At 70.1% G+C, this 45,651-nt stretch carries 43 protein-coding genes and 1 pseudogene; 25 read left to right on the forward strand and 19 right to left on the reverse strand.

The features are described from left to right. Positions 1 to 132 precede the first annotated feature (132 nt). Positions 133 to 462: a PadR family transcriptional regulator gene (locus HNR40_RS25915; RefSeq protein ID WP_184965657.1), complete on the reverse strand. Its 330-nt coding sequence runs from the start codon at positions 460 to 462 to the stop codon at positions 133 to 135. A gap of 461 nt (positions 463 to 923) precedes the next feature. Next, entirely contained in the window at positions 924 to 1,298 is a 375-nt protein-coding gene (locus tag HNR40_RS25920; RefSeq protein ID WP_184965659.1) for a hypothetical protein, read from the reverse strand. Between the two features lie 382 nt (positions 1,299 to 1,680). Between HNR40_RS25920 and HNR40_RS25925 the strand changes: the two genes are divergently transcribed. Then, the gene (locus HNR40_RS25925) at positions 1,681 to 1,935 is read left to right on the forward strand and encodes a DUF4158 domain-containing protein (protein ID WP_184965661.1); all 255 of its coding nucleotides are present in this window, start codon (positions 1,681 to 1,683) and stop codon (positions 1,933 to 1,935) included. Here the strand turns inward: HNR40_RS25925 and HNR40_RS53730 are convergent. Then, positions 1,898 to 2,644 carry a helix-turn-helix domain-containing protein gene (locus tag HNR40_RS53730; RefSeq protein WP_221340827.1) on the reverse strand — a complete coding sequence of 249 codons (747 nt, stop codon included), beginning with the start codon at positions 2,642 to 2,644 and terminating at the stop codon, positions 1,898 to 1,900. The two genes, HNR40_RS25925 and HNR40_RS53730, sit on opposite strands and share 38 nt — an antisense overlap. Positions 2,645 to 3,029: 385 nt before the next feature. On the opposite strand from HNR40_RS53730, the gene HNR40_RS25935 reads away from it, so the two are divergent. Next, positions 3,030 to 3,599: a hypothetical protein gene (locus HNR40_RS25935; protein ID WP_184965663.1), complete on the forward strand. Its 570-nt coding sequence runs from the start codon at positions 3,030 to 3,032 to the stop codon at positions 3,597 to 3,599. 208 nt (positions 3,600 to 3,807) lie between these two features. On the opposite strand, the gene HNR40_RS25940 is transcribed toward HNR40_RS25935, so the two are convergent. From HNR40_RS25940 to HNR40_RS57885, 3 genes are all read right to left on the reverse strand, one after another. Beyond that, complete coding sequence (locus tag HNR40_RS25940) at positions 3,808 to 4,590, reverse strand: hypothetical protein (protein WP_184965665.1); 783 nt, start codon at positions 4,588 to 4,590, stop codon at positions 3,808 to 3,810. 262 nt (positions 4,591 to 4,852) lie between these two features. After that, the gene (locus tag HNR40_RS25945) at positions 4,853 to 5,152 is read right to left on the reverse strand and encodes a hypothetical protein (protein WP_184966410.1); all 300 of its coding nucleotides are present in this window, start codon (positions 5,150 to 5,152) and stop codon (positions 4,853 to 4,855) included. Further along, complete coding sequence (locus HNR40_RS57885) at positions 5,050 to 5,478, reverse strand: winged helix-turn-helix transcriptional regulator (protein WP_184965666.1); 429 nt, start codon at positions 5,476 to 5,478, stop codon at positions 5,050 to 5,052. Before HNR40_RS57885 ends, HNR40_RS25945 begins: the two co-directional genes overlap by 103 nt. 79 nt (positions 5,479 to 5,557) lie before the next feature. Here HNR40_RS57885 and HNR40_RS25955 point away from each other — a divergent pair, with 79 nt between their 5' ends. The 8 genes and pseudogenes from HNR40_RS25955 (at position 5,558) to HNR40_RS25990 (ending at position 13,059) form a co-directional block, all read left to right on the forward strand. Further along, positions 5,558 to 6,148 carry a TetR/AcrR family transcriptional regulator gene (locus tag HNR40_RS25955; protein WP_184965668.1) on the forward strand — a complete coding sequence of 197 codons (591 nt, stop codon included), beginning with the start codon at positions 5,558 to 5,560 and terminating at the stop codon, positions 6,146 to 6,148. A 42-nt stretch (positions 6,149 to 6,190) separates the two neighbouring features. Then, complete coding sequence (gene ureA / locus HNR40_RS25960) at positions 6,191 to 6,847, forward strand: urease subunit gamma (RefSeq protein WP_184965670.1); 657 nt, start codon at positions 6,191 to 6,193, stop codon at positions 6,845 to 6,847. Then, on the forward strand, positions 6,847 to 8,463 hold the full coding sequence (locus tag HNR40_RS25965; RefSeq protein ID WP_184965672.1) for an urease subunit alpha: 1,617 nt from the start codon (positions 6,847 to 6,849) through the stop codon (positions 8,461 to 8,463). Before ureA ends, HNR40_RS25965 begins: the two co-directional genes overlap by 1 nt. A gap of 15 nt (positions 8,464 to 8,478) precedes the next feature. Continuing rightward, on the forward strand, positions 8,479 to 9,456 hold the full coding sequence (locus HNR40_RS25970) for an agmatine deiminase family protein (protein ID WP_184966337.1): 978 nt from the start codon (positions 8,479 to 8,481) through the stop codon (positions 9,454 to 9,456). A gap of 52 nt (positions 9,457 to 9,508) precedes the next feature. After that, positions 9,509 to 11,287 (forward strand): amidohydrolase, encoded by a 1,779-nt coding sequence (locus tag HNR40_RS25975; protein ID WP_221340828.1) that lies wholly within the window; start codon positions 9,509 to 9,511, stop codon positions 11,285 to 11,287. Positions 11,288 to 11,289: 2 nt separating this feature from the next. Then, positions 11,290 to 11,541 (forward strand): annotated as a pseudogene (locus HNR40_RS25980) (ATP-binding cassette domain-containing protein); the annotation flags it as partial. Between the two features lie 101 nt (positions 11,542 to 11,642). Then, on the forward strand, positions 11,643 to 12,824 hold the full coding sequence (locus tag HNR40_RS25985) for a polyamine ABC transporter substrate-binding protein (RefSeq protein ID WP_246509487.1): 1,182 nt from the start codon (positions 11,643 to 11,645) through the stop codon (positions 12,822 to 12,824). Positions 12,825 to 12,885: 61 nt separating this feature from the next. Further along, on the forward strand, positions 12,886 to 13,059 hold the full coding sequence (locus HNR40_RS25990) for a hypothetical protein (RefSeq protein ID WP_184965679.1): 174 nt from the start codon (positions 12,886 to 12,888) through the stop codon (positions 13,057 to 13,059). A gap of 227 nt (positions 13,060 to 13,286) precedes the next feature. Here HNR40_RS25990 and HNR40_RS25995 read toward each other — a convergent pair whose 3' ends face one another. The 5 genes from HNR40_RS25995 to HNR40_RS26015 all read right to left on the reverse strand — a co-directional run bounded on the left by HNR40_RS25995 (position 13,287) and on the right by HNR40_RS26015 (position 18,636). Next, the gene (locus HNR40_RS25995) at positions 13,287 to 14,216 is read right to left on the reverse strand and encodes a sigma-70 family RNA polymerase sigma factor (protein WP_184965681.1); all 930 of its coding nucleotides are present in this window, start codon (positions 14,214 to 14,216) and stop codon (positions 13,287 to 13,289) included. Positions 14,217 to 14,325: 109 nt separating this feature from the next. Continuing rightward, positions 14,326 to 15,456 (reverse strand): imidazolonepropionase, encoded by a 1,131-nt coding sequence (gene hutI / locus HNR40_RS26000; RefSeq protein ID WP_184965683.1) that lies wholly within the window; start codon positions 15,454 to 15,456, stop codon positions 14,326 to 14,328. Beyond that, positions 15,453 to 16,778, reverse strand: a complete 1,326-nt coding sequence (locus HNR40_RS26005) for a formimidoylglutamate deiminase (protein ID WP_184965685.1) — start codon at positions 16,776 to 16,778, stop codon at positions 15,453 to 15,455. The genes hutI and HNR40_RS26005 overlap by 4 nt, the downstream gene beginning before the upstream one ends. Beyond that, positions 16,769 to 17,923: an allantoate amidohydrolase gene (locus tag HNR40_RS26010; RefSeq protein WP_184965687.1), complete on the reverse strand. Its 1,155-nt coding sequence runs from the start codon at positions 17,921 to 17,923 to the stop codon at positions 16,769 to 16,771. Before HNR40_RS26010 ends, HNR40_RS26005 begins: the two co-directional genes overlap by 10 nt. 26 nt (positions 17,924 to 17,949) lie before the next feature. Beyond that, complete coding sequence (locus HNR40_RS26015) at positions 17,950 to 18,636, reverse strand: SDR family oxidoreductase (RefSeq protein WP_184965689.1); 687 nt, start codon at positions 18,634 to 18,636, stop codon at positions 17,950 to 17,952. 54 nt (positions 18,637 to 18,690) lie between these two features. Between HNR40_RS26015 and HNR40_RS26020 the strand changes: the two genes are divergently transcribed. The 3 genes from HNR40_RS26020 to HNR40_RS26030 are packed head-to-tail and all read left to right on the forward strand — an operon-like array spanning position 18,691 to position 20,929. Continuing rightward, entirely contained in the window at positions 18,691 to 19,221 is a 531-nt protein-coding gene (locus HNR40_RS26020; RefSeq protein WP_184965692.1) for a PadR family transcriptional regulator, read from the forward strand. 8 nt (positions 19,222 to 19,229) lie between these two features. Further along, the gene (locus tag HNR40_RS26025) at positions 19,230 to 20,183 is read left to right on the forward strand and encodes an ATP-binding cassette domain-containing protein (protein WP_221340829.1); all 954 of its coding nucleotides are present in this window, start codon (positions 19,230 to 19,232) and stop codon (positions 20,181 to 20,183) included. Further along, positions 20,180 to 20,929 (forward strand): ABC transporter permease, encoded by a 750-nt coding sequence (locus tag HNR40_RS26030; protein ID WP_184965694.1) that lies wholly within the window; start codon positions 20,180 to 20,182, stop codon positions 20,927 to 20,929. Before HNR40_RS26025 ends, HNR40_RS26030 begins: the two co-directional genes overlap by 4 nt. Positions 20,930 to 21,075: 146 nt before the next feature. Here HNR40_RS26030 and HNR40_RS26035 read toward each other — a convergent pair whose 3' ends face one another. The 3 genes from HNR40_RS26035 to HNR40_RS26045 form a co-directional block, all read right to left on the reverse strand. Further along, the gene (locus HNR40_RS26035) at positions 21,076 to 21,891 is read right to left on the reverse strand and encodes a MurR/RpiR family transcriptional regulator (protein ID WP_312896511.1); all 816 of its coding nucleotides are present in this window, start codon (positions 21,889 to 21,891) and stop codon (positions 21,076 to 21,078) included. A 328-nt stretch (positions 21,892 to 22,219) separates the two neighbouring features. Continuing rightward, positions 22,220 to 23,869 (reverse strand): urocanate hydratase, encoded by a 1,650-nt coding sequence (hutU, locus tag HNR40_RS26040; protein ID WP_184965698.1) that lies wholly within the window; start codon positions 23,867 to 23,869, stop codon positions 22,220 to 22,222. Positions 23,870 to 23,948: 79 nt separating this feature from the next. Then, positions 23,949 to 25,682, reverse strand: a complete 1,734-nt coding sequence (locus HNR40_RS26045; protein ID WP_184965700.1) for an ABC transporter ATP-binding protein — start codon at positions 25,680 to 25,682, stop codon at positions 23,949 to 23,951. Positions 25,683 to 25,872: 190 nt separating this feature from the next. On the opposite strand from HNR40_RS26045, the gene HNR40_RS26050 reads away from it, so the two are divergent. The 3 genes from HNR40_RS26050 (at position 25,873) to HNR40_RS26060 (ending at position 30,467) form a co-directional block, all read left to right on the forward strand. Beyond that, entirely contained in the window at positions 25,873 to 27,246 is a 1,374-nt protein-coding gene (locus HNR40_RS26050) for a DUF4331 domain-containing protein (protein WP_184965702.1), read from the forward strand. Positions 27,247 to 27,471: 225 nt separating this feature from the next. Beyond that, positions 27,472 to 28,680 (forward strand): tetratricopeptide repeat protein, encoded by a 1,209-nt coding sequence (locus HNR40_RS26055; protein ID WP_184965704.1) that lies wholly within the window; start codon positions 27,472 to 27,474, stop codon positions 28,678 to 28,680. A 2-nt stretch (positions 28,681 to 28,682) separates the two neighbouring features. Then, on the forward strand, positions 28,683 to 30,467 hold the full coding sequence (locus tag HNR40_RS26060) for a High-affinity nickel-transporter (RefSeq protein WP_246509524.1): 1,785 nt from the start codon (positions 28,683 to 28,685) through the stop codon (positions 30,465 to 30,467). A 6-nt stretch (positions 30,468 to 30,473) separates the two neighbouring features. On the opposite strand, the gene HNR40_RS26065 is transcribed toward HNR40_RS26060, so the two are convergent. Beyond that, complete coding sequence (locus HNR40_RS26065) at positions 30,474 to 31,058, reverse strand: TetR/AcrR family transcriptional regulator (RefSeq protein ID WP_184965708.1); 585 nt, start codon at positions 31,056 to 31,058, stop codon at positions 30,474 to 30,476. Between the two features lie 74 nt (positions 31,059 to 31,132). Between HNR40_RS26065 and HNR40_RS26070 the strand changes: the two genes are divergently transcribed. Then, positions 31,133 to 32,632, forward strand: a complete 1,500-nt coding sequence (locus HNR40_RS26070; RefSeq protein WP_184966343.1) for an ABC-F family ATP-binding cassette domain-containing protein — start codon at positions 31,133 to 31,135, stop codon at positions 32,630 to 32,632. Further along, positions 32,626 to 33,468 (forward strand): Vgb family protein, encoded by an 843-nt coding sequence (locus HNR40_RS26075; RefSeq protein WP_184965710.1) that lies wholly within the window; start codon positions 32,626 to 32,628, stop codon positions 33,466 to 33,468. Before HNR40_RS26070 ends, HNR40_RS26075 begins: the two co-directional genes overlap by 7 nt. Here HNR40_RS26075 and HNR40_RS26080 read toward each other — a convergent pair. From HNR40_RS26080 to HNR40_RS26090, 3 genes are read right to left on the reverse strand one after another with little or no spacing between them, the layout of a single operon-like run. Then, positions 33,461 to 33,829: a hypothetical protein gene (locus HNR40_RS26080; protein WP_221340830.1), complete on the reverse strand. Its 369-nt coding sequence runs from the start codon at positions 33,827 to 33,829 to the stop codon at positions 33,461 to 33,463. The two genes, HNR40_RS26075 and HNR40_RS26080, sit on opposite strands and share 8 nt — an antisense overlap. A gap of 16 nt (positions 33,830 to 33,845) precedes the next feature. Further along, positions 33,846 to 34,622, reverse strand: coding sequence for a DeoR/GlpR family DNA-binding transcription regulator (locus HNR40_RS26085; protein WP_184965712.1), 777 nt, complete (start codon positions 34,620 to 34,622; stop codon positions 33,846 to 33,848). A 26-nt stretch (positions 34,623 to 34,648) separates the two neighbouring features. Continuing rightward, complete coding sequence (locus HNR40_RS26090; RefSeq protein ID WP_184965715.1) at positions 34,649 to 36,934, reverse strand: hypothetical protein; 2,286 nt, start codon at positions 36,932 to 36,934, stop codon at positions 34,649 to 34,651. A gap of 139 nt (positions 36,935 to 37,073) precedes the next feature. Here HNR40_RS26090 and HNR40_RS26095 point away from each other — a divergent pair, with 139 nt between their 5' ends. From HNR40_RS26095 to HNR40_RS26125, 7 genes are read left to right on the forward strand one after another with little or no spacing between them, the layout of a single operon-like run. Beyond that, positions 37,074 to 38,441 (forward strand): ABC transporter substrate-binding protein, encoded by a 1,368-nt coding sequence (locus tag HNR40_RS26095; protein WP_184965717.1) that lies wholly within the window; start codon positions 37,074 to 37,076, stop codon positions 38,439 to 38,441. Next, complete coding sequence (locus tag HNR40_RS26100; RefSeq protein ID WP_184965719.1) at positions 38,438 to 39,304, forward strand: carbohydrate ABC transporter permease; 867 nt, start codon at positions 38,438 to 38,440, stop codon at positions 39,302 to 39,304. The genes HNR40_RS26095 and HNR40_RS26100 overlap by 4 nt, the downstream gene beginning before the upstream one ends. Before the next feature lie 5 nt (positions 39,305 to 39,309). Then, complete coding sequence (locus tag HNR40_RS26105) at positions 39,310 to 40,149, forward strand: carbohydrate ABC transporter permease (RefSeq protein WP_312896512.1); 840 nt, start codon at positions 39,310 to 39,312, stop codon at positions 40,147 to 40,149. Further along, positions 40,146 to 40,988, forward strand: a complete 843-nt coding sequence (locus HNR40_RS26110; protein WP_184965722.1) for an NAD-dependent epimerase/dehydratase family protein — start codon at positions 40,146 to 40,148, stop codon at positions 40,986 to 40,988. Before HNR40_RS26105 ends, HNR40_RS26110 begins: the two co-directional genes overlap by 4 nt. Continuing rightward, positions 40,985 to 42,241 carry an enolase C-terminal domain-like protein gene (locus HNR40_RS26115; RefSeq protein ID WP_221340831.1) on the forward strand — a complete coding sequence of 419 codons (1,257 nt, stop codon included), beginning with the start codon at positions 40,985 to 40,987 and terminating at the stop codon, positions 42,239 to 42,241. The genes HNR40_RS26110 and HNR40_RS26115 overlap by 4 nt, the downstream gene beginning before the upstream one ends. Before the next feature lie 25 nt (positions 42,242 to 42,266). Next, the gene (locus HNR40_RS26120) at positions 42,267 to 43,292 is read left to right on the forward strand and encodes a LacI family DNA-binding transcriptional regulator (protein ID WP_184965724.1); all 1,026 of its coding nucleotides are present in this window, start codon (positions 42,267 to 42,269) and stop codon (positions 43,290 to 43,292) included. 30 nt (positions 43,293 to 43,322) lie between these two features. Next, on the forward strand, positions 43,323 to 44,930 hold the full coding sequence (locus HNR40_RS26125; protein WP_184965726.1) for an FAD-dependent oxidoreductase: 1,608 nt from the start codon (positions 43,323 to 43,325) through the stop codon (positions 44,928 to 44,930). A gap of 121 nt (positions 44,931 to 45,051) precedes the next feature. Here HNR40_RS26125 and HNR40_RS26130 read toward each other — a convergent pair whose 3' ends face one another. Continuing rightward, positions 45,052 to 45,489 (reverse strand): hypothetical protein, encoded by a 438-nt coding sequence (locus HNR40_RS26130; protein ID WP_184965728.1) that lies wholly within the window; start codon positions 45,487 to 45,489, stop codon positions 45,052 to 45,054. Positions 45,490 to 45,651 lie beyond the last annotated feature (162 nt).

The raw sequence follows: 45,651 nt of genomic DNA on the forward strand, positions 1-45,651 counted from the left end.
TGGACCGACTGCGGCATGAACCGGGAATGTGAGCCGGTTCGAGGATGGGCCGGCTGGGTGGGCCACCGGGTGGAGGCCGGCTGGGGTGGGGGCCGGTTGGGTTACCTTTTTCGATCCACTATGCGGCCATGTCTACTTGCGCCCTTCGTGGAGTTGTTCGAGCCGTTCGGTGAGGAAGCCCCAGTTCCTCCAGAACTCGTCGAGATGCTCCCGCCCCTGAGAATTGAGCGTGTACACCTTGCGCGGCGGCCCCTTCTCGGACGGAACCTTCTTCACATCGACAAGACCGCGCTGCTCGATCCTGACGAGCAGGGCATAGACGGTGCCCTCGGCGATGTCGGAGAACCCCTGCTCCCGCAGCCATGCCGTGATCTCGTAGCCGTACGCGGGCCGTCCGGCCAAGATCGCCAGAACGATGCCCTCCAGCGTTCCCTTGAGCATCTCCGTCAACTGCTTGCCCACGGAACACTCCTCCAGCTACTCAATAATGTTGACTACTGATTCTAGCGAGCCCGAATCACCGCTCACGGCATTCACCGTCGCCGACCACCCTGACACTGGGCGGTCCTCACGCCGACACCGCCGACAGCTCACGAACCCGAGAGAAGGACTTGGCCCGAAACGCAGCCACGGATGAGAGCCGGACCCAAGCCCAAACGAAGAACCAAACCAGGGCTGCCGCTCGCCAGAAAGCGGCCCGTCTCGCCGGTAGAGCCGGAGCGCCGGTAGAGCCGGAGCGATCATCAACGGCCAGCAAATCCACGCAGTCGTACACCATCGTGGGGTCCATCCCGGCGACCGCACCAACCACGGGCCTCAAGGGTGGCGTTTGCGGGGCCAGATCGCCTCGGTCGGCAGCACCGTCTCATGAATGACGGTGTGGGACGGAGCGCCGTAGCCGAGCTTATCCGAAGTGGCGCCCGTCACTCGTTGATGGTCTGGTCGCGACCGGCCTGATATGCCCGCCCCTGACCCGAAACGCGGGCATTCATCTGGATGTTGGTACTGCCGCCGCCGGTAGAGATGATCCCGCTGTTATCACCGCTGACAACGACCGACCGCTCCCCCGTCGCCGAAGCGCCGGACTGCCCAGCCTGGGCACCGCCATCATCGGGCAGTCCCGCCGAAGGATCCGGTTCAGTGCCGGAAGGCCGGGTCAGCCAGAACGCGACCAGCGCACCGGCCGCGGCCACCGCCACAGCGACACCGGTCCACCCCCAGCTCCATCCGGCATCGGTGAGCACCTGATTGCTGGCCACCGCCGTACCCACCCCGAGCGGTACCGACAACAGAAGCAAGATCCACCTGCCCCAAGCCCGTGCGCGCATACCGGCATCTTCAACCCCCAGCCCAGACCGCGCAACGTGGGTACGCGATCACGCATCACCCATCGCCCAAACGAACTGGAGAAGGATGCACAAACCCATCCTCAAGCCGGATCTCAGGCGTTTCGAGAACCCGAGCAACCCCATGTACCCGGCGCAGACTTCGCACCCCGGGCGTGAGCGCGCGACAAGGGGCTTGATCGACAACGGAGCGGTCAGTGGCGTTAGCGACCGGATCGGTGGGAGTTGCCGCCATCCACCGTTCCGATGTCGGTGGACGACCCCCGACCGGGATCCTGTAAGGCCTTGATCACTGTGGCTTGGTTGCCGGTGGGTCGGCCCTGCTTTGCGGCCTATGCCAGTCGAGTTCCTGAGTGATGCCAAAGCAGCGGGCTACGGCAGAAACGCCGGACCGCCGGCGCGGGCCGACCTGGATCGGGTGTTTCACCTGGATGAGGCGGACTTCGTGCTGATCGGGCGCCGTCGCGGCGAGCACATGAAACTCGGCTCCGCCCTCCAGCTCGGCGCGTTCTGCGGGAGTCGCGATGGCTCGGCGGTCGCCCCGCCTGTCTTCAGCTCGGGGCACGGAATCGGCCGTCGTGGCCGCTGAGGAAACTCGGTGTGCTGCCGAAGAGCTGATGCGTCAGGCGGGTGAAGTGCGGCTGGTCGGCGAACTCTCCGCGCTGTGCGGCCACGGCCAGTCCTTGGTCGATGCTGGAGAACGCGTTTCGCAGCCGTGCCCAATGCCGCAACTGGGTCAGCGGCACACCGACGGTTTCGCGGACCAAGTACCGCAGTCTTGGCGGGGACAGTTGCACTTCATTCGCGAGTTCCTTCAGTGTGGGAAAACGCGTGAGGTTGTGAAACGCGTGTAACAGCCGCGGGTCCAAGGGTCGCTCTGGTCCGAGGAAGGGAATCAGCACGCGGCGCCCTTCGTCGAGGTCTGGCGTCCGCATGGATCCGAGTGCGTCCAGGATGCGGCGCACCGTCGCGCCGTTCAGGAACACGGTTTGGCGTGGCGTGTTCTCGGCTGTCTGCCAGGCATTCACCCAGAGCGTCACATGCCCGTTCGATCGGAATTGAGTGCACGGGGCACCAGGCGGAAAGACAGCTCCGGCCATAGCGGCGGGTTGCCCTCCGGCGCACGGCAGGACGATGTCCGAACTCAGGCCCAGGATTACTTTCCAGGAGGGCTGCCTGGGGTTGGGGCGCAAGCCGACTGCCGACGTATTGGCGAACAGGTCGGCGGCCGCGTTTGTAGCGAACATGATCCGGCGATCGTTTTGTTCAAGACACCAAGAGCGGGCGGGTGTACTCATTACCTGAGCATAGGTGCCTGGCCTATGTCGTATAGAGCAAAGGCCCATCAGTACATCACGCGATGGAGATGCTGCGGACGTATAAACCGGCTGGTTGATCCGGAAGCTACCGCAGTTGGCTGACGTCAAATTCCGCGCCCCGATAGATGGTCGGGACACTATTTCGGCCATCGCGTGATGCCATTCAGTATCGCCGAATCAGGGAATTCCGGTCGAGTTCGGGTCTGACTGGGTCGGCTATCAGGGGGTGCGTATGAGGTTGCGAAGACGCATGACCGTCCTGGTCGCGGGGGCGCTGGCCGCCCGCGGGAGCCTGTGGCCTCTGCCTCATCCAAGGTCCAATCCGACAAATCATGATCAAGGTGATCAAGCCAAGGGAGTTCACATGAATCGCCTCGCCGCCCACCGACGACGCTGGGCCTTTCCGGTTCTCGCCGCAGCGCTGACCTTCACGCTCGTCCCCGTGTTCACCGCCCCGGCGCATGCCGTCCTCACGCAAGATCCGGACACGGACCACCCGCCGCCCGGTGACACCGGCCCCGACAGCGAACCGCTGGTCGAGGGCGGCGAAACCCTCGCCGGCACCGGCAACAGCGAACCCAACCTCGCCGCCGAGTCCACCGTCTGCATCAACGGCCAAGGCGCGACCGCCTGCTTCCAGAAGCCGGGCGACATGCTCTGGGTCCAGAAGACGAGCAGCCGCCCCTGGGCCACCGCGAAAGCCCAGGTCTACGCATGGGACCGCCAAAGATGGCGGTACATCAAGACGCTCTACTGCTCGATCGACAGCAGATGGGCCGTCGGTCAATGGGGCTACTGCAACTTCGACATCTGGGAGGACTCCACCCGAAACACCTGGGGCGGCTACGGCAGCGGCGTCCGACTGAGGGCCGTCACCAACACCGGCGAATCCACCTACCGATGGATCCGCAACAACGACAACAGCCCCGGCTAGAACCACCTCCCGCGGGGCCCGGAAGCGCCAGTGTCGCTCCGGCCCCCGCGCGGAGACTCCCGTCGCCGTGGGGAGGGTGCGGAAGTACCACGTCTGGTGCCACCGTCCGAAGCCGAAACTCCACCCCGTTATGCCAAACCGCGCCCCAGCTCACCAGCCGGCTCCACGTCCTGGGCAGGCCGCAAGAACGACCCCAGACCAAGCGCCGTTACGGCTGCGCGGCGAGAGGCGGAGGCGAAGGCGGGGCCGTCGGCTCAAGGCGTGGATTGACCAGGTCGTGAGCGGAACGGGTCAGCCAGATCAGGGTCACCGCACCCGCGATAGTCGTGGCCGTGCCGGGAACGTTGCCGACGGTTTCCAGCAGCCGGTCCAGCAGCGAGGAGATGAACATCAGGACCAGGGAGGCGATGCCGTACATCACGGTGGAGGTTTGCCAGCGGCTGTCATTCCGCTGCGCCCGCAGGAGCAGCACGGTCCAGATCAGCGCCGCCAGTCCGCCGACCAGGAGCAGCAGGTCACCCACAGGCAGGCCGACCCAGTCGAGCACCTCGGAGACCGCGATGCTCCCGTACGCCACCACGCCGAAAGACCGCATATGGTCCGCATGCTTGAGACCACGCGTCAGCACCGGGTGGTACAGCCACACCACAGCCAGCATCACCGCGGAGTCGAGCAGGCTCATCCACCACGACCAGGACGTCACGAGAGGATAGACCAGCCAGGACGCCGCCGCGACGTACAGCGCGATCCGTAGCCTCGCCGTGTCCCGATCCACCTCGACGGGCGGACCGGCCAGCGGCCCACGCAGCCCCTGCCACAGCGCCCACGCCCACATCGCGCCGACCAGCCCCAGAATGACCACGCTGTGCCACGTCACCGCGAGCCGTTCGTCCATCTCAAGCACCAACGTCAGCCGCAACATCGCACTCAGATCGCCCGAGACCAGGGCGAGCGCTCCGACGATGGCCAGCGCGATGACGTACACGCCCACGACGAGGAGGGCGAGAAGGCTTAATCGATAACGACGGGACACGTGACACTTCCTGGGGATGAATGCGATCGAACGCCTCACCTTAGCGAGCCCTCGACCCCCAGTCGATCAAGCATTCCGGCGGCTGAGCGAGGGACGATTTCTGCTCGGCACTTCGGGGTCCGCCGCCTGCCGGGACCGGCGCTTGTGTCCCGCTTCAGCGAGCAGGCAGGACGACGTGGCCGGCTTCAGGCGGACGGACCTGTGACGTCTGGGCGGGCCATCAGTGTTGAGGATGGACAGAAGGTCGGCCTTGGAACCAGGCGGAGGTGGCCGGCTTGTAGAGCAGGACGAGTGCCGTGACCGGCAGCGTGCCCAGGACGCCGGTTACCACGAGGCTGAGGAAGTCGCCGGTGACGAACAGGCCGACCAGGCTCAGGAGGAAGGCGAGTCCGTAGATGACCGCCAATACCCACTGCGTCACCACGGCGACGGTGCTCCCCCTGCGCCGGTGGAGTCGTACCACGGCGGTGACGACGACGATGGTGATGGCGGCGGCGAAAACGGCTGCGAACAGGTCCACGAGCGCCACCTGGCTGGAGACCGGCCGAGTGCTCGCCGGTGTCCATGGGCGCCTCCGAGAGGCCGGCCCACAGGTGGCCCCGTGGCCCCGTGGCCTCGGTGTGGTCTGGTGGTCACCCCCTCGTGATTGAGGGCCGCGGTGGTGGAGCCCCATTCCCACAGCGCCTGCATGACCGGTGCGAGGGCGTGGCCGCGTTCGGTGAGGGTGTAGCGCACTCGTGGTGGCCAGCACAAACCGCTGGAGGCGATGGCGGGCGAGCTGACCACTCGAAACGGCGGGATCCGACCGGGCTGCGTCTGCCGGCTGTCTCGCAGCGAGTTGCGCACGCTTCACAGGGTCGATCCCGTACCCGGCGAGACGGGGTCGGTGCGCTAGTCTCACAGCCGAGCGGACAGGCGGGGACGGGTGGCTGTGCGGCGGGAGAAGACCCAGGAACGCGGCAGGCAGGCGCGGCGGCAGGTGCTGGAGGCGGCGATGGAGGTCATCGCCGAGCGGCCGGTCGCCGAGATCCAGGTGCAGCAGATCGCCGAGCGGGCGGGCATGAGTCCCGCCCGGGTCCTGTACTACTTCCAGTCCCGCGACCAGATCCTCGCCGAGGCCTTCCGGTGGAGTGAGCGGCAGCTGGCCGAGCAGCGCGAGGATGACCTGGGGCGCGGCGGCGAGCCGCTGGAGCGGCTGGCGCGGTTCGTCACGCTCTACCTGCCCAAGGGCCGCCACGACGTGTCGTGGAAGTTGTGGCTGGAAGCCTGGCTCCGCGCCACCTCGGCCAACGACCTGAGCCGCATGGCCGACGAGTTCGACAGGGACTGGATGGCCGACCTTGAGGCGATTGTCGGCGACGGTGTCGAGCAGGGCGTCTTCGGGTGCTGCGACGGTTTCCTCGCGGCGTTCAACGCGCTGCTCGACGGGCTGGCCGTGCACGTGCTCATCGGCAGGCTGGAGCCGGAGGGAGCCGTACAGGTCGCCCTCGACGAGGCCGGGGCCAAGCTCGTCTGACACGCTTGCGGAGTCGAATAAAACTTGAGTTAGATTCAAGTTATGCGACTGACCCCGACCGAGCGGGACCGGCTCCTGCTGTTCACCGCCGCGGAACTGGCCCGCGCCCGGCGAGCCCGCGGACTCCTGCTCAACGTGCCCGAGGCCATTGCCCTGATGTCCGACGTCGTCTGCGAGGCGGCCAGAGACGGTGCGAGACTGTCCGAGGCGATCGAGGCCGGTCGCGCCGCGCTCGGTCCCGGCGACGTGCTGCCCGGCGTGCCGGAGGTCGTCCAGGAGATCCAGGTCGAGGCCGTTTTCGACGACGGCTCCCGGCTGGCCGTCATCACCGCGCCGTTCGGCCCCGCCGAGCGCCCCGCCGAGCAGAGCCGAAGGGTCGCCTTCGACGACCTCGTGCAGGTCGAGGTCGCCAACACCGCTTCGGTCCCGATCAGTGTGACCAGCCACTTCCACTTCTTCGAGGCCAATCCCCGGTTGCGCTTCACCCGTGCGCGCGCCTACGGCAGGCGGCTGGCCGTACCGGCGGGATCGACCGTGCGCTTCGACCCCGGCGGCAGCCGTACCGTCGCATTGACCCCGATCGGCGGCGCCCGGGTCGCCATCGGCTTCGCCGGGCTCGTCGACGGGCCGCTGGACGCGCCGGGCGCCTTCGAGACGGCGATCGAGCGCGCCCGCGCCTGCGGCTATCTGGGGGCCTGATGAGCCTGTACGGCTACCGCGAGGGCGATCACGTGCGGCTGGGCGACACCGGCCTGGTCGTCCAGGTCGAGCACGACTCCCAGAAGCCGGGCGAGGAGTTCCTGGCTGGATTCGGCAAGACCGCCCGCGACGGCCTGCACCTGAAGGCCGCCTCCGTCCGCGACACCTGCGACCTGGTCATCAGCAACGTGCTGATCCTCGATCCGATCCTGGGCGTGCGCAGCGCCTCCATCGGCGTGCGCGGTGGCCGGATCAGCGCGATCGGCCGGGCGGGCAACCCCGACACGCTCGACGGCGTCGACGTGGTCGTCGGCACCGGCACGACGATCGTCTCGGGCGAAGGCCTCATCGCGACCGCCGGAGCCATCGACACCCACGTGCACCTGCTCTCGCCCCGGATCATGGAGGCGTCACTCGCCTCGGGCGTGACCACGATCATCGGCCAGGAGTTCGGCCCGGTCTGGGGCGTCGGCGTCAACTCGCCCTGGGCGCTGCGGCACGCCTTCGACGCCTTCGACGCCTGGCCGGTCAACATCGGCTTCCTGGCCCGCGGCTCATCCTCCCACCCCGCGCCCCTGATCGAGGCGCTGGTCGAGGGCGGCGCCTGCGGCTTCAAGGTGCACGAGGACATGGGCGCCCACACCCGCGCCCTCGACACCGCCCTGCGAGTGGCCGAGGAAAACGACGTCCAGGTGGCGCTGCACACCGACGGCCTCAACGAGTGCCTGTCCGTCGGCGACACCCTGGCCGTCCTCGACGGCAGGACCATCCACGCCTTCCACATCGAGGGTTGCGGCGGCGGCCACGTGCCCAACGTGCTGGAACTGGCGGGCGTCCCCAACGTGATCGGCTCCTCCACCAACCCCACGCTGCCCTTCGGCCGCGACGCCGTCGCCGAGCACCACGGCATGATCGTCTCCGTGCACGGGCTCAGGCCGGAGCTGCCCGGCGACGCCGCCCTGGCTCACGACCGGATCCGCGCCGGGACCATGGGCGCGGAGCAGGTCCTGCACGACCTGGGCGTCATCGGCATCACCTCCTCCGACGCCCAGGGCATGGGCCGCGCCGGCGAGACCGTGCGGCGCACGCTCGCCATGGCGGCTCGCTACGCCACGGGCGTCGACAATGAGCGCGTCCTGCGCTACCTGGCCAAGCTCACGATCAATCCCGCCATCGCGCACGGCCTGTCGCATGAGGTCGGCTCGATCGAGCCGGGCAAGCTGGCCGACATCGTGTTGTGGAAGCCGGCCTGGTTCGGCGCCAAACCGCAACTGGTGCTCAAGGCCGGCTTCCCCGCCTGGGGCGTCACCGGCGATCCCAACGCCGCCACCGACGCCTGTGAGCCACTGGTCCTCGGTCCCCAGTTCGGCGCGCACGGCGCCACCGCCGCCGACCTCTCGGTCGCCTTCGTCTCCCGCGCCGCCGCCGCGCTGCCCACGCGGCGCCGCCAGGTTCCGGTGTACGGCACGCGCGGCATCGGCCCGGCCGACCTCGTGCGTAACGCGCGCTTGGGCCGGGTGCTCGTCGATCCGCATGGCCTGGTGACCCTCGACGGCGAGCCCATCAGGTCGGAGCCCGCGGACTGCATCTCTCTCAACCGTCTTTATTTCCTGTAGGAGCCTTTCGTGTTCATGCCCCCCGAGTGGCATCCACACCGCCGTACCTGGATGTCCTGGCCCGTCGGCTACGTGCTGCAGACCCCTGAGGAGTCCTACCGCGCCTGGTCGCGGGTGGCCAACACGCTCGTGCGTTTCGAGCCGGTGACGATGCTCGTCGACCCGTCCGAGCGTGACTCGGCCGCCGTCTGGCTCGACCCGCGTGTGGAGGTGGTCGAGCGGCCGCTCGACGACTGCTGGATGCGCGACAACGGCCCCACCTTCGTCTTCGACCGGGGCCGGCTGGCCGGCGTCGACTGGACTTTCAACGGCTGGGGCTGGGCGCCGCACGAGAAGGACGACCTGGTGGCGGGCTTCATCCTGGAGCGCGAGGGCGTGGCGCGGCACCGGACCGCGATGGTGGGTGAGGGCGGTGGGATCCACGTCGACGGCGAGGGCACGGTGATCGTGACCGAGACGGTCCAGCTCGACCCCCGCCGCAATCCCGGCTGGACTCGCGCGGACGCGGAGGCGGAACTGCGGGCTCTGCTCGGGGTGGAGAAGGTCATCTGGTTGCCGCGCGGGCTGAGTGCCGACTACGGAGGGTACGGCACCGGCGGCCACGTCGACCTGCTCGCCTCTTTCGTACGGCCGGGCCTGGTGCTGTGCCATGTCCAGCCCGATCCCGGCCACCCCGACCACGAGATCGGCCGGGAGAACCTGGCGATCCTGCGCTCGGCCACCGACGCGAAGGGGCGGCCCCTGGAGGTCGTCGAACTGCCGGGCCCCTCGGTCGAGGGGAGCGACTACTCCTACATCAACCACTATCTGGCCAACGGGCTGGTCCTGATGTGCTCCTTCGACGATCCGCGCGACGCCGAGACGGCCGAGCTGCTGGGCAAGCTCTTCCCGGGCCGCGCGGTCGAGTCGGTTGACGCCCGCGCCATCTTCGCGCTCGGCGGGGGCATCCATTGCATCACTCAGCAGCAACCCGTCATTGACGGACAGCAGTAGCAAACTTTAATGTGATTCAAATTAAAGGCTGCCTCGCCTTCAGGAGCCCCCCGTGCACAACCATCTCTCGCGCCGCGCAGCGATCATCTCCGGCGCGCTGGCCGCCGCCTTCGCCCGACCCGCCCCGGCGAACGCCGACACGTCGGCGGACTACGTCTTCACCAACGGTTTCATCTACACCGTGGACGCCCGCGACAGCGTCCATCAGGCCCTGGCCGTCAGAGGCGGACGCATCGTCTACGTCGGCACCGCCAAGGGCGCCCGCGCCCACACCGGCAAGGCCACCAAGGTCGTCGACCTCAAGGGCAGGATGCTGATGCCCGGCCTGCACGACGGTCATGTGCACGAGATGTCGGGCGGCGAAGGGCTGCTCGCCTGCGACCTCAAGTACGCCGCGATGACCGTGGAGGAGATGCGGGAGATCATCCAGAAATACCTCGGCGAGACCGCCGACGAGGAGCCGGACGGCTGGGTGTCCGTCGTGAACTGGTACCAGCAGGCCATCAGGCCCGCGGGGACCAAGCTCAGCAAGGCCGACCTCGACGCGCTCGACACCCGGCGGCCCATCGTGGTCAGCTCAAGCGACGGCCACACCACACTGGTCAACAGCCGTGCGCTGAAGCTGGCAGGCATCACGGCGAAGACGAAGAACCCGCCGGGCGGCGTGATCGAGCGCGACGCCGACGGCGAGCCCACCGGCCTGCTCCAGGACGGAGCGTCCGGCCTGGTCACCGCCAAGATCCCCGAGCCCACCGGTCAGGACAACCTCAAGGTCGCCCGTACGGCCCTGGCCGCGCTCGCCGCGCAAGGGGTGACGACCTTCATGGACGCCATAGCCTCGGAGGAGGCGCTCAAGGCCTTCACCACGCTCGCGGACCAGGGCAAGCTCACCGCCCGCGCCCACTTCGCCCTGGCGGTCCGCGTCACCGACCGCGATCCCGGTCCCCGCCTGCTGCGGACGCGCCGCAAGTACCACGGCGGTGCCACCAAGGTCAGGCCGGGCATCGCGGTGAACAACGCCAAGCTGTTCATCGACGGCGTGCTGCAGTACCCGGCGCAGACCGCGGCCCTGCTGGAGCCGTACCTGGTGCACAAGCACGACCACTGGGTGAAGGGCAAGAAGGTCGGCGAGCAGTACTGGACGCAGGACGGCATGAACGCCATCGTCGCCAAGGTGGCCGCCGCCGGATTCGATCCGCACATCCACGCCATCGGCGACAAAGCGGTGCGCATCGCGCTGAACGCCTTCAGCGCGATGCGGGCGGCGGGACACAAGAAGATCAGGCCCGCCATCGCCCACGCCGAACTGGTGGACCCCGCCGACATCCCGCGATTCGCCAAGCTCAATGTGACCGCTTCGATGGGCTTCCACTGGGCCAAGCCCGCACCGGATTCGGTCGAGGCGGTCAAGCCGTACCTCGGTGCCAAGCGGTGGAAGAACTACGAGCCCGAAGGCGATCTGTGGCGCGCGGGCGGGCGGATCTCGCTGGGCAGCGACTGGCCGGTGGACCCGCTGGACGAGTGGACCGCGATCAAGACGGTGATCACGCGTACGGCGTCGCGGAAGAGCCCGTTCGCGAAGTTCGGCGTGATGACCCCGCACCAGCGCCTGACCAGGGCGGCGGCGCTCAGGGCCGCCACGTTCAACGGCGCCTACCAGCTACGCCAGGACGCCCACACCGGTTCGCTGGAGGTGGGCAAGCTGGCCGATCTGATCGTGCTGGACCGCAATGTGATGAAGGTGCAGGCCGAGCGCATCGCCGAGACCAAAGTCCTGCTCACCATGGTCGGCGGGCGCGTGGTTCACCGGCTTTCCGGCTTCGCGGACTAAGGTTGCACGCGATCCAGCTAGAGGCCGTTCAGGCCGTGAACGATGTCAGGCTGGAGATCGCCGAGGGGGAGTTCTTCTCCTTCCTCGGCCCCTCCGGGTGTGGCCAGACCACGACCATGCGGATGATCGCCGGCTTCGAGGAGCCCACCGGGGGCGTCGTGCGGCCGCACGGCCAGGACGTCACCAACGTGCCGCCGAACCGGCGCGACGTGAACACGGTCTTCAAGCCCTACGCGCTGTTCCCGCACATGAGTGCGACGACCACGGCGGAGCGAGGCGACCCCGTCCGGCTGTCGTGGCAGCCGCGGCATTCTTACGTGATTGGACAGTGATGGACCCCCTCCTCCTTCGCGGGATGACCCAGCCCCGCACCAGGCGAAACTTCCTCGGCATGTCCGCCGCGATGCTCGCCCTGGCCGCGTGCGGCGTCCAGGGCCAGAAAGCGCAGAACTCCCCCGGCCTCGACAAGGACTACTGGGCAGGCAAGAAGAAGAACGGCAAGGTCGTCTTCGCCAACTGGCCCGAGTACATGCCCGAGGACCAGGGCCCGCTCAAGGCCTTCCAGCAGGCCACCGGGATCTCCTACGAGTACAAGGAGGTCATCCTGGAGAACGCGGAGTTCTTCGGCAGGGCCCGCCCGGTGCTCGCCGCCGGCCAATCGCTCGGCTACGACATCATCGTGATGACCAACGGTGTACAGCTGCAGCACATGCTGGAGCTCGGCTACGTCGTCGAGCTGGACCAGAAGCAGCTGCCGAACTTCGCCGCCAACGCCGGGGAGAAGTACAAGAGCCGCTCCTACGACCCGGGCAACCGCTTCACGGTCCCCTACACGAGCGGCATCACCGGCATCGCGTACAACACCAAGTACGTCAAGGAACCGATCACCGGCATCCAGTCGCTGTTCGACCCGAAGTACAAGGGCCGGGTCGGCATGATGCGCGACGCGCAGGAGATCGGCAACTTCAGCATGTTCGCCCTGGGCGTGGATCCGGAGGCCTCCACCGAAGCCGACTGGAACAAGGCCGGCGAACTGCTCCGGAAGCAGCGCGAAGACGGCCTGGTCCGCAAGTACTACGACCAGGACTACATCGACGCCGTCTCCAAGGGCGACGTCTGGCTGACCATGGCCTGGTCCGGCGACGTCTTCCAGCGTCAGCTCGCCGGCGAACCGGTCAACTTCGTGGTTCCCGCCGAGGGCGGCACCATCTGGACCGACAACATGCTCATCCCCAAGGGCGCCGAGAACCCGGTCGACGCGCTGATGCTGATGGACCACCTGTACTCCACGGAGGCCGCGGCCGCCCTGGAGGAGTACATCCAGTACATCTCGCCCGTGCCGGCCGTACAGGAAACCCTCACGACCAAGGCGGGCACGGCCAAGGGCAAGGACAAGGACGCGCTCGAGGCGATGATCAAGAGCCCGCTGATCTTCCCGAGCGACGCCGACTACGCCAAGCTGCGCACCTACCGCCAGCTGACCACCGCCGAGGAGCAGGTCTTCAACCGCGTCTTCCAGTCGATCACCCAGGCCTGATCCATGCGCGCTCGGCCCGCCGTCATGGTTGTGGTTCGCGGCCTTTCTGGTCATCCCGCTGGTGGCGAAGGCCGCGGTCTCCACGCAGACCGGCAACGTCATCGACGGGTCCGCTCAGACCTTCGCGCCCGGTGCCGACGTGCTCGGCCAACACAGCCCCCAGCTCCTCCGGTCTCTGCTGTACGGCGGAGCCGCCACGCTGGCCCCAGCTAAGGAGACCGGTTCCCGGCCGTGAAGGACTCACCCGGCTAAGGTCACCCAGCCGGCCCACACCCCAACCGGCTCGGGTGGGCAGGAGCTGGCTGGCCACCTAGCCGGGTAAGGGAGGGGGCCAAAAGCAGGGCGCCCGGAGCGGAGGCCCGACAGGGGTCGAGCTTCAGCTCGACTGGAGAAACGCCTGAGCGCGAAGCGCGCCAAGAGCGATGACCTTGCCCGTCCGCGCCAAAGGCGATGACCTGGCTTTTAGGCGGCCGCCATCTTCCGCAACCGAGCCAGCGCGTCCCGCTCGATCCGCCGTGCCCGGTCCCGCCCGATCCCGTACCGCTCGCCAACCTCGGTAAGCGTGTGCTCTCGCCCGTCCACCAGCCCGTACCGCCACCGCAGCATCTCGGAGGTGTCGCCCTCAAGGTCGGTCAGCCACTGGTCCAGCCGCTCACGCTCAAGGATCTCGATCGCCTGCTGCTCCGGATCCGCCCACGTCTCGTCCGCGATCATGTCGCCGAGTTCGGTCTCGTCCTCGTCGCCCACGCCAAGTTGCAGCGAAACGGGGTCGGAGGCCCACCGGCGCAGCTCGCGTACCCGCTCGATCGGCAGTTCCAGAACCTTGGCGAGGTCGTCATCAGTGGGCTCGGTGTCGAACTCGGCCAGCATGTCACGGCGTACCCGCATCAACCGGGTCATCTGCTCCCCGGCGTGCGTAGGCAGCCGAACCGGGCGTGCCTGTTCGTGAATGGCTCGTCCGACCGACTGCCTGATCCACCACGTGGCATACGTCGAGAACTTGTATCCCCGCTGGTAATCAAACTTCTCCACCGCTCGCACCAGGCCCAGGTTCCCCTCCTGGACCAGGTCGATCAGCGGCATCCCCCGCCCGGAGTACTTCCGGGCAACCGCCACGACCAGCCGCAGGTTGGCCTGGATGAACTCGTCCTTCGCACGCTGCCCCGATATCGCCAGCCGTTCGAGCTCCTCGTCGGCGACGTCCCCGATGCGGGGCTCGGAGCCTCCGCTGTCGAGCAGTTGCTCAGCGAAAAGCCCCGCTTCGATACGCTTCGCGAGCTCGACCTCCTCCTCGGCGGTAAGCAGCGGAACGCGGCCTATCTCCGCCAGATAGGTTCCGAGCAGGTCGCGTTCGGCGACCTCCTGCGTGCGACTCCCCGTAGGCCTTGCCATCCCCAGGCACCTCGTTCCCGCAGCTGCGTTCTATACCCGGCCAACGTGCGGTCCGAAGCAAAGATTCCCTAAACAGGTACGCCGCTGGGATGGTTCTGGATGTCCTCCTTCAGGAGGAGACGGCCGCTACCAAGGGTACGCCCGGGCGGTATGCGAGGTGCACATACGAGGGTGCGTCGAGGGTCACGTAGTCCGCGCGCGACCCCGGCCGCAGCACGCCGACGTCGTCGCGCCGGAGCGCGCGGGCGCCGCCGTACGTGGCCGCCCTGATGGCTTCCAGTGGCGTCATCCTCATCTCCCGTACGGCCAGCGCGACGCAGAACGGCATCGACGAGGTGAACGACGAGCCGGGGTTGCAGTCGGTCGCGATGGCCACGGTGGCCCCGGCGTCGATGAGCCGCCGCGCGTCCGGGTACGGCGAGCGCGTCGAGAACTCCGCCCCCGGCAACAGCGTGGCCACCGTGCCGGACGAGGCCAGCGCGTCCACGTCCGCGTCCGACAGATGCGTGCAGTGGTCGGCCGAGGCCGCCCCGAGCTCGACGGCGATCCGCACGCCGGGTCCTTCGGTGAGCTGGTTGGCGTGGACCCTGGGCAGCAGCCCGGCCTTGATGCCCGCGGTGAGGATCTCCCGCGTCTGGTCGCCGTCGAACGCGCCGCGCTCGCAGAAGACGTCCACCCATTTCGCGTACGGCGCGCAGGCCGCCAGCATCTCCCCTGCCACGAGCCGCACGTAGTCGTCGGCGTCCACCCCGGCGGGCACCACGTGCGCGCCCAGGTAGGTGGTCTCGTCGACGAGCCCGGAGGCGATCTCCAGCGAGCGCCGCTCGTCCTCGACGCTGAGCCCGTAGCCGCTCTTGATCTCGACGGTCGTGGTGCCCTGGCGGCGCATCTCGGCGAGGAGCGCGGCGGCGTGGGTGGCCAGTTCGGCGTCGCTGGCGGCGCGCGTGGCGGCGACGGTGGTGCGGATGCCTCCGGCCGTGTACGGCTGGCCGGACATGCGGGCGTCGAACTCGGCGGTACGGTCACCGGCGAAGACCAGGTGGGCGTGGCTGTCCACGAAGCCGGGGATGACGCAGCGCCCGGCGGCGTCCTCGCGTTCGTCGGCCACCGGGGCCTCGGCGGCGGGGCCGGTCCATACGACGCGGCCGTCCTCGACGACCATGGCGGCGTCGGCGATCTCCTCGCGGGCGGGGTCGCCCGTGTAGAGGAGGCCGATGCCGTCGATCAGTTTCGCGCTCACCGCAGGGCTCCTATCGCCTCGGCCAGCATCTGACCGACATTTCCGGAAATGTGGTGGCCGTCGGCCACGATCTGGCGGCCCGAGGAGACCACCGAGTGCACGTCAGCCGCCGTCGCCGCGAAGACCACCGCTTCGGCTCCCGTGGCGCCGGCCGTACGGACCGAATCGAGACGGACCGTGACGAGGTCGGCCCACGCGCCCTCGGCCAGCACCCCCGCGTCGGGGAAGCCCAGCGAGGCGTGGCCGGCGGCGGTCGCGGCCGTCAGCAGTTCGGCGGCGCGCCAGTGGCCGCGCTTCTCGCTGGCCAGGCGCTCGTCGAGCTCGACCGCCCGCGCCTCCTCGAACAGGTCGATCACCGCGTGGCTGTCGGAGCCGAGCGTGATCGGCGCGCCCTCGTCGAAGAGCCTCCTGGCCGGGCCGATGCCGTCGGCCAGGTCGCGTTCGGTGGTCGGGCACATGCAGACGTGCGTGCGCGAGCCGCCGAGCAGTTCGACGTCGGCGTCGGTGAGGTGGGTGGCGTGCACGGCGGTCGAGCGCGGGCCCAGCGCGCCGTGCTCGTGCAGGACCTGCACCGGCGTCGCCGCGTACCTCTCGACGCAGGCGGCGTTCTCGGCCCGCTGCTCGGAGACGTGGGCGTGCAGCGGCGCCGCGTGCCGGTGCGCGAACTCCGCGACCAGCGGCATCTGCTCGGGCGGCACCGCGCGTACCGAGTGGATCGCGGCACCCGCCACCACGTCGGGCTGACCGGAATAGTGCGCGGCCAGATCGTCGGCCCGCCGGGCCCACCGTTCGGCGTCGCCGTCGCCGAAGCGGACCTGCGCGCCGGCCAGCGGCGTGCCGATGCCGCCGGTCAGGTAGCAGGTGTCGAGCAGCGCGACGCGCAGCCCGGCCTCACGGGCGGCCCGGACGAGCGCGTGTCCCATCGCGTTGGGGTCGGCGTAGGGGCGGCCGTCCGGGGCGTGGTGCAGGTAGTGGAACTCGCCGACGCAGGTGATCCCGGCCATCGCCATCTCGGCGTAGACGGCGCGGGCGAGGGTCAGGTAGGAGTCGGGGTCGAGCCGGGCGGCGATCTCGTACATCTGGTCACGCCAGGTCCAGAAGTCGCCCCTGCCGGTCTGGGTGGCGCCGCGCAGCGCCCGGTGGAAGGCGTGGGAGTGGGCGTTGGCCAGCCCCGGCACCGTGATCCCCGGCAGCCGGAGCGCGCCGGGCGGCGGCGGGCCCTGGGTGACGGCGGTGATGCGCTCGCCGTCGACCTCGACGATCACGCTCTCGGCGGCGCCGTCGGGCAGCCACGCCTGCTCGCACCAGTAGGTCAGCGGCACAGGTCCTCCAGGACGCGGGCGAGCGCCTCGACCCCGGCCGCGCAATCGGCCTCCTCGGCGAACTCGGCGGGCGAGTGGGAGACGCCGGTCGGGTTGCGCACGAACAACATCGCTGACGGCACCCCGGCCGTGGCGAGGATGCCCGCGTCGTGCCCGGCCCCGGTCGCCAGGACTGGCACGTCTCCGGCCGCGGCGGCGACACGCTCGCGCAGGGCCCCGTCGAAGTCGACCACCGGCGTCCAGGACTCCTCGCTGACCTGCTCCCCCGCGCCGAGTTCCGCCACCAGCGCACGCACCGCGCGCTCCCAGGCGCCTCTGGCGTCCAGCCACGCGGAGACCTGTCCCGGGATGGCGTTGGCGTTGTTGGGCGAGACGCGCACCTTCCCGAACGTCGCGACCACGCCGTAGCGGCCCGCCGCCTCACGTGCGGCCAGCACCTTGGCCGCGTAGGCGAGCATCGGGTCGTCGCGATCCTCCAGGCGCGTCGTGCCCGCGTGGTTGGCCTGGCCGCGGAAGTCGAAGCGCCAGCGGCCGTGCGGCCAGATCGCGCTGGCCACGCCGACCGGACGGCCCCGGTCGACCAGCCCTCTGCCCTGCTCGACGTGCAGCTCGACGAAGACGCCGACGTGCCCGAGCGTCTCCTCGTCCTTCCCCAGCCCGTACGGCTTGCGCCCGGCCGAGGCCAGCACCTCGGCCAGCGTGCGCCCGTCGTCGTCGGCCAGCCCCCTGGCCCGATCGGGATCGAGGACACCGGTCAGCAGGCGCGAACCCATGCACGGCACCCCGAACCTGGCGCCCTCCTCGTCGGTGAAGCAGGCGATGCCGAGCGGCCGGCCCGGCTGGAATCCCCGCTCCTTGATCAGGTCGAGCGCCTGGAAGGCGGAGACGACGCCGAGGGGGCCGTCATACGCGCCACCCTGCCGTACCGAGTCGAGATGGCTGCCGGTGACCACGCCCGGCGTCACCGACGGGTCGCCCCACCACGCCCAGAGGTTGCCGTTGCGGTCCTCGCGCAGATCGAGGCCGCGCCGGCCCGCCTCCCCGGCGAACCATTCCCGCAGCTCCAGGTCCGCGGCCGACCAGGCATCCCGGACATAGCCGTTGGTCGCGGGATCCCGCCCGATGTGCGCAAGTTCTCCAAGCATGGGGTCACTCTAGTGAATGAATCCATTCATAGGACAGGGCCGCTCCGGGGCCGGAGGATGAGATCGGTCAGGTGGGCGTCGGCTCCCGCGGTGACGGCGCCGACGATCGCCTTGGCCACGGTCTCGGCTGCCAGGTATTTGCCCGGCTCGAACGCGCCGCCCTCCTGCTCGCGCACCGAGCGCTGCATGTCGGTGGCCACCCGGCCGGGGTAGACACTGGTGACGCGGAGCGCGGGCTCCTCCTGGCGCAGGGCGTCGGCGAAGGCGCGCAGCGCGAACTTGCTGGCGGCGTAGGAGGCCCAGCCGGGGTTGGCCCGCTGGCCGGCGCCGGAGTTGACGCACACGACGTGGCCTTCGGCGGCGCGCAGCGCGGACAGCAGCAGGCGGGTCAGCTCGGCGACCGCCACCACGTTGATCTCGTAGGTGTCGCGCCAGGCGCTCGCCGGGGTGTCGGCGATGCGGGACAGCTCGGCCACGCCCGCGCTGTGCACGAGCACGTCCAGGCGCTCGAGGTCCGGCAGGTCAGCGGCCCGCAGACCGGTCAGCTCCACCGGCCACACCCGGGCATCGGGAAGCCCGGCGGCCACCTCGGCCAGGGCCTTCTCGTCGCGTCCGCCGAGGATCAGGCGATGGGTCGGAGCCAGGGCCCGCGCGACGGCCGCGCCCACCCCGCGAGAAGCCCCCGTCACCAGCGCGATCGGTCGTTCACTCATGCCGTCACCCTAGCCACCCTTGACACGCACTCAAATTTGAACTCAAACTTGAGCATGTCTTCGACGCGTGTACTCATCCTCGGCACCCTGCTCGACGGCCCGCGCAACGGCTATCAGGTCAGAAGACACCTGGAGATGATGGGCGCCGACTTCTGGGCCAACGTGGCCTACGGGTCGATCTACCACGGGCTGTCGAAGATGGCCGACGAAGGACTGCTGGACGTCGTGGAGAGCGGCAAGGGCGGCAAGACCGTCTACGCGCTCAGCGACGACGGCCGCTACCAGTTCTTCCATCTGCTCATGACGTTCTGGAACGAGATCAAGCCCATCGTGGACCCGTTCCAGGTCGCGATGACGTTCATGGACCGGCTCAGCAAGCCGGAGCTGCTCGGCGCGCTGCGCGGCAGGAAAGAGCAGCTCACGATGGCGATCGCGATGACCGAGCGGGCCCTGGGCGCCAAGCGGGGCGCGGGCGCGCCCCGGCACATCGACGAGAACCTCAAGCTCAACATCGGCATGCTCCAGGCCCAGCTCGCCTGGTGCGAGGAAGCCGTGAAAAAGGTGGAAGCCGACGAGCTTCCCTGAGGAGAACGATGATCATCCAAGCTACTGACTTAAAGAAGACCTTCACCACGAAAAGCAGAAAGGGCGTCCAGACGGTCGAGGCCGTCAAGGGCGTGGACCTCGCGGTGAAGAAGGGCGAGATCTTCGGCGTGCTCGGCCCCAACGGGGCAGGCAAGACGACCACGATCAGAATGCTCGCCACGTTGATCGTCCCCGACTCCGGTCAGGCCGTCGTCGCCGGACACGACCTGCTCAAGGACCCCGCGGGCGTACGGCGCAACCTCGGCTACGTCTCCCAGGCCGGCGGGGTCGAGGAGGGCAACAGCCCGCGCGCGCAGATCGTCTTCGCGGCCAAGATCTACGGCGTGGCCGACCCGGCCCGGGCGGCCGAGGACGTGCTGCGCCGGTTCGACCTGCTGGAGCTGGCCGACCGGCCGGGCCGTACCTTGTCAGGAGGCCAGAAGCGGCGGGTGGCCATCGCACTCGGATTGGTGCACGCGCCCCCGCTGCTCTTCCTCGACGAGCCCACCACGGGCCTGGACCCGCAGAACCGCGCCAACCTCTGGGACCGCATCCGCGAGCTGCGCGAGATGGGCACCAGCGTGCTGCTCAGCACCCACTACCTCGACGAGGCCGACGCCCTGTGCGACCGGCTGGCGATCGTGGACCACGGCGTGGTCGTGGCCGAGGGCACCCCGTCCGACCTCAAGCGGGAGGTCTCCGGCGACGTGGTCACCCTGCGCCTGGACGAGCTCGACCGCGCGGCCGAGGCACTGGGCCCGCTGGCCCGCGCCACCCGTGTGGACGAGGACGTGCTGCGCGTCTACCTCGACGACGGCGAGCACACGCTGCCCGCCCTGCTCAAGCGGCTCGAAGAGGAGCGGCTGGAGCTGCGCTCGGTCGCGCTGGACCGCTCGACGCTCGACGACGTCTTCCTCGCCAAGACCGGACGCTCACTCAGGGACACGGGAGCCGCCGCATGATCCGCGACACCTCGCTCTTCTTCGCCTACGAGGTCAGGAACACGCTGCGCAACCCGATCTGGCCGCTGTTCGGCATCATGCAGCCGGTCATGTACCTGCTGCTGTTCGCGCCGCTGTTCGCCGGCATGGGGTTCGCCGGTGATCTCGGGCAGGCGCTGACCAGCTTCGCCCCCGGCATGCTGGTGATCACCGCGCTGTTCGGCTCGATGGGCGTCGCGTACGGCACCATCTACGAGATGCGCAGCGGCGTCCTGGAACGCATCGCGGTCAGCCCGACCCGGCGCCCGGCGATCGTCCTGGGCCGGATGCTGCGCGACGTGGTCGTGCTGGTGATCCAGTCGCTCATCGTCATGGTGGTGGCCGTCATCATGGGCATGCGGGTCGGCCCGGTCGGCCTGCTGCTCATGGTGCTCCTGCTGGCGCTCACCGGCCTGTTCTCCTCCGGCGTCGCCTACGGCCTGGCGCTGAGCCTGCGCGACGAGAACGCCATGGGACAGATCATGCAGTTCTTCGCACTGCCCCTGATGCTGCTGTCGGGCGCGCTGCTCCCGATGGCCTTCGGGCCGGACTGGCTGGAGAAGGTCGCCTGGTTCACGCCCTTCTACCACCCGGTCGAGGCGGGCCGCGCGCTGTTCGCCGGAAACTTCGGCGACGTCAACGTCCCCCTGGCCTTCGCCATCATGCTGGGCCTCGCCCTGCTGACCGTCACCTGGTCCGTACGCTCACTGAGGCGGATAGCCGGGTAGCGAGGATCCGCAGCGTAGCGAGGATCCGCAGCGTAGCGAGGACATCCTCGCTACCCCCGCTTTGGATGTCACAGCGAGGACATCCTCGCTACCCCTCGCTCTGGATGTCACAGCGAGGACATCCTCGCTACCCCTCGCTCTGGATGTCACTGCAACTCCGCGAATGTCCCGGTTTCCTCGGTCATCTTCTCGTACTCCTCCAGCCGCGCCTGGGTGCGCAGCGGCGCCGCGTCGGCCATGGCCTCGACCAGGGCCATGGCCAGCGCGAGCGGCGCGGCGTGGGAGTCGAAGACAAGCCGGTCGCCGACCGGGGCATCGAGCACGACCTCGGCGGGAAAGTCCGGCCGGTCGGTGATGACCGCCGTCCGCAGCCCCGCCTTCTCGGCATATTCCAGAGCCTGTACGGCTTCCGCCGGATACCTGGGCAGCACAACGGCAAGCACCCACCCAGCGCCCGCACGCCGCGCCGCGTGCAGCCCGTCGATCAGCTCGGACCCTCCGTGCACCAGCAACCGCACGTCGGGATGGATGCGCCGGGCGTAGTAGCCGAACGTGGTGGCCAGGCCCGACGACACCCGCAGCCCCAGCACCGGCAACGGTTCAGTGGCCGCCAGCGCCTCCCCCAGCTCCTTGATCGGCAGCACGCTCAGCCGCTCCCGCACCGCCGACAGATTACGAATCTCGTCGTCGAGAGCGGTCCGGATCAGCGAGTCCTCGGCAGGCCGCGGCCCGCCCAGCACCAGCGGCCGCAGCGCCTGCTTGAGCTCGGGGTATCCGGCAAACCCCAGCACCATCGCGAACCTGGTCACCGACGGCTGGCTCACCCCGGCCCGCTCGGCCAGTTCCACGCTGGACAGGAAGATCGCGTCATCGAGGTGCTCGGACAGGTAATGCGCGATCCGGCGCTGCACAGGCGACAGGCGCCGCCCGTCGAGCAGCGCCTCTAGCCCGGAATGCGTCACGCCACCTCCAACGCCATCACTCATGCGATCCCATCCCACGTGTCCCGAAATGTGGGCACCACTTGACCGGTCAGGCGGGCTTTGTGGCGGCGAGCACCCCGTCCGACGTGAGAAGCGCCCGACGATCGGGCGCTACCCACGGCGGCGGGAGGCGGTGGGGCGGCGGAGCCGTAACGGATAGGAGCCCCGCACATCAAGAGACGAGACCCGCGCACAAAGGCACGAGAGCCCCGCATCAAGAGATGAGACCCCCGCGCCAAGACACAAGACCCTCGCAGCACGAGACGAGAGCTCCGCGCCAAGAGACGAGACTCTCGCATCGGGAGAGCTACGACTCGCGCATCGGGATGCGGACGCCGCGCTCGTCGGCGACGGCGGCGGCCTCTTCGTAGCCCGCGTCGACGTGGCGCATCACCCCCGTGCCCGGGTCGTTGGTGAGCACGCGGCTGACCTTCTCCCTGGCCAGGGCGGTGCCGTCGGCGACGGTCACCTGGCCGGAGTGGATGGAGCGGCCGATGCCGACGCCGCCGCCGTGGTGGATCGAGACCCACGCGGCGCCGGACGCGGTGTTGAGCATGGCGTTGAGCAGCGGCCAGTCGGCGATGGCGTCCGAGCCGTCGGCCATGGCCTCGGTCTCCCGGTACGGCGAGGCCACCGAGCCGCTGTCGAGGTGGTCGCGTCCGATGACGATGGGCGCCTGGAGTTCGCCGCTGGCCACCATGTCGTTGAAGCGCTCGCCGGCCAGGTTCCGCTCGCCGTAGCCGAGCCAGCAGATGCGCGCGGGCAGGCCCTGGAAGTGGACCTTCTCCCCGGCCTTGCGGATCCAGCGGGCGAGCTGCTCGTTCTCGGGGAAGAGTTCCAGGATGGCCTGGTCGGTCTTGTGGATGTCCTCGGGCGAGCCGGACAGCGCCGCCCAGCGGAACGGGCCCTTGCCCTCGCAGAACAGCGGCCGGATGTAGGCGGGCACGAAGCCGGGGAAGTCGAAGGCGCGGGAGTAGCCGGCGAGCTGGGCCTCGCCGCGGATGGAGTTGCCGTAGTCGAAGACCTCGGCGCCGGCGTCCTTGAAGCCGACCATGGCCTCGACGTGCGTGGCCATGGACTCGCGGGCCTTCTGGGTGAACCCCGCCGGGTCCTTCTCGCGGGCGGCGGTCATGTCCTCGAAGGCGATCCCCTGCGGCAGGTACATCAGCGGGTCGTGTGCCGAGGTCTGGTCGGTGACGATGTCAATCTCGGCGCCGCGGGCCAGCAGGTCGGGCAGGGCGTCGGCGGCGTTGGCGACGACGCCGATCGACAGCGGGCGGCGCGCGTCGCGGGCCTCGTAGGCCAGGCGCAGCGCCTCGTCCAGGGAGGACGCCTCGACGTCGAGGTAGCGGTGCTCGATGCGGCGGGAGACGCTGCGCGGGTCGCAGTCGACGCAGATGGCGACGCCGCCGTTCATGGTGACGGCGAGGGGCTGGGCGCCGCCCATGCCGCCGAGCCCGGCGGTGAGCGTGATCGTCCCGGCGAGCGTGCCGCCGAAGCGCTTGGCGGCCACGGCGGCGAACGTCTCGTAGGTGCCCTGGAGGATGCCCTGGGTGCCGATGTAGATCCAGGATCCGGCGGTCATCTGGCCGTACATGGTGAGGCCGGCGGCCTCCAGCCTGCGGAACTCCTCCCAGTTGGCCCAGTCGGGCACCAGGTTGGAGTTGGCGATGAGGACGCGGGGCGCCCACTCGTGCGTGCGGAACACGCCGACCGGGCGGCCCGACTGCACCAGCAGCGTCTCGTCGCCCTCAAGCGTGGTCAGCGTGCGGACCATCGCGTCGAACGAGGGCCAGTCGCGTGCGGCCTTCCCGGAACCGCCGTAGACGACCAGCTGCTCGGGATGTTCGGCCACCTCGGGGTCCAGGTTGTTCTGGAGCATCCGGAGCGCCGCTTCCTGCGGCCATCCTTTGGCGGTCAGCGTGGTACCTCTGGGCGCGCGCACGACCCTGCTCATGAAGTCTCCTCTGAGTGACACTGAATGAACATATTCACCTATGTCACTCGAAGAGTACAGGTCAGCAGTGATTATCTGGCTAGCTCACCAGGAACTGGGTCGCGGCCAGCTCGCGGTAGAGCGTGTCGGCGCCCACCAGTTCCTCGTGTGTGCCCATGGCCCGCACCGTGCCCGCCTCCATGACCACGATGCGGTCGGCGTTGGTGACGGTCGACAGCCGGTGGGCGATGACCAGCACGGTCGTCTCCCTGGCCACCTCGGCGATGACCTCGCGCAGGCGCAGCTCGTTGACCGCGTCCAGCTGCGAGGTGGCCTCGTCGAGCAGCAGCAGCCGGGGCTTGCGCAGCAGCGCGCGGGCGATGGCCACCCGCTGCCGTTCGCCACCTGACAGCAGGACGCCCCGGTGGCCGACCGGGGTCTCCAGTCCCTCCGGCAGCCTTGAGACCAGGTCGTCGAGGCGCGTACGGCGTACCGCCCGCCACAGGTCGTCGTCGGTGGCGTTCTCGGCGGCGAACAACAGGTTCTCCCGCAACGTCCCGGCCAGCACGGGCGCGTCCTGCTCCACGTAGCCGAGCGTGGCGCGCAGGTCGCCGAGCGGCCAGTCGCGGATCTCCCTGCCGCCGACGGTGATCGTCCCGCCCTGGTGGTCGTAGAAGCGTTCCAGCAGCGCGAAGACCGTCGACTTGCCCGCACCCGACGGGCCCACGAGCGCGGTCAGGCCGCCGGGCGGCACGTCGAAGGTGACGCCGTGGTGCACCTGTTCGCGGTCCTCGCCGTACTGGAAAGTGACGTCCTCGAAGGTCACGCCGACCGGCGCGCCCTCGCGGACCGTCGGGGCCGAGGCGGGCTCGGCGGGCAGGTCCTCGATCTCGCGGATGCGCTTCAGCGCGGCCAGGCCGTTCTGCAACTGCACCGCGCCCTCGACCAGCTGGCCGATCGGCGCCACCAGGTAGAAGAGGTAGAGCAGGAACGCGATCAGCGCCGAGACCTCCAGCGTGCCCGCCGCCACCCGGGCGCCGCCTACCGCCAGCACGCACAGGAACGCGATCTGGACCGCCATCCAGGTGGCCACTCCGGCCAGCGAGGTCCAGCCCGCCACCTGCAGGCCGCGGTCGCGGGCGCGTACCGCCGCCTCGCCGACGACGTCGACCTCGCGCTCCTCGGCGCCGCTCGCCTTGACCGTCCGGTACGCCTGCAGCGCCCGGTCGAGCACCGCGCCCATCTCGCCCACGGCTTCCTGCGCCTGGTGCTGGGCCTTCTGGATCTTCGGCATGACCAGCGCCACGAGCCCGCCGATGACGACGATGACCAGGAGCGTCACCAGCAGCAGGATGCCGTCCATCGCGGCCATCATGACGATCGCGCCGACCAGCATGAAGACGGAGCCGATGGAGTCGACGATGCCGTTGGTCAGCACCGAGCGCAGCAACGTCGTGTCGCCGGTCACCCGTGACAGCAGGTCACCGGGCTTGAGCCGGTCCACGTCGGCCACGCGCAGCCTGAGCAACCGGTCGACGAGCTTGCGCCGCGCCCCGAGGACGATGCCCTCACCGGTGCGCTCCATCAGGTAGCTGCCCCCGGCCGAGACGACCGCGCCCACCAGCACCGCGATCGTGAGCCCGATCAACGGCGCGGCCATGGACTGCTTGGCGCCGAACGCGTCGACCACGTACTTGGCCAGCAGCGGCATGGCCAGGCCCGCGATCGAGCCGATCAGGCTGAGCACGCCGCCCAGCACCAGGATCCCCCGATGTGGCCTGAGGTACCCGATCAGCACCTTGAACGGCGCCTTTCCCCCTGCGTCCTCGTCCATTGTTCCCCTTTCCGGAATTTCCGATAACTCCAACGAACGAACGGTCCGATCCGTACCCGTCAACCTAAATTGACGACCTAAGTATGTCAACTTTGATTGACTTCTCATCCCAGAGGAGGAGTCGTGCGAATAGGGCGTCGAGGAACCCCGGCCGGAACCTCAGCCAGGACCAAGACTGAAAGGACCGACCATGGAGCTCCGGATCAACCGGCGCGCTCTTATCGGACTGGGCGTCGCGGCGGCATTGACCGCCTCCTCGTTCGCCCTGCTCCGAACTGACACCGGCATGGCTTCCTCGCACCGCGAGGCACCGGCGATCTCGGGCGACCCGCGTAACGACAACACCGACGTCTACGCGTTCGTCAGCCCCGACAAGCCCGACACCGTCACCCTGCTCGCCAACTGGATCCCGTTCGAGGAGCCCCAGGGCGGCCCCAACTTCTACTTCTTCGACACCAAGTCCCGCTACAACATCAAGATCGACAACGACGGCGACGCCAAGCCCGACATCACGTACCAGTGGACCTTCCGCGACGAGGACAAGCGCGGAAACACCACGTTCCTGTACAACAACGGGCCCGTCACCTCGCTGAACGACCAGAACCTGCTCTTCCGCCAGCGCTACACGCTCAAGCGGATCACCGAGAGCGCCACCACCACCCTCGTCGCCAACGGCGTCGTCGCCCCCAGCAACGTCGGGCCCGCCTCGATGCCCGACTACGGCACGCTGCGCTCGCAGGCCATCACCAACATCCCCGGCGGCAAGACCTTCGCCGGGCAGTCCGACGAGGCGTTCTTCCTCGACCTGCGCGTCTTCGACCTGCTCTACGGCGGCAACCTGTCCGAGGTCGGCCAGGACACGCTCAAGGGCTACAACGTCCACACGCTCGGCCTGCAGGTCGCGGCCGAGGACCTGGCGCTCAAGGCCGACGCCAAGCGCAACCCGGTCATCGGCGTGTGGTCCACCACCGACAAGTGGGGCCCCAACGGCTACAAGCAGGTCTCGCGCCTGGGCGAGCCGCTGGTCAACGAGCTCGTGGTGCCCGCCGGGCTGAAGGACGCGTTCAACGCCCTGCCCCCGGAGAAGGACGCCGACGTCCCGGCCGTGGTCAAGCGCGTCACCGACCCCGAACTGGCCAGGCTCCTCGAGTCCATCTACGGCATCAAGGCCCCGGCCACCCCGCGCAACGACCTGGTCCAGATCTTCCTGACCGGCATCGCCAAGGGCAACGGCCCGATCATGGCCGACCTGAACTCGCAGTCGCTCAACAAGGACGCGGGCAAGCTGCGCCCCGCCGAGATGATGCGGCTCAACATGTCGATCCCGCCCACGAAGGACCCGAACCGGCTCGGCGTGCTCGCCGGTGACCTGCAGGGCTTCCCGAACGGCCGGCGGCTCAGCGACGACGTCGTGGACATCGAGCTCCAGGCCGTGGCCGGGGCGGCGGTGTCGGGCAAGCTCATCCCGGCGCTGACCGACAAGGTCGACCAGAACGACAAGCCGTTCGGCACCACGTTCCCGTACATTCCGCTGCCCAGCAATGTCGCGGTGAACCAGCGATAAGCCACCATCCGGCCGCTCCTCCTCTCCGGGAGCGGCCGGTTCCCTCGGCGGGCGACACTCCCGAACGCCCGCCGTCCGACCGGCCGGCCGCACCCCGTCGCGGCCGGCCGGTCACCTCCGCACCCCGTCTCGCCCCGGCCTTTCGCGTCCGGATCAGTCATCTCCACCCCCCGACCCATCGCGGCCGGATCAGTCATCTCCACTCCCTGAACGGAGCCACCCGCCATGCGCTGGATCGTCGCGCTCGCCCTGGCCGGGGCCCTGGCACTGACCGCCTACGCGGTGTTCGCCCCGCCCGCGCCCTCGGCCGAGCCGCCCGCCGTGTTCACCGAGACACTGCAGGCGCGCCTGGCCCGGCTGCCCGGCGACCACCGCGCCTGGGCCCAGCTCGGCATGGAGCACATCGAACAGGCCAGGACCACCGGCGACCCCGCCTACTACCCGAAGGCCGAGGGCGCGCTGGCCAAGGCCGCCGCGCTCGCGCCGCGTGACGACGCCGTGCTGACCGGCCGCGCGGCCCTCGCCGCCGGCCGCCACGAGTTCAAGCAGGCGGTACGGCTGGCCGAGCAGGCCATCTCCGTCAACGCCTACAGTTCGACCGCCCACGGCATCCTGGCCGACGCCCTCACCCAGCTCGGCGACCTGCCCGGCGCCCAGCGCGCCGTGGACAAGATGCTCGCCCTGCGCCCCGGGGTGCCGTCGTTCACCCGCGCCTCGTATGCCGCCGAGCTGCGCGGGGACGCCGTCTCGGCGACGGAGTTGATGCGGCTCGCGCACGAGGACGCGTACCGGCCGGCTGACCTCGCCTACACCCGCTACTACCTGGGCGAGCTGTCACTGCGATCCGGCGCGCTGCGGGAGGCCGACCGCTGGTACACGCTGGCGCAGCAGGCCATGCCCGCCTACGTGCCCGCGATGGCCGGACGCGCCCGCGTTGCCGCCCTGTCCGGCCGTCTCCCCGAGGCGCTGGACCTTTACCAGACGGTCGTGAACCGGCTGCCCCTGCCCCAATACCTGCTCGAACAGGGCGAGACCCGCATCAAGGCCGGACTGCCCGCCGACTGGACGCTCCTGAAAGCCCAGCGCCGCCTCTACGAGGATGCCGGCGTCCGCGACGCCCTGACCTGGGCGGAGTTCGAGGCCTACCACGGCTCCCCCACCGCCGCCGTCCGCCTGGCCCGCGCCGAATACGCCGACAACCGCAACGCCGTCGCCGCCGACGCCCTGGCCTGGGCTCTGCACCGGGCGGGGCGGTCGCGGGAGGCGCTGCCGTACGCGGAGAAGGCGACGGCGAGCGGCTGGCGCAACGCGATCCTCCACCACCACCGCGCCGAAATCGAACGCGCCCTGGGCCGCCGCCCCTCCTCCATCTCCGCCAAGAGCCTGAACCCGGCCTTCGACCCGTCCCTGCCCGCCCTTGCGAGGTTCTCGTGAGCATGATCGCGTCGCTGGTGCTGTCCGGCGCCCTCCTGGCCCACCCGCTGGGCAACTTCACCGTCAACCACCACAATGCCCTGCGGGTCCTTCCCGACCGTGTCGAGAACACCGCCGTAGTGGACCTCGCCGAACTGCCCACGCTCCAGGCGGGCGACGGCGTGTCGGCGGCCGCGGAGTGCGACGCGTTGGCGCGAGCACAACGCCTGGTCATCGACGGTACGGCGGCGCCGTGGCGAGTCACCTCCGCGACCTTCGCGTTCACTCCTGGCCAGGGCGGCTTGCGAACCAGCCGCCTGACCTGCGAGCTGACGACCGACACCGGCGACATTTCCGGCGGCGTCACCTTTGAGGACCTTTTTCAGCAGGACCGGATCGGCTGGCGAGAGATCACCGCCATGGGCAACGGAGTCCAGCTCTCAGGCTCGACCGTCGGCACAACCAGCATCAGCAACCAACTACGCCAGTATCCGGACGACCTCCTGTCCAACCCCCTGAACCAGCACACCGCCACCTTCACCGCCACCCCCGCACCCGGCTCCTCTTCCACGACCAGCCGGGGTGAGGCGGAGACCAACACCGGACCTGCGACCCGCACCGGAGTGGGACCCGGCAGCGAGCCGGGAACAGGCGGGCTGGGAACCGGCGGGCTCGGGACCAGCGGGCTGGGAACCGGCGGGCTCGGGACCAGCGGGCTGGGAACCGGCGGGCTCGGGACCAGCGGTGGGCTCGCGGTGCCCGTGATCGGCGGGCCCATCGGCGAGGCGCTCGCCTTCGTCGACCAGACCTTCACCAACCTGATCGGCACCGACGGCCTCACCCTGCCGCTCGGGCTGCTCGCCGTGTTGCTGGCGATGCTGCTCGGCGCCGGGCACGCGCTGATCCCCGGACACGGCAAGACCATCATGGCCGCCTACCTGGCCGGTCGCAGGGGCCGCCCGCGCGACGCGCTCGTGGTGGGCGCCACGGTGACGGCCACCCACACGGCCGCCGTCCTGGTGGTGGGGCTGCTGCTGAGCGTGTTCACCGCTCTGGCCGGGGAGTCGGTGCTGTCCTGGCTCGGCGTGACCAGCGGGGTCCTGATCGCCGCAATCGGCATAAAACTCCTCACCTCCCGCAACCCCGCGCACGGCCACGGCCACGGCCACGGCCATGGCCATGGGCACGGGCACGGCCATGGGCACGGGCACGGCCATGGCCAGGGCCACGGGCATGGGCATGGGCATGGCCAGGGCCACGGGCATGGGCATGGGCACACGGCCACACCAGCGCAGGATCACGAGAATGAGCTCGGCCAGAGGCACAAGGGCGACACCCTCGTGGCCGGGCACGGTGGCGAGCATGGCGACCACGATGCGGTCGGCCACGGGCACGGGCACGGGCATGGGGACACGGACGAGCATGGGCATGAGGGCGAGCGGGGGCCTGAGGGCGAACGCGGGCGTGGGGGCGTGCGGGGGTATCGGAGGCGGGGGCTGGTGGGGTTGGGGGTGGCTGGGGGGCTGGTGCCGAGTCCGTCGGCGCTGATCGTGCTGCTGGGGGCGATCGGGCTGGGTCGTACCTGGTTCGGGATCGCGCTCGTCGCCGCCTACGGTCTGGGCATGGCCGCCACCCTCACCGTCACCGGCCTGCTCCTGGTCAAGCTGGCCGACCGTCTGGAACGCCGCGCCGCGACCGGTCACCGCATCGCCGCCCGCCTGTCCGGCCTGGCCCCGGTGGGCACCGCCGCGATGGTCATCCTTCTGGGCGCCGGGCTGGCCATCCGCTCAGCGGCGGGCGTCCTCTAGCAACCCCTAGATGACGCCCTCGCGGGCGGCTGTGGCGGCGGCGTCGGCCGCGCGTTCCGCGTCGCGGGCGGTGACCGGTTCGTGGGTGACGAACAGCCGGTAGTAGATGGGCGCGACGGCCATCCGGATCACGTCGGCGGCGTCGGTGTCCGGGGAGAGTTCGCCGCGCTCGACGGCCCGTTCGACGACTTTCGCCGCCTGTTCGTGGCGGGCCACGAAGAAGTCGTGCAGGGACCGGGCGGCGCCGCCGCTCTGCACGGCCGCCGCCACGAACGCGGCGGCGATCGGCCCGGCCACGGGGTCGGCGAACCCGTTGCGCACCAACTGGGCGATCTCCCGCAGATCCTCCTGGAGTGAGCCGGTGTCGGGCACCGGCCACGGCTCCCCCTGCGCGAGCTCCAGCGCGTCCGCGATGAGCCCCTCCGCGTTGCCCCACCGGCGGTACACGGTCGTCTTGTGCACGCCCGAGCGGAGCGCCACGTTCTCCACGGTCAGCCCGTTGTAGCCGTGTTCGGCCAGTTCGGTGAGCGTGGCCTGCCGTACGGCATCGCGTACGCGAGCACTGCGACCCCCGGGACGTGTAGTCGTCAAAGTCTACTCCAGTTGCATTAGCCGACCATGCCATGTTAGCTTAACGCGACACCAGTAGCGATAGGAGCTTCACTCTGACCACACAACTCACCCTCAAGGGAGTCTCGAAGGCGTACGGCGAACGCCGCGTACTCGACCAGATCACCTTCAGCGTCCGCCCCGGCGAGCGCGCGGGAATCGTGGGCGAGAACGGTTCGGGCAAGTCCACGCTGCTCCGGCTGATCGCCGGGCTGGAGACGCCGGATGACGGCGAGATGACGGTGTCGGCGGCCGGTGGCGTCGGCTACCTGGGCCAGACCCTCGACCTGCCGGGCCACCACACCGTCCAGCAGGCCATCGACGCCGCGCTGGCCGAGCTGCGCGCCCTGGAACGCGGCATGCAGGAGGCAGCGGAAGCGCAGGAGATGGACAGGTACGGCGAGCTGCTCACCGCCTTCGAGGCCAGAGGCGGCTACGAGGCCGACGCCCGCGTCGACAAGGCGATCCACGGGCTGGGCCTGGCGCGGATCGAGCGTTCGCGCGTGCTGTCGAGCCTGTCCGGCGGCGAGCAGGCACGGCTGGGACTGGCCTGCGCGCTGGCGGCGTCGCCGGAGATCCTGCTGCTCGACGAGCCCACCAACCACCTCGACGAGCAGGCGACGGCCTGGCTGGAGGACCGGCTGCGCGAGCACAGGGGCACGGTGGTGGCGGTCTCGCACGACCGGATCTTCCTCGACCGGGTGGCCACGGCGATCCTGGAGGTCGAGGGCGGCACGATGACCAGGTTCGGCGGCGGCTACACGGGGTTCCTGGTGGATAAGGCGGCCGCCCGGCTGCGCTGGGAGCAGTCCTACACCGAGTGGCGGGAGGAGATCCGGCACGTCAGGGAGTACGCCGCGACCACGGCGCACCGCGTGGCCGCGGGCCGGGCCATGAAGGACAACAACAAGATGGCCTACGACCGCAACGCGGGCCGCGTCCAGAGCTCGGTGGCCTCCCGCGTACGGCAGGCCCAGGAGCGCCTGCTCCGCCTGGAGAACGCCCCGGTCCCCCGCCCGCCGGACCCCCTGCGCTTCCACGGCACGTTCACGCCCGCCGAGACACGCAGGGGCACGCTCGTACAACTCGGCCGCCTGCGGATCGAGGCCGGAGACCGGCTCCTGATCCACGGCCCCAACGGCGCGGGCAAGTCGACGCTGCTCGCCGCGATCGCCGCCGAGGCGGGCGGCCGCGCCGGACACCTCCCGCAGGAGGTGACCTTCGACCCGGACAAGACCGTCATCGAGACGTACGGCGGGCCCGCGGAGGCCCTGATGGCCACCGGTCTGTTCCGCCCGGAGGCGCTCCAGCTCAGGACCGGAGCCCTCTCGACAGGCCAGCGACGACGGCTCGCCCTGGCCATCCTGCTGGCAGGCGAGTACGACCTGCTGCTGCTCGACGAGCCCACCAACCACCTCTCGCTCACCCTCGTAGAAGAGCTGGAACAGGCACTCGACGGCTACCGCGGAGCGCTCGTGGTGGTGACCCACGACCGGGCGCTGCGACGCCGCTTCACCGGCACCGAGATCTCCCTTCAGGAAGGCCACCCATGTTGATCAACGGTTCTCCCTACGGCGTCGCCACCGGCCCCGACGGCGCCCTGTGGTTCACGCTGGTCAAAGAGGGCCGGATCGGGCGGGTCACGCCGGGCGAGGACCCCACGGTCTTCCAGCTCGACCCCGCCGACGGCCAGCCGACCGTGATCACCCAGGGGGTCGACGGCGCGCTGTGGTTCACCGAGTTCACCGGCTGCCGGATCGGGCGGATCACCGTTGACGGCACGGTCACCGCCTTCGAGACGGCCTCGCCGTACGGCATCACCGCCGGCCCCGACGGGGCCATGTGGTTCACGCAGCTGCAGGGCGACCAGATCGGCCGCATCACCCCGACCGGCGAGATCACCCGCTACCCGCTCGCGACCGAGGGCGCGATGCCGTCGATGATCGTGACCGGGCCGGACGGCGCGCTGTGGTTCACCCTCAACCAGGGCAACGCGATCGGCCGCATCACCGTGGACGGCGAGGCGACGCAGTACCCGCTGCCCACGGCGGGCGCCGCCCCGGTGGGCATCTGCGCGGGTCCGGACGGGGCGCTGTGGTTCGTGGAGATCGGCGCGGGCCAGGTGGGCCGGATCGACACCTCCGGCACGATCACCGAGTTCCCGCTGCCCGACCGCGCCGCCCGACCGCACGCCATCGTGACCGGTCACGACGGCGCCCTCTGGTTCACGCAGTGGGGCTCCGGCACGCTGGGCCGTATCACGATCGAGGGCACGATCGAGGAGTTCCCCCTGGACGGCGCGGAACCCCACGGGCTCACGGCCGGGTCCGACGGCCTGATCTGGGTCGCGATGGAGTCCGGCGCCCTGGAACCCAGGCGCGCCGCTAGGTGAGGTCGGCGGCTCGCGTGTAGACGTCCTTGCCCAGTTCCCTGGCGACGCTGACCATGCGGTCGGCTCCGGCGGAGGGCCCGCCGATGCGGAGCACCGCGTCGCAGCGGGCCAGCAGCCGTTCGGCGACGGGATGGAAGATCTCGTCAAACAGCGCGTCGCCCACCCGTTCGCTGCCCGCGGTCTCCAGCAGCGGCAGGGCCAGGGCCTCGCCGGTGACCGGCAGGTGACCGGCGCGGAAGAGCGTCAGGGCGACCTCGTTCATGGCGTCGACGTTCGCCTGAAGTTTGGCGGGGTCGTCGCCGGTGCCCGACCGGTAGGGTCCGGCCACGAGGATCATCAGCGGGCGGGAAGAACTGCTCACAGGGTGGTCTCCTTCTTCAAACCAGGACGGTGTCGACTCCGGCCTCCCGCAGCGCCTCCAGCGTCCGCGGTCCTCCGGGATGAGTGGCGGTGTCCCGCGCGGCGGCGTCGGTGACGAAGCGCTCCACGGCGTCGAGCGGGGCGACCTGGCTGAAGGCGCGCACGCCGAGCTTGGTCGCGTCCGCCACGGCGATCGTCCGGGTGGCCTGGGCCAGCCCGGACTGCTTGACGGCGGCGTCGTCCACGGAGAACTCCGACCAGCCGTGCTCGGCGTGCACCCCGCCGATGGACATGACGAAGACGTCGAAGGCCAGGGACTGCAGGGTGCGCAGGGCCAGCGGCCCGACCAGGGACCGCTCGCCCGGCCGGGACCGGCCGCCGACGATCAGCAGCTCGATCCCGGGCCGGTCGGCCAGGAGCGTGGCCGCCTGCAGGCTGAGCACGGTCACGGTCAGCGGCGCGCAGGCGGCCAGGTGTTCGGCGAGGTGGGCGGTGGTCGTGCCCGCGTCCAGGAGCACGTGTGAACCCGGCGGCACCATCTCGGCCGTGGCCGCCGCCAGCCGGTCCTTCGTCGCCGCCTGCCACGACTGCCGGGTGTCGAAGCCGGCCCCCTCCTCCGGAAGGCGGGAGGGGACGGCTCCGCCGCGCACCCGCCGTACCAGACCACGGGTTTCCAGCGCGTCCAGATCCCGGCGGACGGTCATCTCCGAGACGCCCAGACGCCGGGACAGCTCCGCGACGGAGACGCGGCCGGTGCCCTGCACCAGCCGCAGGGTCAGGTCCAGGCGGCTCATGACCCCATTTCTACCATATGCATGTTCTAACGAACATCAGGGTGTTCGGTGAGGCCGTAGTAGACGCGTGGCGCGCCGTCCAGCCGGATCTTGACCTTGCCGTCGCACGGGGTGAGCCGTCGTTCCCTGCCGATGCAGTCGAGCACCCTGACCTGGCCACCGGCCGCGGGCACGTGCACGTCGGTCTTGGTCGGCCAGTCGTCGACCCACGGTTCCGGCGCGGCGAACCACCCCGTGCCCGGCTCGTGGTCGGTGTTGAGCAGGTAGCCGTCCTTGCGGCTCCACAGGATCGAGACCGGCCCCTCCGGGGTGCTGAACAGGAGCCCCTTGAGGTCGGGGTCGGCGAAGGTCAGCCAGCGGGTGAACGTCGCCTGGTCCAGGACCTTGGCCGCGGTGGCGTAGGCGAGCATCGAGGGCTTGGCGCTGGTGTCGCGGTTCATGAGCCCGAAGTGGTACTCGGCGTTGGCCGGGTCGGCCATCTGCGGCTTGCCGAGGACGCTGTCGTGCAGCTGATACCAGTTCACGCAGCTCACCCCCTCGGCCATGGACAGCGCGAGGGTGAGCAGGACGTTCTCGGCGGCCTGCCGGTAGGTGTCGTGCCACCAGCTGTTCGGCTTGGTGCAGGCGTAGGCCTCGGTCAGCCACAGCTCCTTGTCCCCGTACTCGGTGATCATCTCGCGGGCCTTGCGCATGCTGCCGAGGAAGTTCCAGTACGAGCCGTTGTTCCCCTGCGTCCACTCCTCCGGCGGCGGCGCGTAGTCGGGGGTGAAGTTGCCCCGGCCGGGGTGGAAGGCGAAACCGTCGATGAGGTCCCAGCCGCCCGCGTCGTGGAAGTTCTTGGTCCAGACGTAGTCCATGCCGGCCAGGCCGGCGTTGAGCACCTTGGTCGGAGCCCCGGCTGCGGTCAGGCGCTCGCGGACCGGGCGTAAGCCGTCCCGCACGTACGCGGCGGCGGTCAGCCCGCTCATCCACGGCTTGTTCACCTCGTTGGCGACCTCGAAGTAGTCGGCCCGCGAGCCGATCGCCTTCTGGGTGTTCGTGTCGGCCCAGGCGGCGACCTCGGCCGGGGTGCCGCCGAGCGGGATGCCGGCGAGCTCGATGTTGTGCTCGATCCCCGCCGCGTTCAGGGTGGCGGGCGGCAGGCCGGGCCCGCCGTCGTAGGAGATGCGCACCCGCTTGATGCCGATGCGCCGCATGAGGCCCACGACCGCGGCGGCGTCCGGCTTGAGCAGCCACGGGTAGTTGGCGATGCCGAACATGCTGTCGGCGCCCGCTTGGTAGGTGTACGGCGGCAGCACGGTGAGGTTGGTGCGGGCGAACGCGCTGTCGGCGCCGGCGGTGGCCTTCACCTCGGTGAACACGATCCCGTGCGACGGGGAGGTGACGGTGAAGGTCTGCTTCCACGCCGATCCGGCGGCGACGGTGCCGGTGACGCTGCCCGACTTCAGCACCCGGCCGTCGAAGTCACGGGCCCACCACGACAGCTTCACGGTACGCGCGGCGGTGCCGCCGTTGGCCACCTCCGCGTGCAGGGCCATCGGCTGGCCGCCGCCGTCCCACAGACTGAAGGGCTTGTCGGTCCAGACCTCCACGCCCAGGGGCAGCCCGGCGCCCATGGTGCCGCCCGCCGCCGGCCGTACCGAGCCGAGCACCAGGTCGGCCTCCGTCACCGCCCCGCCGTCGGCCGCCGTGGCCGGCGCGTGGATCCAGGCGGCGTTGGTCCAGGCCGGGGTGGTGCCGCCGAGCCGGAAGTAGGCGCGGGCACTGCCCCAGGTCTCCTGGTAGACCACCCCGGCGTTGGTCTCGTAGGGCACGCCGCCCCCGGCGTCGCGGTTCCATCGGGTGAGCGCCGTGAACGACTCGGGCTCGGTGGGGGCGATGACCGTACGGCCGAGCATGAAGCCGGCCGGGATCAGCGTGGCCGAACCCGCGACCTCCCAGCGCAACCGCGCCCGGTTCGGCGTGACGCGGAAGACGCCGCGGACCGTGATGCCCTGCGCCGCGGCGGGGAGGGTGTAGGCGACCTGGATGGCCTGGCCGCCGTCCGGGAGGGTGATGAGCGACGGGGTCCCGCCGGTGGTTCGCTGGATGCCGGTGACGGTGTCCTTCGCCATGAATCCGGTGAGCCGGATCCGTTCGACGCCGGCGCCGTCCTTGACGGTGATCGTGCCGTCGGCGGCGGCGACGAGGGTGATGCCGTCTGCGGTGATCGATGGGATGTCGGCCTGGGCCGAGGTCGCGGGAAGCAGGGCTCCGGCGAGCCCGGCGGCAACGGCTCCGCCGAGGAATCGGCGTCGGGGGATGTCGGCCATGAGGATCCCTTCCAGTCACCTAATGCGGATTAGGTGAGAGATGTACTCCTGCCGTAACGCGAGTGTCAAGTGTTTGACATCTGCCCGCGATACCGGCTTAGATGCCGCCTAATACGCATTAGGCGAAGGGAAGTAGCCCATGGATGTCTCCACGAGGTGGCGTCTGGGGATGGCCGGAGCGCTCGTGCTCGCCGCCGCGACGTCAGGCTGCTCGTCCGGCTCCGCGGAGGGCGACCTCGGCAAGACCACGATCACGGTGGCCGGCATGCCCGCCACGACCGCGGCGAAGACCCGCAAGCAGTTCCTGGACGCGGTAGCCGCGTTCGAGAAGGCCAACCCCGACATCAAGCTCAAGCCGACCGACACGCAGTGGGACGCCAGGACGTTCGCGACCCGGCTGGCCGGCGGCAATGCCGAGACGGTGCTGACTGTACCGCTGACCGAGCCGCCCGGGCTCATCGCGCGGCGGCAGATCGCCGATCTCAGCGCCGAGATCAAGACCCTGCCGCACGCGACCGACTTCGACCCCCGCGCGCTGGCCCCCGCGACCGGCGCCGAGGGCAAGGTCTACGGCCTGCCCGTCACCGAGTACGCCCTCGGCCTGGTCTACAACCGCGCCCTGTTCGCCAAGGCCGGGCTGGACCCGGACAAGCCGCCCGCCACCTGGGACGAGGTCAGGGCGGCGGCCAAGAAGATCGCCGGTCCCGGCGTCGCGGGCTACACGCAGATGACGGTCAAGAACACCGGCGGCTGGATCCTCACCGCGATGACCTACTCCTTCGGCGGCCAGATGGAGAAGAAGGAAGGCGAGCAGTACGTGCCGTCGCTCCTGGACGGCCCGGCCGAGCAGGCGCTGCGCCACCTGGCCGCGATGCGCTGGCAGGACGACTCCATGGGCGCCAACCAACTGCGCACCCAGCAGGACGCGGAGCGCGACTTCGCGGCGGGCAAGATCGGCATGATGATCGGCACCGTCAACAGCTACACCCGCTACACCACCCTGTACTCCGGCAAGCCGGACGACTTCGGCATCGCTGCGCTGCCCCAGCAGGCCGGGGCGAAGGCGACCCTGCTGGGCGGCCTGGTCGCGGCCGTCAACGCCAAGGCCACCCCCGCGCAGCGCGCCGCCGCGGTGAAGTGGATCGACTACTACTACCTGAAGCCCAACTACGACCCGGCGGCGGCCGAGCAGCTGGCCATCGCCAACGCGGCGGACAAGCTGGCCGTCGGCCTGCCCACGCTGCCGTTCTACGGCACCGCGGTGTCCGGTCCGGTGAACGCCGCGATCGCCAAGCACTCCAACATCCCGGTCTCCAACTTCACCCCCTACGTGAAGGACACCGACAAGCTGGAGTACCTGGTCGAGCCCCCGGTCGCCGCCCAGGACCTGTACGGCGCGCTCGACACCGCCGTCCAGGCCGTGCTGACCCGCAAGGACGCCGATCCCCGCGACGAGCTGACCAAGGCGGCGGCGCGGGTCGCGCCCCTGCTCGAGAAAGCACAGTGACCAGGCGTTCTGGCCTCGCGGCTGCGCTGTTCCTCATCCCGACGGTGCTGGTGTTCGGCCTCTTCTCCTGGTGGCCGATCGTCCGCAGCGTGGTGCTCGGTTTCCAGCGGACCAACCTGGTCGAGGCGGCGGCGTTCACCGGCCTGGACAACTTCCGCACCCTGCTGGCCGATCCGCTGCTGGTCACCGCGGCGGGCAACACGCTGCTGTTCACCGGCCTGGCCCTGATCATCGGTTTTCCGGTGCCGATCGTCCTCGCGGTGCTGATGTCGGAGCTGCGCCGCGGCTCCGGTCTCATGCGGGTGCTGGTCTACCTGCCGGTGGTGGTGCCGCCGGTGGTGGCCGTCCTGATGTGGAAGTGGTTCTACGACCCGGACTCCGGGCTGTTCAACCAGTTGCTCGGGCTGGTCGGGCTCGGGCCGTACCCGTGGCTGCAGTCCACGGGCATGGCGATGCCGAGCCTCGTCCTGGAGGCGACCTGGGCGGGCGCGGGCGGCGCCGTGCTGATCTACCTCGCCGCGCTCTCCAGCGTGCCCACCGAGTTGTACGAGGCGGCCGAACTGGACGGCGCCTCGGTGTGGCGCCGGTTGTGGCACGTGACATTGCCACAACTCCGACCCATTCTGCTGATCATGCTGCTGCTCCAGGTGATCAACACCTTCCAGGTGTTCACCGAGCCGTTCGTGCTGACCGACGGCGGGCCGGAGGACTCGACGGTCACGGTGCTGCTGCTCATCTACCGCTACGCGTTCGTCAACGGCGACTACGGCGCCGCCGCCGCGCTGAGCGTGAGCCTGGCTGTGGTGCTGGCCGTGCTGTCCGCCGTCTACCTGCGGCTCACCAGAACCTGGGGGACGAAATGAGAGGAGTGATCTCCGACACGGAGCGGCGCGGGATGCGCCGGAGGCTGTCCACCATCCAGGTGCTGCTGATCGTCGCCCTGCTGCTCGAAGGCGCCGGCCCGATCTACTGGCTCTTCAAGGGCGCGATCTCCTCCACCCAGGAGTCGCTGCGCGATCCGCTGGCCCTGTGGCCGGCCGAGGCGCGCTGGTCGAACCTGACGGAGGCGTGGACGACGCTGGAGGTCGGCCACTACCTCACCAACACCGTCGTGCTCGTCGCGGGCTCCTGGTTCACGCAGTTGTTCGTCGCGGCCACCGGTGCGTACGCGCTGTCGATCCTGCGGCCCTCCTACGGCAAGTACGTCTACGGCGCGGTCCTGGCCACGCTGTTCCTGCCCGCCACGGTCTCGATGGTCTCGCTCTACCTGACCGTCCTCGACCTGGGCATCGCCAACACCCCGCTGTCGGTGTGGCTGCCCGCCGGCGCGCACGCCTTCAACGTCCTGCTGGTCAAGCAGTTCTTCGACGGCATCCCCCGCGAGCTGTTCGAGGCCGCCCGCCTCGACGGCGCCGGGGCATGGCGGATCTTCACCAGCGTGGTGCTGCCCATGTCCCGCCCGATCCTGGCCGTGGTGTCGCTGCTGGCCGTCATGAACGCGTGGAAGGACTTCCTCTGGCCCATGATCGCCATCACCGACACCGAGAGCCAGCCGCTCGCCGTGGCGCTCCCCCGGCTGGCCGACACCTCCGACCAGGCCCTGCTGATCGCCGGGATGCTGATCGCCATCATCCCGCCCGTCGCGGTGTTCCTGGTCTTCCAGCGGCAGATCATCCGCGGCATCGCCTTCACCGGGCTCAAGGGATGAGGGTCCTCGTCACCGGCGCGGCCGGTCGTCTCGGCACCGCCGTACTCGCCGAGCTGGCGGAACACCAGGTGACCGCGCTCGTCGCCGAGGACCCCGGCCCGATCGCGGCCGAGCGGGTGGTCGTGGGTGACGCGCGCGACCCCGCCGCCGTGCGCGCGGCGCTGGAGGGGGCCGACGCCGTCGTGCACACCGCGGCGCTCGCCTCGCCCGAGGTCGCCGCGCCCGAGGTGGTGTTCGCCGCCAACACTCAGGCCACGTTCACGGTGCTCAACGAAGCGGGCGAGCATGGTGTACGGCGGGCGGTCATCGCCAGCAGCCTGTCGATCACCGGGCTGCCGTTCGCCCGATCGCCCCGGAGCCCGGAGTACCTGCCGCTCGACGAGCACGTGCCGGCGCAGATCGAGGACCCGTACGCGCTGTCCAAGCAGGTGGACGAGGCCACCGCGGCGATGATGGGCCGGCGGCACGGCATGACCGTCGCCGCCCTGCGCTTCCCCTTCCTGGGCGATCCGGCCAGGCTGGCCTGGCGCGCCGCGACGCTGGCCGCGAATCCCGCCGCCGGGGCCGCGGACCTGTGGAGCTATCTGGACCTGCGCGACGCCGCCCGCGCCTGCCTGCTCGGGCTGACCGCCGCGCTGGAGGGTACGCCCGCCCTCTACGTCGCCGCCCCGGAGACGCTCGTGACCTCTCCCACACGGGAGCTGGTCGCGGCCCACCATCCCGGCGTCCCGTGCCGGGCGGAGCTGCCCGGCAGAACTGTCGCCATCGACCTCGAACCCGCGCGGCGGCTGCTCGGATTCACCGCACTGCATCCGTTCCCCGAGGAGCTCCTTCCATGATCATGCCGGAGACACAGGCGCCCTGGCCCGCCAGGGACGGGCTGCGCATCACCGGTGTGCGCACGATCGTCACCGCGCCCGGCGGGGTGCCTCTCGTCGTCGTCCGCGTCGACACCTCCGAGCCCGGACTGTACGGCCTGGGCTGCGCCACCTTCACCCAGCGCTTCCACGCCGTGGTGGCCGCGATCGAGCAGCACGTCGCGCCCATGGTCATCGGGCGGCATCCGGCCGACATCGAGGACATCTGGCGCATGCTGCACTTCTCGTCGTACTGGCGGGGCGGGCCGGTGCACAACAACGCGCTGTCCGGCATCGACCAGGCGCTCTGGGACATCGCGGGCAAACGGTTCGGGGTCCCGGTCTACGAACTCCTGGGCGGCCGGGTCCGTACGGCTGCCGCCGTCTACACCGGCGCCAGGGGCGGCGAGGTGGAGGAGTCGATCGAGCGGGCCGCGGCCCTCGCCGAGCAGGGCTACCGGTACGTACGGCTGCAGTTCGGCGGGCCCGGGATCGGCACCTACGGGGGCACCGGCACGCCGGGCGGATACCCGGGCAGCCCCCATCCGGACGGCTGGGGTGTCGGCCAGTACCTGCGCGACACCCCCCGCTTCTTCGAGCGTGCCCGGTCTGTCCTGGGCGAGGAGCTCGGCCTGTTGCACGACGCGCACAACCGGCTGACGCCGAAGGAGGCCGTGGTGCTGGCGCGGTCGCTGGAGCCGTACCGGCTGTTCTTCCTGGAGGACCCGCTCGCGCCCGAGCACTTCGACCGGCTGCCCGAAGTGCGCGCGGCCGCGCCGATGCCGATCGCGTCGGGAGAGCTCGTCTCCTCGGTGACCGACGCGGCGCGCCTCATCACCTCCGGCGGCATCGACTACCTGCGCCTGCACGTCTCGACCGTCGGCGGGCTGACCCCGGTGCGCAAGCTCGCGGCGCTGTGCGAGCTGACCGGGGTGCGCACCGCCTGGCACGGGCCGCCGGACGTGTCGCCCGTGGGCGCGGCGGTCAACGTCACCCTCGACGTGACCAGCCCGGCGTTCGGGATCCAGGAGGCGCACGTCTATCCGGAGACCGTGCACGAGGTGTTTCCCGGAGCGCTCAGAACGGTCAACGGCTACCTGACGCCGTCGGACCGGCCGGGCTGGGGCATCGACCTCGACGAACGGGCCGCCCTGCGCCATCCGCCGCAGACCCATCTGCACGAGCGATGGGCCGCACAGGTCCGGCGGCCGGACGGCGGGATCGAGGCTCCGTGATCTACTATTTCTTGGGGGGTATGTCATGAGATCGAGCGGTCGCCCTCGTCAGGCGGACATCGCTCGGCTGGCCGGCGTCTCACAGCCGACCGTGTCGCTGATCCTGAACGGCGGCGCCGCCGCCGTCGGCATCGCCGAGGAGACCCAGCGCAAGGTCATGGAGGCCGCCGAGCGGCTCGGATACGTGCCCGACCCGATAGCCACCCGCCTGGCCGCCGGGCAGAACAACCTCCTCGGCCTCTACACCTTCACCTCGACCTTCCCCACCGAGATGTCCCACGCCTACTACCCGTTCCTGGTGGGCATCGAGGAGGAGTCGGCGGTTCAGGGTTATGACCTGCTGATGTTCATCGCCTCCAGCGTCACCGGCGAGCGGCCGCACGCCCAGGTCCTCAACCGGGTACGCCTGGCCGACGGCTGCCTGTTCCTCGGCCGGCACCTGCCCGTGCCGGAGATGGACCGCCTGCTGGCCACCAACCTGCCGATCGTCTACATAGGGCGGCACGACGACTTCGGCGACCGCCTGCCGTACATCGGGGCCGACTACGTGTCGGCCGGCGCGGCCGTGGTGCGGCATCTGGCCGAGCTCGGCCACGAGCGCATCCTGTACGTGCGCGAGCCCGACGAGGCGATCACCTCGATCGACAGGGAGGCGGGCTTCCGCGGCGGCATGGACGCCTGCGGGCTGCCGGCCACGGTGGTGCGCACGGACGGCGCCGACCTGACCGCCGACCGGCTGCGCACCTGGCACGACCGGGGCATCACCGCGATCGTCACCGAGGCCACCGACACCGACGCCGCCCACCTCGCCTTGCTGGCCGCGGCCCGTGAAGCCGGGTACCGGTTCCCCGACGATCTGTCCCTGGCCACGCTCGGCGACCCCTCCACCGGGACGGGCGGGCTCACCGGCTTCGCCGTACCGCGCCGGGAGATGGGCGCGGCGGCCGTCAGGCTGCTCGCCCAGCTCATCGCGGGAGACCAGAACGTCTCCCGGCATCAGCTCCTGGCCTGCGCGCTCGAGCCCGGCCAGACCGCGGCGTCCCCGCGCTGACACCCCCTTACCCCTTTGGAAGGCCGCACCATGCCCGAAATCAGAACAGACATCCTTGTTGTCGGCGGTGGGCTCGGCGGCGTCGCCGCGGCCCTGGCCGCCTGCCGCGCCGGGCAGAACGTCGTTCTCACCGAGGAGAGCGACTGGATCGGCGGACAACTCACCGCACAGGCCGTGCCGCCGGACGAACATCCCTGGATCGAGAGTTACGGCGCCACCGCCACCTACCGGGAGCTGCGCGCATCCATCCGCGAGCAGTACCGGCAGTGGTACCCGCTGACCAGCGGGGCGCGAAGCTGGCGGCACCTCAACCCCGGTGCCGGATATGTCAGCAAACTGTGCCACGAGCCGGGCGTCTCGCTGGCCGTACTGCGTGCTCTGCTCGCCCCGCACCAGTCCGCCGGGCGGCTGCGCGTCCTGCTCGAACACCGTCCACTCGGCGTGGACGTGGACGGCGACCGCGTCACCGCCGTCACGCTCCAGGACATCCGCTCGGGCGACCCGCTCACCGTCACCGCCGCGTACGTCCTCGACGCGACCGAGACCGGCGAGCTGCTGCCGCTGGCCAAGACCGAATACGTCACCGGGGCGGAGGCCAGGCGCGAGCACGACGAGCCGCACGCGCCGGACGAGCCCCAGCCGCTGAACATGCAGGGCATCACGTACTGCTTCGCCGTCTCCCACCACGAGGGCGAGAACCACGTCATCGACCGCCCGGCCGACTATGCGTTCTGGCGCGACTACCGGCCCGACTTCTGGCCAGGACCGCTGCTGGGCTTCAGCGCGCCGGACCCGCGTACCTTGGAGCCGGAGGACCGCTGGTTCGACCCCAACCCCGGCGGCGACCCGCGCGGGGTGCTCGCCGACCAGAGCGCCCAGTCGGGGGACAAGGACCTGTGGATGTTCCGCCGGATCCTCGCCCGCGACCTGTTCGAGCCCGGTTTCGCCGCCTCCGACATCACCCTGGTCAACTGGCCGCTCAACGACTACTGGCTCAAGCCGATCATCGAGGTCGACGCCGGTACGGCCGCGCGGGCCCACGCCGAGGCGAAGCAGCTGTCGTTGTCCCTGCTCTACTGGCTGCAGACCGAGGCGCCACGGCTCGACGGCGGCACCGGCTTCCCCGGACTCAGGCTCCGCCACGACGCCGTCGGCACCGCGGACGGCCTCGCCAAGTCCGCCTATGTCCGGGAATCACGGCGCATCCGCGCGCGCACCACCGTGACCGAGCACCACGTCTCCCGCGCCCTCGTCGGCGGCACGTCACGCCACCACGACTCCGTCGGCGTCGGCGCGTACCGCATCGACCTGCACCCCTCCACCGGAGGCGACAACTACATCGACATCGCCAGCGTGCCCTTCGAGATCCCCCTGGGCGCGCTGCTGCCCGTCAGAATGCGCAACCTGCTGCCCGCCGCCAAGAACCTCGGCACCACCCACATCTCCAACGGCTGCTTCCGGCTGCACCCCGTGGAGTGGAACATCGGCGAGGTCGCCGGACACCTCGCCGCGTACTGCCTGCGCCGTGGCACCGAGCCGCACGAGGTCGGAGAGAACCAGACACACCTGACCGACTTCACCGCCGAACTGGACACCGCCGGAGTAGAACGCCACTGGCCCGCCCCCACCGGCTACTAGTCCCCGTCAGGCACATCCAGTCCACCTCAGGCACATCCAGTCCACCTCAGGCACATCCAGTCCACCTCGGGCACATCCAGTCCACCTCGGGGACGTCTGGTCCACCCTCAGGTACGTCTGTCTAGTCCACCTCGGGTACGTCGGGGACGTCGACGTCGATGTCCCCCTCCACCGCCCGGCGCAGCTTGATGTCCTCCACCCAGGCCTCCGCGAACCGCCGGATCTCCCCCGCCCGCTCCTCCGAGACCCCGCAACCGAAGAAGTCCATGGCATCCACGTACTCCAGCCGCATCAGCAGCTCGCCGGTGGCGAACTCGTCGTCGTGCACCCGCCCGAGCCCCTCCAACTCCCGGAACCCATACAGGTGCGACACCGCCGCGACATCCACCACGTCCTCGGCCAGCCCTCGCTCGTGCAGGTCCCGCATCCGCAACCCCACAGCGTCGGCCAACGCCACGACGAGCACCCCGTCCCGATCGACCGGCGCCTCCTGAAGCGCCTCCTTGAACACCTCCACCACCACCCCAACCAGCGGCTGGGACTCAGGCGCCCCTCCCACCCCAGGCCCACCCTCGGTCACATGTCCTGCCAAGGACTCGGCCTCGGGCAGATGCCCTGCCGAAGGCTCGGGCAGATGCCCTGCCGAAGGCTCGGGCAGATGCCCTGCCGAAGGCTCGGGCAGATGCCCTGCCGAAGGCTCGGGCAGATGCCCTGCCGAAGG

It is taken from the genome of Nonomuraea endophytica, assembly GCF_014203235.1.
GTDB classification, from domain to species: Bacteria; Actinomycetota; Actinomycetes; order Streptosporangiales; family Streptosporangiaceae; genus Nonomuraea; species Nonomuraea endophytica.

Bases quoted from the DNA above. Each gene is read 5' to 3' on its own strand.
- HNR40_RS25925 (WP_184965661.1), top strand. From the start codon at position 1,681: ATGCCAGTCGAGTTCCTGAGTGATGCCAAAGCAGCGGGCTACGGCAGA.
- HNR40_RS53730 (WP_221340827.1), bottom strand. From the start codon at position 2,644: ATGAGTACACCCGCCCGCTCTTGGTGTCTTGAACAAAACGATCGCCGG.
- HNR40_RS25935 (WP_184965663.1), top strand. From the start codon at position 3,030: ATGAATCGCCTCGCCGCCCACCGACGACGCTGGGCCTTTCCGGTTCTC.
- ureA (WP_184965670.1), top strand. From the start codon at position 6,191: ATGCGACTGACCCCGACCGAGCGGGACCGGCTCCTGCTGTTCACCGCC.
- HNR40_RS25965 (WP_184965672.1), top strand. From the start codon at position 6,847: ATGAGCCTGTACGGCTACCGCGAGGGCGATCACGTGCGGCTGGGCGAC.
- HNR40_RS25970 (WP_184966337.1), top strand. From the start codon at position 8,479: ATGCCCCCCGAGTGGCATCCACACCGCCGTACCTGGATGTCCTGGCCC.
- HNR40_RS25985 (WP_246509487.1), top strand. From the start codon at position 11,643: ATGACCCAGCCCCGCACCAGGCGAAACTTCCTCGGCATGTCCGCCGCG.
- HNR40_RS25995 (WP_184965681.1), bottom strand. From the start codon at position 14,216: ATGGCAAGGCCTACGGGGAGTCGCACGCAGGAGGTCGCCGAACGCGAC.
- HNR40_RS26010 (WP_184965687.1), bottom strand. From the start codon at position 17,923: ATGCTTGGAGAACTTGCGCACATCGGGCGGGATCCCGCGACCAACGGC.
- HNR40_RS26015 (WP_184965689.1), bottom strand. From the start codon at position 18,636: ATGAGTGAACGACCGATCGCGCTGGTGACGGGGGCTTCTCGCGGGGTG.
- HNR40_RS26020 (WP_184965692.1), top strand. From the start codon at position 18,691: ATGTCTTCGACGCGTGTACTCATCCTCGGCACCCTGCTCGACGGCCCG.
- HNR40_RS26025 (WP_221340829.1), top strand. From the start codon at position 19,230: ATGATCATCCAAGCTACTGACTTAAAGAAGACCTTCACCACGAAAAGC.
- HNR40_RS26030 (WP_184965694.1), top strand. From the start codon at position 20,180: ATGATCCGCGACACCTCGCTCTTCTTCGCCTACGAGGTCAGGAACACG.
- hutU (WP_184965698.1), bottom strand. From the start codon at position 23,869: ATGAGCAGGGTCGTGCGCGCGCCCAGAGGTACCACGCTGACCGCCAAA.
- HNR40_RS26045 (WP_184965700.1), bottom strand. From the start codon at position 25,682: ATGGACGAGGACGCAGGGGGAAAGGCGCCGTTCAAGGTGCTGATCGGG.
- HNR40_RS26050 (WP_184965702.1), top strand. From the start codon at position 25,873: ATGGAGCTCCGGATCAACCGGCGCGCTCTTATCGGACTGGGCGTCGCG.
- HNR40_RS26055 (WP_184965704.1), top strand. From the start codon at position 27,472: ATGCGCTGGATCGTCGCGCTCGCCCTGGCCGGGGCCCTGGCACTGACC.
- HNR40_RS26060 (WP_246509524.1), top strand. From the start codon at position 28,683: ATGATCGCGTCGCTGGTGCTGTCCGGCGCCCTCCTGGCCCACCCGCTG.
- HNR40_RS26075 (WP_184965710.1), top strand. From the start codon at position 32,626: ATGTTGATCAACGGTTCTCCCTACGGCGTCGCCACCGGCCCCGACGGC.
- HNR40_RS26085 (WP_184965712.1), bottom strand. From the start codon at position 34,622: ATGAGCCGCCTGGACCTGACCCTGCGGCTGGTGCAGGGCACCGGCCGC.
- HNR40_RS26090 (WP_184965715.1), bottom strand. From the start codon at position 36,934: ATGGCCGACATCCCCCGACGCCGATTCCTCGGCGGAGCCGTTGCCGCC.
- HNR40_RS26095 (WP_184965717.1), top strand. From the start codon at position 37,074: ATGGATGTCTCCACGAGGTGGCGTCTGGGGATGGCCGGAGCGCTCGTG.
- HNR40_RS26110 (WP_184965722.1), top strand. From the start codon at position 40,146: ATGAGGGTCCTCGTCACCGGCGCGGCCGGTCGTCTCGGCACCGCCGTA.
- HNR40_RS26115 (WP_221340831.1), top strand. From the start codon at position 40,985: ATGATCATGCCGGAGACACAGGCGCCCTGGCCCGCCAGGGACGGGCTG.
- HNR40_RS26120 (WP_184965724.1), top strand. From the start codon at position 42,267: ATGAGATCGAGCGGTCGCCCTCGTCAGGCGGACATCGCTCGGCTGGCC.
- HNR40_RS26125 (WP_184965726.1), top strand. From the start codon at position 43,323: ATGCCCGAAATCAGAACAGACATCCTTGTTGTCGGCGGTGGGCTCGGC.